The 57,671-nt window shown below is 47.1% G+C and carries 51 protein-coding genes and 1 other RNA gene (1 of these 52 running past the window's edge); 31 read left to right on the top strand and 21 right to left on the bottom strand.

Translation table 11 applies throughout. The features are described 5' to 3' along the window. Positions 1-1,105: the 5' portion of a GAF domain-containing protein gene (locus G3M70_00260; protein ID QPJ60404.1), read on the bottom strand. The gene continues 905 nt to the left of window position 1, outside the view; 1,105 of the gene's 2,010 nt are visible here — the first part of the coding sequence; the start codon lies at positions 1,103-1,105; its stop codon lies beyond the left edge, outside the window. Positions 1,106-1,435: 330 nt separating this feature from the next. On the opposite strand from G3M70_00260, the gene G3M70_00255 reads away from it, so the two are divergent. From G3M70_00255 to G3M70_00240, 4 genes are all read left to right on the top strand, one after another. Continuing rightward, entirely contained in the window at positions 1,436-1,948 is a 513-nt protein-coding gene (locus G3M70_00255) for a hypothetical protein (protein ID QPJ60403.1), read from the top strand. A gap of 27 nt (positions 1,949-1,975) precedes the next feature. Continuing rightward, complete coding sequence (locus G3M70_00250; protein ID QPJ60402.1) at positions 1,976-2,473, top strand: hypothetical protein; 498 nt, start codon at positions 1,976-1,978, stop codon at positions 2,471-2,473. 286 nt (positions 2,474-2,759) lie between these two features. After that, complete coding sequence (locus G3M70_00245) at positions 2,760-3,428, top strand: hypothetical protein (protein QPJ63654.1); 669 nt, start codon at positions 2,760-2,762, stop codon at positions 3,426-3,428. Between the two features lie 3 nt (positions 3,429-3,431). Further along, entirely contained in the window at positions 3,432-5,129 is a 1,698-nt protein-coding gene (locus tag G3M70_00240; GenBank protein ID QPJ63653.1) for an ABC-ATPase domain-containing protein, read from the top strand. Positions 5,130-5,135: 6 nt separating this feature from the next. Here the strand turns inward: G3M70_00240 and G3M70_00235 are convergent, their stop codons facing one another. The 3 genes from G3M70_00235 to recG form a co-directional block, all read right to left on the bottom strand. After that, positions 5,136-7,319 (bottom strand): M1 family metallopeptidase, encoded by a 2,184-nt coding sequence (locus G3M70_00235; protein QPJ60401.1) that lies wholly within the window; start codon positions 7,317-7,319, stop codon positions 5,136-5,138. 126 nt (positions 7,320-7,445) lie between these two features. Beyond that, positions 7,446-8,357: a hypothetical protein gene (locus G3M70_00230; GenBank protein ID QPJ60400.1), complete on the bottom strand. Its 912-nt coding sequence runs from the start codon at positions 8,355-8,357 to the stop codon at positions 7,446-7,448. Between the two features lie 130 nt (positions 8,358-8,487). Further along, positions 8,488-10,611 (bottom strand): ATP-dependent DNA helicase RecG, encoded by a 2,124-nt coding sequence (gene recG / locus G3M70_00225; GenBank protein QPJ60399.1) that lies wholly within the window; start codon positions 10,609-10,611, stop codon positions 8,488-8,490. Between the two features lie 239 nt (positions 10,612-10,850). Here recG and G3M70_00220 point away from each other — a divergent pair, with 239 nt between their 5' ends. Further along, the gene (locus G3M70_00220; GenBank protein ID QPJ60398.1) at positions 10,851-13,088 is read left to right on the top strand and encodes a bifunctional (p)ppGpp synthetase/guanosine-3',5'-bis(diphosphate) 3'-pyrophosphohydrolase; all 2,238 of its coding nucleotides are present in this window, start codon (positions 10,851-10,853) and stop codon (positions 13,086-13,088) included. Here the strand turns inward: G3M70_00220 and rpmB are convergent. Both rpmB and flgM read right to left on the bottom strand, forming a co-directional pair. Then, the gene (gene rpmB / locus G3M70_00215) at positions 13,081-13,290 is read right to left on the bottom strand and encodes a 50S ribosomal protein L28 (GenBank protein QPJ60397.1); all 210 of its coding nucleotides are present in this window, start codon (positions 13,288-13,290) and stop codon (positions 13,081-13,083) included. The genes G3M70_00220 and rpmB overlap by 8 nt on opposite strands. A 141-nt stretch (positions 13,291-13,431) precedes the next feature. Further along, positions 13,432-13,752 carry a flagellar biosynthesis anti-sigma factor FlgM gene (gene flgM, locus G3M70_00210; protein QPJ60396.1) on the bottom strand — a complete coding sequence of 107 codons (321 nt, stop codon included), beginning with the start codon at positions 13,750-13,752 and terminating at the stop codon, positions 13,432-13,434. Positions 13,753-14,050: 298 nt separating this feature from the next. Between flgM and G3M70_00205 the strand changes: the two genes are divergently transcribed. Then, entirely contained in the window at positions 14,051-14,482 is a 432-nt protein-coding gene (locus tag G3M70_00205; GenBank protein QPJ60395.1) for an NUDIX hydrolase, read from the top strand. 53 nt (positions 14,483-14,535) lie between these two features. Next, positions 14,536-15,450, top strand: a complete 915-nt coding sequence (locus tag G3M70_00200; protein ID QPJ60394.1) for a M28 family peptidase — start codon at positions 14,536-14,538, stop codon at positions 15,448-15,450. Positions 15,451-15,559: 109 nt separating this feature from the next. Here G3M70_00200 and G3M70_00195 read toward each other — a convergent pair whose 3' ends face one another. After that, on the bottom strand, positions 15,560-16,933 hold the full coding sequence (locus G3M70_00195) for a tetratricopeptide repeat protein (protein ID QPJ60393.1): 1,374 nt from the start codon (positions 16,931-16,933) through the stop codon (positions 15,560-15,562). A gap of 145 nt (positions 16,934-17,078) precedes the next feature. Next, the gene (locus G3M70_00190) at positions 17,079-17,495 is read right to left on the bottom strand and encodes a DUF4399 domain-containing protein (GenBank protein QPJ60392.1); all 417 of its coding nucleotides are present in this window, start codon (positions 17,493-17,495) and stop codon (positions 17,079-17,081) included. A gap of 453 nt (positions 17,496-17,948) precedes the next feature. Here G3M70_00190 and G3M70_00185 point away from each other — a divergent pair, with 453 nt between their 5' ends. The 6 genes from G3M70_00185 to G3M70_00160 all read left to right on the top strand — a co-directional run bounded on the left by G3M70_00185 (position 17,949) and on the right by G3M70_00160 (position 23,362). Then, positions 17,949-18,809: an Mrp/NBP35 family ATP-binding protein gene (locus G3M70_00185; protein ID QPJ63652.1), complete on the top strand. Its 861-nt coding sequence runs from the start codon at positions 17,949-17,951 to the stop codon at positions 18,807-18,809. Positions 18,810-19,134: 325 nt separating this feature from the next. Continuing rightward, positions 19,135-20,220 carry a thioredoxin domain-containing protein gene (locus tag G3M70_00180; GenBank protein QPJ60391.1) on the top strand — a complete coding sequence of 362 codons (1,086 nt, stop codon included), beginning with the start codon at positions 19,135-19,137 and terminating at the stop codon, positions 20,218-20,220. A gap of 29 nt (positions 20,221-20,249) precedes the next feature. Continuing rightward, on the top strand, positions 20,250-20,816 hold the full coding sequence (locus G3M70_00175) for a hypothetical protein (protein QPJ60390.1): 567 nt from the start codon (positions 20,250-20,252) through the stop codon (positions 20,814-20,816). Between the two features lie 46 nt (positions 20,817-20,862). Continuing rightward, positions 20,863-22,140, top strand: coding sequence for a CCA tRNA nucleotidyltransferase (locus G3M70_00170; GenBank protein QPJ60389.1), 1,278 nt, complete (start codon positions 20,863-20,865; stop codon positions 22,138-22,140). 68 nt (positions 22,141-22,208) lie between these two features. Then, positions 22,209-22,775 (top strand): hypothetical protein, encoded by a 567-nt coding sequence (locus tag G3M70_00165; GenBank protein QPJ60388.1) that lies wholly within the window; start codon positions 22,209-22,211, stop codon positions 22,773-22,775. Further along, positions 22,772-23,362, top strand: coding sequence for a hypothetical protein (locus G3M70_00160; GenBank protein ID QPJ60387.1), 591 nt, complete (start codon positions 22,772-22,774; stop codon positions 23,360-23,362). The genes G3M70_00165 and G3M70_00160 overlap by 4 nt, the downstream gene beginning before the upstream one ends. On the opposite strand, the gene G3M70_00155 is transcribed toward G3M70_00160, so the two are convergent. From G3M70_00155 to G3M70_00140, 4 genes are all read right to left on the bottom strand, one after another. Continuing rightward, a complete protein-coding gene (locus tag G3M70_00155; GenBank protein QPJ60386.1) occupies positions 23,357-23,599 on the bottom strand; it encodes a hypothetical protein in 243 nt (80 codons plus the stop codon). The two genes, G3M70_00160 and G3M70_00155, sit on opposite strands and share 6 nt — an antisense overlap. A gap of 123 nt (positions 23,600-23,722) precedes the next feature. Next, complete coding sequence (locus G3M70_00150; protein QPJ60385.1) at positions 23,723-25,324, bottom strand: S41 family peptidase; 1,602 nt, start codon at positions 25,322-25,324, stop codon at positions 23,723-23,725. Next, positions 25,321-25,944 carry a thioredoxin domain-containing protein gene (locus G3M70_00145; protein ID QPJ60384.1) on the bottom strand — a complete coding sequence of 208 codons (624 nt, stop codon included), beginning with the start codon at positions 25,942-25,944 and terminating at the stop codon, positions 25,321-25,323. The genes G3M70_00150 and G3M70_00145 overlap by 4 nt, the downstream gene beginning before the upstream one ends. Positions 25,945-26,163: 219 nt before the next feature. After that, positions 26,164-27,447, bottom strand: a complete 1,284-nt coding sequence (locus G3M70_00140) for a hypothetical protein (GenBank protein ID QPJ63651.1) — start codon at positions 27,445-27,447, stop codon at positions 26,164-26,166. A gap of 242 nt (positions 27,448-27,689) precedes the next feature. On the opposite strand from G3M70_00140, the gene G3M70_00135 reads away from it, so the two are divergent. Both G3M70_00135 and G3M70_00130 read left to right on the top strand, forming a co-directional pair. Beyond that, positions 27,690-28,571: a PHP domain-containing protein gene (locus tag G3M70_00135; GenBank protein ID QPJ60383.1), complete on the top strand. Its 882-nt coding sequence runs from the start codon at positions 27,690-27,692 to the stop codon at positions 28,569-28,571. Positions 28,572-28,596: 25 nt separating this feature from the next. After that, positions 28,597-29,061: a sel1 repeat family protein gene (locus G3M70_00130; protein QPJ60382.1), complete on the top strand. Its 465-nt coding sequence runs from the start codon at positions 28,597-28,599 to the stop codon at positions 29,059-29,061. Positions 29,062-29,252: 191 nt separating this feature from the next. Here G3M70_00130 and ruvB read toward each other — a convergent pair whose 3' ends face one another. From ruvB to G3M70_00110, 4 genes are all read right to left on the bottom strand, one after another. Next, entirely contained in the window at positions 29,253-30,278 is a 1,026-nt protein-coding gene (gene ruvB / locus G3M70_00125) for a Holliday junction branch migration DNA helicase RuvB (GenBank protein ID QPJ60381.1), read from the bottom strand. Next, positions 30,275-30,880, bottom strand: a complete 606-nt coding sequence (gene ruvA, locus G3M70_00120) for a Holliday junction branch migration protein RuvA (protein ID QPJ60380.1) — start codon at positions 30,878-30,880, stop codon at positions 30,275-30,277. Before ruvA ends, ruvB begins: the two co-directional genes overlap by 4 nt. Positions 30,881-31,045: 165 nt before the next feature. Then, entirely contained in the window at positions 31,046-31,564 is a 519-nt protein-coding gene (ruvC, locus tag G3M70_00115; protein ID QPJ60379.1) for a crossover junction endodeoxyribonuclease RuvC, read from the bottom strand. Between the two features lie 82 nt (positions 31,565-31,646). Continuing rightward, entirely contained in the window at positions 31,647-32,402 is a 756-nt protein-coding gene (locus tag G3M70_00110; protein QPJ60378.1) for a YebC/PmpR family DNA-binding transcriptional regulator, read from the bottom strand. Positions 32,403-32,542: 140 nt separating this feature from the next. Here G3M70_00110 and G3M70_00105 point away from each other — a divergent pair, with 140 nt between their 5' ends. From G3M70_00105 to G3M70_00090, 4 genes are read left to right on the top strand one after another with little or no spacing between them, the layout of a single operon-like run. Further along, positions 32,543-33,235: a 4Fe-4S dicluster domain-containing protein gene (locus G3M70_00105; protein ID QPJ60377.1), complete on the top strand. Its 693-nt coding sequence runs from the start codon at positions 32,543-32,545 to the stop codon at positions 33,233-33,235. Beyond that, on the top strand, positions 33,235-34,917 hold the full coding sequence (locus G3M70_00100; GenBank protein QPJ63650.1) for an FAD-binding protein: 1,683 nt from the start codon (positions 33,235-33,237) through the stop codon (positions 34,915-34,917). Before G3M70_00105 ends, G3M70_00100 begins: the two co-directional genes overlap by 1 nt. 26 nt (positions 34,918-34,943) lie before the next feature. Then, positions 34,944-35,237, top strand: a complete 294-nt coding sequence (locus tag G3M70_00095; protein QPJ60376.1) for a hypothetical protein — start codon at positions 34,944-34,946, stop codon at positions 35,235-35,237. Between the two features lie 2 nt (positions 35,238-35,239). Then, positions 35,240-35,773, top strand: coding sequence for an NERD domain-containing protein (locus G3M70_00090; protein ID QPJ60375.1), 534 nt, complete (start codon positions 35,240-35,242; stop codon positions 35,771-35,773). A gap of 59 nt (positions 35,774-35,832) precedes the next feature. Here G3M70_00090 and G3M70_00085 read toward each other — a convergent pair whose 3' ends face one another. After that, complete coding sequence (locus G3M70_00085) at positions 35,833-36,018, bottom strand: hypothetical protein (protein ID QPJ60374.1); 186 nt, start codon at positions 36,016-36,018, stop codon at positions 35,833-35,835. A 188-nt stretch (positions 36,019-36,206) separates the two neighbouring features. On the opposite strand from G3M70_00085, the gene G3M70_00080 reads away from it, so the two are divergent. The 8 genes from G3M70_00080 to G3M70_00045 all read left to right on the top strand — a co-directional run bounded on the left by G3M70_00080 (position 36,207) and on the right by G3M70_00045 (position 42,934). Then, positions 36,207-36,746, top strand: coding sequence for a hypothetical protein (locus tag G3M70_00080; protein QPJ60373.1), 540 nt, complete (start codon positions 36,207-36,209; stop codon positions 36,744-36,746). 211 nt (positions 36,747-36,957) lie between these two features. Further along, complete coding sequence (gene yajC / locus G3M70_00075) at positions 36,958-37,269, top strand: preprotein translocase subunit YajC (GenBank protein ID QPJ60372.1); 312 nt, start codon at positions 36,958-36,960, stop codon at positions 37,267-37,269. Between the two features lie 10 nt (positions 37,270-37,279). Continuing rightward, positions 37,280-38,842: a protein translocase subunit SecD gene (gene secD / locus G3M70_00070; GenBank protein ID QPJ60371.1), complete on the top strand. Its 1,563-nt coding sequence runs from the start codon at positions 37,280-37,282 to the stop codon at positions 38,840-38,842. Positions 38,843-38,877: 35 nt separating this feature from the next. Further along, on the top strand, positions 38,878-39,786 hold the full coding sequence (gene secF / locus G3M70_00065; protein QPJ60370.1) for a protein translocase subunit SecF: 909 nt from the start codon (positions 38,878-38,880) through the stop codon (positions 39,784-39,786). A 134-nt stretch (positions 39,787-39,920) separates the two neighbouring features. Continuing rightward, positions 39,921-40,676: a hypothetical protein gene (locus G3M70_00060; protein ID QPJ60369.1), complete on the top strand. Its 756-nt coding sequence runs from the start codon at positions 39,921-39,923 to the stop codon at positions 40,674-40,676. Continuing rightward, positions 40,670-41,050: RNase P RNA component class A (gene rnpB / locus G3M70_00055), an RNA gene on the top strand. Before G3M70_00060 ends, rnpB begins: the two co-directional genes overlap by 7 nt. A 203-nt stretch (positions 41,051-41,253) precedes the next feature. Next, a complete protein-coding gene (locus G3M70_00050) occupies positions 41,254-41,574 on the top strand; it encodes an antibiotic biosynthesis monooxygenase (GenBank protein QPJ60368.1) in 321 nt (106 codons plus the stop codon). A 109-nt stretch (positions 41,575-41,683) separates the two neighbouring features. Continuing rightward, positions 41,684-42,934: a zinc ribbon domain-containing protein gene (locus G3M70_00045; protein ID QPJ60367.1), complete on the top strand. Its 1,251-nt coding sequence runs from the start codon at positions 41,684-41,686 to the stop codon at positions 42,932-42,934. 30 nt (positions 42,935-42,964) lie between these two features. Here G3M70_00045 and aspS read toward each other — a convergent pair whose 3' ends face one another. The 3 genes from aspS to G3M70_00030 all read right to left on the bottom strand — a co-directional run bounded on the left by aspS (position 42,965) and on the right by G3M70_00030 (position 46,771). Then, the gene (gene aspS, locus G3M70_00040; GenBank protein ID QPJ60366.1) at positions 42,965-44,731 is read right to left on the bottom strand and encodes an aspartate--tRNA ligase; all 1,767 of its coding nucleotides are present in this window, start codon (positions 44,729-44,731) and stop codon (positions 42,965-42,967) included. A gap of 97 nt (positions 44,732-44,828) precedes the next feature. Next, on the bottom strand, positions 44,829-46,256 hold the full coding sequence (locus tag G3M70_00035) for a hypothetical protein (protein QPJ60365.1): 1,428 nt from the start codon (positions 46,254-46,256) through the stop codon (positions 44,829-44,831). A gap of 11 nt (positions 46,257-46,267) precedes the next feature. Then, on the bottom strand, positions 46,268-46,771 hold the full coding sequence (locus tag G3M70_00030) for a hypothetical protein (GenBank protein ID QPJ60364.1): 504 nt from the start codon (positions 46,769-46,771) through the stop codon (positions 46,268-46,270). 248 nt (positions 46,772-47,019) lie between these two features. Here G3M70_00030 and G3M70_00025 point away from each other — a divergent pair, with 248 nt between their 5' ends. Together G3M70_00025 and G3M70_00020 are read left to right on the top strand one after the other, a co-directional pair. After that, positions 47,020-48,828: a radical SAM protein gene (locus G3M70_00025; protein ID QPJ63649.1), complete on the top strand. Its 1,809-nt coding sequence runs from the start codon at positions 47,020-47,022 to the stop codon at positions 48,826-48,828. Positions 48,829-49,167: 339 nt separating this feature from the next. Further along, positions 49,168-51,213 (top strand): GAF domain-containing protein, encoded by a 2,046-nt coding sequence (locus tag G3M70_00020; GenBank protein QPJ60363.1) that lies wholly within the window; start codon positions 49,168-49,170, stop codon positions 51,211-51,213. Positions 51,214-51,287: 74 nt separating this feature from the next. Here the strand turns inward: G3M70_00020 and G3M70_00015 are convergent, their stop codons facing one another. Then, positions 51,288-53,150: a hypothetical protein gene (locus tag G3M70_00015; GenBank protein ID QPJ60362.1), complete on the bottom strand. Its 1,863-nt coding sequence runs from the start codon at positions 53,148-53,150 to the stop codon at positions 51,288-51,290. 246 nt (positions 53,151-53,396) lie between these two features. On the opposite strand from G3M70_00015, the gene G3M70_00010 reads away from it, so the two are divergent. Then, positions 53,397-56,024, top strand: coding sequence for a tetratricopeptide repeat protein (locus G3M70_00010; protein QPJ60361.1), 2,628 nt, complete (start codon positions 53,397-53,399; stop codon positions 56,022-56,024). A 362-nt stretch (positions 56,025-56,386) separates the two neighbouring features. Continuing rightward, positions 56,387-57,544: a hypothetical protein gene (locus G3M70_00005; protein ID QPJ60360.1), complete on the top strand. Its 1,158-nt coding sequence runs from the start codon at positions 56,387-56,389 to the stop codon at positions 57,542-57,544. The last annotated feature ends 127 nt before the right edge of the window (positions 57,545-57,671 follow it).

The raw sequence follows: 57,671 nt of genomic DNA, 5'->3' as shown, positions 1-57,671 counted from the left end.
CCCGTGTGGCCTCCGGATATTGCCAACCGGGCTTGATGTTGGCTTCCAGTTTGTTGAAAATCATTTCGAGGGATTTTGAAGTTCCGATTAAATGGGAGACCTGGTACAAGCAGGTAAGCTCTTTGATTCGTTCTTTCAGGATTGAGAGTAGTTTTTCCTGATGAATTTCCGCCCGCTGACGCTCAATAGCACGACCCAAATGAATTCCTGCCTGCGACATGACTTCGAGCATTTCTGTTTGGGGTTCCACTGCTCGAGTGGAGAAAAACTCCATAACTCCCACCACTTCTTTTCCGATCAAAACTGGAAACGCAAACCCGGCACGGATGCCAATGTTATTGTCCAAATGCGCCCGCGGAAAATTTTCATCAAGCGTGGCATCAGTGATCCAGGCAGGTTTGCCGCTTTCGAGTACGCGCCCCGGAAGCCCCACACCGGGTTCAAAACTGGTTGATTCAGTGATCCTTTTGAAATTTAGAAACGCTTCTTCTTCAGAAAAGTGCCAAATGTTAGATGATATCAGATGGTCTTTTTTGCCTTCCTCCACAATATAGAGGTGTCCCACAGGCCAATCGGTATGTCGGCAAAGTTGATCAAGTGCGAATTGGATCGTACCTTCAACGGACCCGCTAATATTGGCAACTGCAGTCAGGTTTTTGTTGAGTTCAAGGAAAGATTTTTCACGTATGAGTTTTTCATGCGCTTGATGAAGCTCCTGTGTTCTAATCCTGACGTTTTCTTCAAGAGCCTTATGGGCATTTTGCAGTTTTTGTTGGGTGCGTTGCTGTAATAAACACAACATGGCAGTGAGCCAGATCGCAATGATGGCCAAAAAACGGTTTAAGAGCACTTTCCATAATTCACCACCTGATGGCGAAATAAAAATTCCGAAGATACAGAGAACTGTTCCTGCGGTCGCTTCTATCAAGATGTACTTCCTTTTGCCAGTAAGTAATCCAAGTAAAACCAGAGCAACGTATAAAACACCGTCTGAAATCCCAAGAGGACTGACCCAGTCTATAAAAAGGACAAACCCGGCGGTTCCCAGGGAAAGGAGCGGCAGCAAATTAGAATTCTTTTGAAATTTTTCGGAAATGAGATTCATGGGTCTTTACGAAAAAGATAGTCCTTCAACATAACATAAAGAATTGCTATCGCGAGATAGGCCATCCTTTATACGGCTTTTTTCAAAGGTTTTGGTTCCCCATAATCAAATCAGGTAATAGCTGAACTTCGGGTTTTTTGGGAAGGTTTTGGCAGTGTATACTGATATTAAATCATGGGGTTAGGAAATTTCCGCCGTGGGGCGAATATTTTGTAATGAGTCTATGAAATCTATCGACTAATAACTTAAAGAGGCGGAACTTTCGTGACTCCCGCAGATTAAAAAGAAAAAGCTCCAGGAGTTGTGGCTCCCTTTTAGAAGGAGAATATCGTGACGAAATTATCTCGAGTAGTTCCCTCAATAATTCTGGCTCTTTTGTTTGCTTTTCCTGTTCAGGCGATTGAAATGCGTGGGGAGTTGGTCTTGAATAAAGGACCGCTTCTCGAAATAGATACCTTGCAACGTACCCCGGTCTGCGAAAGCCTTCTCGATTTTCATGCAGGGAAGGATCAACCTAATTTTTTCAATTATCGTGACAATAATTGTCAGGGGCGTTATACGTTCACCTTGCGTGGTAAGCCTGGATCGACGGTCACTTTGTTCGGAAATGTGGATTACAGGAAGGAACGTGGATACCTGATTATTAGAAAAACGGATGACAAACAAATCTGGCTAACGGAAATCGAGTCGATTCCGGCAAACCAGTGGGTGAAACGTGCGCCTGAAAATGGATACGGAGGATACGAGGCATACTACGCTTCGGCTCCCCAATTCAGCCAAAATATTGCATCAGTCAAGTGGGGCCACTGGTGGGGACAGGAAGTTCCTGGAAGTGCTCACTAATATTCAGCAGGAGGGAAAGGAGACATCATGACGCAATCAAAGGTTTTGGCAATTGTGTTGAGCATCTTGTTATTCCTGCCGATTTCTTCCGGGGCCAAAGGTCGGAGCGGACTAATCCTCAATGCAGAGGGTTTGAGAGAATTGGGGTATTCCTATGGCGGTAACTTCGCCTTATACGATGTCCCTCATGGTGAGGACCGTGGACGCATTGATGATTTCAATCATTTTCAGGGACAAAAGCGTTATTCCTTGACTCTTGATGGGGAGGCGGGAAGAATTGTTACGCTTTACGCCCGTCCGCACTTTAAAGGAAACGCCGGGTTTCTGGTGATTCGAAAAACAGACGACCGGCAGGTCTGGATACAGGATTTGATGGATTTCCCTAAGGGTGTCTGGCATTCGGTTCCAAGCCAGAATGGGTATGGTGGTTTTGAGGTGTACTCCCAGGCGGCTCCCTTGTTCGACCAGAATATTTCCTCTGTAAAATGGGGGAAATGGTGGTCTGGAGAAAAGCCTCAGTCCTGACATTTGCTCATAGAAGTGGTAAATAGTTTCAGCCTCCCGGAGAATTTCCGGGGGGCTTTTTTTCTTTTTGAAACGGATTTTTAAGTAAAATGGAGGCATGGTCATTGAACAAATCCAGTGCCGATCCATACTCACACGTTCCGGGGGATTCCTGGAGCCTGTTTGTACTCATTCAATCAATCCGTACATTGGTTGTGGCCTGGGCAATACTTTGTGTGGGACCGGCTGTTACGTCCAATCGAACGGCTGGCTTACACGCGGAAGAAGGTGGGGCTCTTTTCTGGAAGTGAAGTCAAACGCCGCCAGGGTTTATAAAGAGACTTGTGAAAGGGAAAGACGGTGGGCCCACCGAAGGGACCGTCCATTTTCAGTTTTTTTTTCGAGTTCAACAGAACCCTGGCAACCTGCCGAGAAAAAATTCAGAATCACCCGGCAGTTGTTAAAAGCCCTGACCGACAATCCGCCAGAAGAATTAATCCTGCAAACACATTCAACATCCATCCTTGATGACAAAGACCTGATCAGGGCACTCTCCGGAAAAACGGACCTGCGAGTCCATATCTCCATAGAAACGGATCGCGAGCATATACAGGGTTTGAATAAGCAGGCCTGTGGTGTGGAGGAAAGGATTGAAGCCGTCCACAACTTATCCGATGCCGGTTTATTTGTTGTGGTGTGCATGGCTCCACTTTTGCCAATGGAACACCCGGAAAGGTTTTTTAGAAAACTCGCACGAGCCGGTGCCCAGGCTGTTGTCGTGGATCATTTTATAGAAGGGGATGGTACTGCCACCGGGTCACGAACCTTGAAAACTGTATTGCCCGAAAAAATGGAAGCATTGATGCCCGCTTCGGTGCAACTCAATTATCGTGATGAAATTGCTTCTATTGCAAGGCGTTTTCTGCCAACAGGAATTTCTGCGGCAGGATTTGCCGGAAATTACTCCTCGGTTTAAATGATGAATATTGAAGCGCCTGAAACCCTGAAGCAGCGGCTCACAAGAGTAGAGGGTCGCGGTTACAAAGCTTATAAGGATTTGCAGGGAACAGATTGGGCTTTTGGTCCTATCCAGCTAAAGTTTGAGCATGTGCAGGGAGATGCTTTTGCGGAACCCTCGCGTATGACAGCAAATTTACCTTTCAAGTTGAGTGGATTACCGGATGCTGTGTGTGATACGGCTTTGTCAAGGATTGCTGTAGAAGACTTTTTGCTTCGTCGATTTCATAAAGCTGTTTTGACAAGGAAAATAAAGCCAAAGGGTGCTGGAAAAAGTGGGATCATCACTGCGCTTTTCCCATCTCAGAAAATAATTAAAAGGTCAGCCGTAACAGTTTCTAAAAATCAAATCGAGTTGGTGTTCTTTGTCGGTTTACCGGCAGAAGGAAGGCGTATACTGGGTCTGGAATGCTGGCGTTTATTTGAAGAGGATGTTGCCGGTATTTTGCGACAGAGTCTTGCTGCTGAAACGCTGGACATGCCTGCCTTGAAGCTACATACGGAGACCTTTGAAGATTTTCATTGTTTGCAAGGGTTGTTGAACGAGAAGGGTTGGGTCGGGTTTGTTACTGATGGTTCCTGCCTGGCCCGTGCAGCGGGCAATTCCGATTTACCCCTGAAAGAGTGCCAATCGTTTATCGCACCGGAAAAACTTTCAGACAGGGTGACATTGCCCAATGCAGGTGAAATTCGAGGCATGCCAATTTTAAAGGGCATCATGCTTCTGGTAGGCGGCGGGTTTCATGGGAAAAGCACATTATTAAAAGCTCTGCAGAATGCAGTGTATCCGCATATTCCGGGTGACGGACGTGAACAGGTTGCCGTTAACCCTACGGCTGTCAAGGTGCGTGCTGAAGATGGACGTTTTGTGAATAAAGTTGATATCTCCCCATTCCTCGATAATTTGCCAGGAATTGAATCTACTGAAACCTTCTCAACACAAAACGCGAGCGGTTCCACCTCGCAAGCCGTAAATATTGTGGAGTCACTTCAATCTGGATGCAAGTTGCTGCTTCTGGATGAAGACACCTGTGCAACCAATTTTATGATCCGGGATGCCCGTATGCAGGCTTTGATTCACAAAGAACAGGAGCCGATCACACCCTTCATTGATCGCGTACGGGAATTGTACGAACGATTCAATATCAGTGCTGTCCTTGTTATGGGTGGTTCGGGAGATTATTTTGATGTGGCTGATACGGTTGTTGCTATGGAAAACTTTCAACCACACCTTGTCAGTGAAGAGGCGAGAAAAATTGCAGTAGCTATGCCAACTGGACGAAACAGGGAAACCCCCATGCCATTTCCCGATTTAATACCTGGCAGGCATTCACCTGAGAATTTAAAATTTCGCAAAGGAAAGAGAGAAGTGTTTATTTCGTCCCGAGGTTGCGATTCCCTGCTCCTTGGGATAAACGAGATTGACACGCACGAGATTGAGCAATTGGTCGAGACGGGGCAACTGGAAGCATGCGGTTGGATTTTACATGCATTAAAGGAATGGCTTGAGAAAAATGAAGGATCCAGTGTCGCTGGTGTGAAATCACTTCTTTCCAAAATGGAAAACAATGTGTCCTGTCTGTTACCCTGGAATAATGGGCTGGTTTCTTTACCGCGATTGCATGAAGTGATGGCGGTTTTGAGCCGAATGAGATTTTAAAACGAACTATTCAAGCGGGTCACCGGGGCGAAAATCGACCAGCGGTTTTTGCTCAGGCAAGGGTAGAGGGCCATTTGAAAAACGATGGAGTCGCCCTTTCGGGTTTGCCGGCCAGGCTCCTTTGGCGACATTGGTGGGTTGATCGCCCTTGAAAACCAGATAACCGTACTTACCGTAGTGGGGCAGTTTTCTGGCAAGCCCCTTCGCGGCCTCGGCTGAATGGAGCAGGATCCAGGAAATGGAATGGCGGGGTGACTTTGGGTGGGGAACGGTTAACGCTACGCTGTGTTCCTTAAGTGAATACGGTTGACCGTCGATCCTGATAATGTCTTGTTTGACAATGATGCCCTTTGTCTCCAGCCATTTTAAAAGGGGTTGGTTCTTTTGAAAGTGATGGCCCAACAGCCAGACGGAATGGTCTCCTTGTTCCAACCAATCGGCTTCAGTATCTTTTTTACCGTTGAGAGTCGACGCTATATATTTATAGGCTCCCTGTAAAGCTTGCTCTCCATTTTCCTCAATGACAATTAGGCTTTGGGAGTCCCCAAAAGATTGAGAGATGCTTGGAGGTACCTCGCCTTCATTCAATTGTCTAAAAACCTCGTTCCAGGGATCTAGCAAAATTGCACGTGGTGCGCTTGAAAGTGAAATTGAAAAATTTTGATTCGATTGCGTGATAGTTGCCATCTTGATTAGGGGAGCGGCATTGTTTTCACTCCAAATAATGTAGGGTAGGTCCAGATCGAATGTAGATCCATTTTGGTTCTGGAGGACTTCAAAGTCCAACTGAAATCCTGTTTTTGTTTTTTGAGAAGAAACCTTTCCAAGGGTGATTTGGGGAGCTCCTTTTGAAGAAATCCATTGTCGGAAAAAAGTCGAAAGATCCTGTCTTGAGTGCGCCTCCATGGCTTCCTGCAGGTTCTGGTATCCTGCGCGCTTGAAAATATGTTCAAAATAAAAGTCGTGCAAGGCATCCAGAAAAACTTTCTCTCCAATTCGTTTGCGTAGCATGTGAAAAACCATCACGAGTTTTCCATAACCGATTGCCTGAGTTGTCATGTCTGTGCGGGAAATAAACTCGTTTAGGGGAAAATCATTTTTTTTGGACACATAGTTTTTGTATTTCATCAATTCCTGAAAACGATAACGGTCACCTTTCCCCTTGAGATCCTGCATGAGATGGTCGGCAAGGTAAGTAGTGAGTCCCTCGGACCAGTTTCCCTCTTCTGTTTTTACGAACGCTCCATTTCCCCACCAGTTATGAAGGATTTCGTGAGGATAAGAGGTGTGCAGGATGAAAGGAAAACGGATTACCTGAGATCCAAGCAATGTGAACGAAGGCATGCCGTAACCCGTTTGCTCAGAATTTTCAACAACTGCGAATTTAACGAAGGGATAAGAACCAATCAGCCTTTGGTAAAACGGGATGTATAGTTTTGCTGTTTCTATAAAACGTTGGGCTAGTTCCGGATCTTTACTGCGCAGGAACACTTGCAGGTCAATGTCTTCCCATCGACCCCTGAATTCATGATAACGGTCCGTGATGAGATGAATTTCCTCCATCGGATCGTCGCATTTCCAAAGAGTTGAGATACGTCCGCCATTGTCAATGTGGGAAATACGTTTCCCTTCGCTGACCACTTCCCAGCCTGGTGGAGTGGTGGTTTGCATTTCAAAGATAATAAGGGGAGATGCATTTCCGGTTTCAATGACCGGGTAGAACAAACTGTTTTGACTCAGGAAAACAGTGTGGGCGTTTTCTACACTATTTTGCTCTCCCGTTTCCTGGAGGTCCCGGTAGGGGCCCCGGTAACGAAATTTAAATTGAATAAAGTCGGGCCAGTTATTGTTGGTGGGCTTAAAAATTTCAATCCGGTTTATGGGTTTGCTTCCATCCCTTGTTTTTGTCGCTGAAATTTTCCAGTCTCCCTGATGAGGAATTTCGACCGGGTCGACTTTAAAGTCCCCATGAAGGAGGAATACAAAGGAGGGTTCGTTCCATTTGCCAGGATAAAGTGTGAGGGCATCTTCTGCGGTTAGCGTTCCGAGGTGTGGCTTCAGTTCAATAGACAGTTTGTGTTCAACTGGCCGCTTTAGACCTCCTGCTAGTGCAGGAGGCGGGCACAGAAGGGCTCCTTGAAAAAAAAGGGACAAGAAAAGGCAGGTAAACCCACGGCGAATTGTTGACAATTTTATGTCCGGGAGATGTTGAATAAAATTCCGTGAACTATTTATGAAGCTTTTTGTTTGATAAAAACAAAAGGGAAAACTTTTTTAACGCTACAACAGCGAAAGTGCGCAACTATGTCAGGGTAATTATCTAACCTTGTGACCGCGCCTGCGCATGCATTCTCGGTATTGCTCTTTGAACTCATTGCTGGCAAGGATACCTCCGAGAACCGCACCTCCGGCAGCTCCACCTGTGGCACCGTAAATAGCTCCGTGTTCCTGGTTGCCATCCTCCTGTACCGCTTCAATCAGGACGCCCGTAGCCGCTCCTAGAATACCTCCATAAACGGCTCCTTTGGCAACGCCTTCTCCTACACTACCCGCTTGCTTGAGGGCTTTGACCTTGCAGTCGGAATCATCCATGTTGTAAATGACCTGATAGCTCGGTGCATTCGTGTCTATTTTTCCAGAGTCACCGGGCCTCCTGCCGTGAGTCTTGCTGTACTCAATCTCGACGTCCCGCCTGAATTCATCTTCGCGTTCATAATATTTGTAGCCTTTGCGGCATTTCTTTTCCCATCCTGGAGGGATCTTGTTTTGTTTGGCAAGTCCCGGAGGGAGACCGCAGTCCCGGGCCCAGGCCGGAAGACGGCGGTTGTGGTAAGGCTTCCATTTTGCGTCGTGGTAGTCGTAGTGACGGTGTTCCTTTTTCCAGTGCTTTTTATGTTTGTGTTTATTTTTTTTATTTTTCTTTCGTTTTTTACCTCGATAACCGTCATCGTCATCGTCGCCATCGTGGTGTTTTTTCCAATGCTTTTTTTTGCCTTTCCCTTTGTGATGGTGTCCCCCGTCATCATCGTCGTCATCACGATCTGCCAGGATGATGAATTTGGATTTGCTTTCGACAGGAATTGGGGAGGGATCATTCATAGAGGACCGAGCGAAATGAATTTCGTTTTGACTCCATCCCGCATGGGCAATTTTCATCTCGGGTTGGTGAGCCAGAGCTTGATTTGCAAACCCGAATAGAATAGCGATGGCGAGACAAAATCTTTTCATGTTTGGTACCTTTTGTGAAATGATCGATTATTATTCCATTGATTTCATTGTAAAAAGGTTATGTGATTAAAATCCACTAAAAGTTTTTTAATCTTGCAAGAGCGCTTAAATCAGAGAAATGGATTGTTGTTTATAAAATTGAAGCCAGGCCTGCACGATCGCCTACGTAGTGAAGCAGTGCCTGCTTAAGAAGTTTGTGTTTTGCTTGTGATAGGTCTGGATCCTGCTCAATCAAAGCAAATGCTTCTTTTCGCGCCGGAGTGATGAGCTCTGCGTCTCGAACAAGGTTTGCGACTCTTAAAAGAGGAAGGCCTGATTGTCGTGTTCCCATAAAATCTCCCGGCCCTCTGATTTCGAGATCTTCTTCCGCAATGAGAAACCCGTTTTGAGATTTGACCATGGCATCCAGTCTTCTTTTGGCTTCGGGAGTGATCGGGTGGTGTGCCACCAGCAGGCATTGCGAAGAATATTTTCCACGCCCGACCCGGCCCCGTAATTGATGCAATTGCGCAAGTCCAAATCTTTCTGCATGCTCTATCAAAATGGTTGTGGCATTGGGAACATCAATGCCAACTTCAATAACTGTGGTCGCGACCAAAACCTGCAGGTTCCCTTTTTTGAACTCCTGCATCATCTGCTGCCGCTCTTCATTTTTGATGCGACCGTGCAGTAACCCTGATTTCCATGCAGGGAACTTTCTTTTTAGATCTTCGAAGACTTCTGTGGCAGTGTGTAAATCCACCTTTTCTGACTCATCTATGAGGGGACAAACGATATAGGCTTGTCTGTCATTTTTAATCTCGGCGTCGATTTTTTGGTAAGCCTCTTCGCGCCGGTTTTCATAAAACTTATAGGTTTTAATGGGCTGTCTGCCTGGAGGCATTTCATCGAGTTGGCAAACATCCATATCTCCATAAAGTGTCATTGCAAGTGAACGCGGGATAGGGGTAGCGGTCATGACCAGCACATGCGGTTGAAAACCTTTTTTACCGAGAGCTTCTCTTTGCAATACACCGAATCGGTGCTGTTCATCGATCACCACCAATCCCAGTTCCCGGAATTGCACATCTTTTTGAATCAGGCTATGGGTGCCTACGATCAGTTGTGTTTTCCCTGAAGCCAGGTCTCCAAGAACATTGTTCCGTTCTTTATTGGTCAAGGCACTTGTCGCAAGATCAATTGACACCCCCAGTTTTTCACAGAAGGGTTTCAGGCCCTGGAAATGTTGCTCAGCCAGTAGTTCCGTCGGGGCCATCAGGGCTCCCTGGTAGCCGTTATCAATTGCGGTGAGCAGGGTTATAAGAGCGACAATGGTTTTTCCACTTCCGACATCTCCATGGAGGAGTCGGTTCATTGGGTGCTCCTGTTCAAGATCGTCCATGATGTTTCCCAACACTTTTCTTTGGGCACCGGTAAGTTCAAAGGGGAGATGTTTGACAAAGCGTTGAATCAGTGGGCCTCTTGTCTTAAAAGCGACTCCCTTTTCTTTTGTTTCATGGTTCAAGTGTTTTAGTGCCAGGCTGAGTTGGAGAAAGAAGAACTCTTCGAATATAAGTCGTAGCTGACCTGGGGTACGAAATTGCTCCAGTTTACGCATGCTCTGATTTGAAGGAGGGCGATGGGTTTCCTGAAAAGCGGAGCGCCGGTCTGGCAGTTTGTTCCGTGTCAGAACTTCTTCCGGAATGAATTCTTGTATGAGTGGAATGTAATGATCGACCACATTCTGCATGATTTGCCTAAGGTTTTTCTGGTTCAGGCCTTCAGTTGAGGGGTAGATAGGAATGATTTGACCCGAGTCGGGTTTTACAATCTCGTCATCCTGCAGGATTTCAATATCCGGGTGGACAATTTCCAGTCCCGTACCCAGATATTTATTTTCTGTCATTTTTCCTGAAAGAACCACCTTTAGTCCGGGTGCAAAGCGTTCCGCCATGTACGCATCGCGAAACTTGAACCATTTAGCCCGTAGCAGACCGCTATCGTCTTCAATAACCACTTCAAACAATCGTTTTCGCCGGCCCAGGCGGAGTATCCCGGAGTCCAAAATTGTTCCCGTGACAGTGGCCGTTTCACCAGCGCGTAATTCAGCAATCATTCGAACCTGTGAGCGGTCTTCATACCGGCTGGGCAAAAGATGGAGACAGTCTTCGGCAGTTTCCAGTCCCATACGTTTTAGAAGTTCAGCGCGCTTGGGTCCAACACCTTTAATGAATTGTACTGAGTCTGTAAGAGAAGTTTTTTGGGAATCTGCCATTGAAAAGCTCGTGATCCGGTTTGAAGAGCCTATCTTAAGGGAATACTGTTTAAATCCAAAACGTAGGTTGGAGGTTGAAATGCATTTAAGCCAGGTTTGGTTAGAGGCTTGATTTTAAAAGAAATTTGACTTTGGGCGGTTTTAAAAAGTATCCTTATAATAAGCAAGAATAGGTAAAAAAATTTGTTAGTCTTGAATAATTTGTTTGCGGATAAAAATTAGTCTGATCGGGCAACCTTATGTCTAAAATTACGCAAATAACCGATGCCGTATTAAGTTATCATCCGACAGCCGATGTTAGCGTAATTTTCAATGCTTATATGTTTTCGGCCAAGGCCCACCGTGGCCAAAGCAGGACATCGGGCGAAGCGTATTTATCGCACCCTGTTGAGGTAGCATACAATCTGACCCGTCTTCGTATGGATGAGAAGACGATAGCGGCCGGCCTCCTTCACGACACTCTGGAAGACACGCTCACTACACCGGAAGAGATCAAGAGTCAATTTGGCGACGAAGTGTATCACCTGGTAGAAGGGGTGACCAAGATCGGGCAGATGCCATTTGCCAGTAAGGAAGAAAAACAGGCAGAGAATTATCGCAAAATGGTTCTCGCCATGGCGCATGATATCCGGGTGGTGCTCATCAAACTTTCAGACCGCGCCCACAACCTGAGAACTCTGGAATCTCTTTCAGATGAAAAGAAAAAACGCATCGCCCGGGAGACTCTTGATATTTACGCTCCAATGGCCAATCGTCTGGGAATCGGATGGCTGAAACAGGAACTCGAAGACGGGTCCTTCAAATATTTGCATCCCGAGGCTTATAAACAGATCGTAAAAAAAGTGAAGCAGGCGGAAGAGGAGCGCCGTGATTATGCTGACGAGTGTTGTCGGTTATTGAGTGAGGACCTCAAAGCTGCAGGAATTGATGCCACCGTCAAAGGGAGATCCAAACATCTTTTCAGCATTTACCAGAAAATGGTATTACAAGACCTGCCATTCGACGAGTTATATGACCTGGTGGGACTCCGGGTCATTATTGAGTCAGAGCAACAGTGCTATGCCGTCCTCGGGGTGGTACACGCATTGTGGCGTCCAATTCCTGGAAAGTTCAAAGATTATATTGCCATGCCTAAACCCAACCGGTACCAATCGCTGCATACAACAGTAAGTGGGCCTGGCGGGCAGCGAGTTGAGGTGCAGATACGGACAGCGGAGATGCACAGAGTAGCGGAACAGGGAATCGCAGCGCACTGGCAATACAAGGAGGATGGAAAATCTTCTGTAAAATATCTGGACGACCATCTCGACTGGGTACGGACGATGATGGAGGAACAAAAAGAAATCAAAAATGCAAAAGATTTTCTCGCTTCTTTCAAAGTGGATTTGTATTTTCAGGAAGTGTTTGTATTTACACCTCAGGGAGAAGTTGTTGCGGTTCCAAGGGGCGCGACACCGATTGATTTCGCTTATCATGTTCACACAGACATCGGCCATCATTGTATGGCAGCAAAAGTAAACGGCAAGCTGGTATCGGTTCGTTACAAATTAAAAAACGGAGATCAGGTGGAGATTGTTACTGATCCTCAAAAGTTTCCCAGCCGGGATTGGTTGTCTATTGTAAAAACCTCCAAAGCCAGAAACAAGATTTCCAACTTTTTGAACCAGCGGGAGCGGGAGCGCAGCCGGATATTGGGGATGGAGTTGCTGGAAAACCTGATTAAAAAATCAGGTCTTGTTCCAGAAGAGATTCTTAAGGGTAAGATGCTGGAAGAAGCCATTCATTCCTGTGGGTTCAATAATTTTGACAACCTGCTGATGTCTGTTGGTTACGGGAAAACTTCCGCTCGCCGCGTGCTGGAGAAACTGGTCCCTAGAGACCAGTTAAAACTGGTCGCAAAGGAAGAGAAAAAAGAACAAACCTCACCGTCTATTGGGGCGAGCCCAATCAAAGTGAAAGATTTCGATGATGAGTTAATGATCCGGGTGGGGAAGTGCTGCAATCCTTTGCCTGGCGATCCGATCCTGGGCTACATCACGCGGGGCCGCGGTATTTCTGTACATCATAAAGAATGTCCCGGAGTGGGGTCCCTGGCTAATGAGACTGAACGATTGCTTGAAGTGGAATGGGATCTTGCCAATAAAACACTATTTCCAACCCGGGTTTCAATCGTCAGTGTTGAAAAACCGGGGCAGTTGGCAAAAATAAGCCAGGTGCTTTCTGAGTGCGAAGTGAATATCACTCGAGCCAATGTGAGAATTGGTGGTTACAAGCGGGCTTATTTTGATCTCACAGTAGAGATCCGTGATTTAAATCATCTTATGGGTATGTTTGACCGGTTAAAGCAGGTCGATGGAGTTTTGCATATTGACCGGGTTCAGGAGTTTGGAAAAAAGAAACCCGGGAATAATGAAAACTGGAAAGACAGGGGAGGGGAGACAGAGTCGACAGAGGAGTCAAGCGCTGCCGTCAATTGACCGGAGCTTTAACCGGTACTTTGGTGACCTTTCCTGCTTTGATACACCGGGTGCAGACCTTGATCGTCTGAACCTTTCCACGATAAACCGCCTGCATTTTTTTGAGATTCGGGTTCCAACGACGTCGGGTATGATTGTTCGCATGGCTGACATTATTGCCAAACATGGGACCCTTATTGCATACTTCACAGCGCTTAGCCACAGCTTTTCCTCATCATTTTCAGGTAAATAAAGATAGGTAATCTACCATAACAGGGGCTGGCGGGACAAGCCTATTAAGCCTATTTGCCAATAAAAAAAACCAGCCCTTTTTAGGGCTGGTTTAAGAAATCTGTCAAATCGACTAGAGATCTGTGAATTGCGACTCGGAAATAATCTCCTGCAAGACCGCTTCAGCCAAAACGTCAGAGGAAACATGGTACTCATTATTTTGAACTTTTTCCTTGATCGCATTGACCTTTTCAGCCCGTATGTCAGCAGAGTTGCTAACCGCCTCGTGGGCTTTTTGAATCAATACAGCCCGGGAGGAGAGAGCTATTTGCTCACTGCCTGCGGGCGCTGAAGGCGGTGCATCAGTTTTGGCCGCTGCCGGTTTTTTACCGGAATCGCGGGTCTCCTGAACCGCTCTGTTTTTTATTCTGAATTCGTTACTTGGGATTTCCATTTTTAAAAGCCTGCCTCGTTTTTAACGAGGTCTTGATTTCTTGCAGGTTGTGGCCTACCGACCGTTTGTCTATTATATAAGGCGATGCCGGTTAGGGCAAGTGCCCGGCCCCCTGGTTGCTTCACTTACTACATATCGGTGGAACTTGGAGCAAACTTAAGGGGTCCCCGGAAAAATTTTCCCCCTATATGACCCAAATTTACCGTTGTTAGGCTAACTTGTTGATATCTTTAGTGTCAAGGCAGCAATCTTTGGGCTGATTTTCAATAAACTAAAAACCATTTAAAACTAATGAGTTATGGAGTTTAGAAACCCGATCCCGACAGTGGATGTCATTATTGAGTGGGAGGACAGGAGAATTTTGTTGATAGAGAGGAAGAACCCTCCCTATGGTTGGGCGCTACCCGGTGGCTTTGTGGACTATGGAGAAACCTTGGAAAAAGCCGCTATAAGAGAATCTTTTGAAGAAACTGGGCTTAAGGTCAAACTACTTCAGCAGTTTCACTCCTATTCTGATCCGGAAAGGGATTCACGCCAGCACAACATCACGACCGTTTTTCTGGCCCGTGTTGTGGAGGGAGAACCAACGGCATCCAGCGATGCCAAAACTTGTCGCATTGTTCGGGTAGACCAACTGCCTGGACCGATAGCGTTTGACCATGAGAGAATAATTGAAGATTACAGACGTTTCAGGTTTGAGGGGGAGGATCCATTTTTCGAGCATTTTTAGTTCTGGTGTCAGTTAGCTGGTAAAAAAGTAATGATCGAACTTTTTGAGGTTTTATGAAGAATTTTCTATGGTTGGTGGTTTTGATCCTGTTGTCTGGCGTAAAGGGGGTAGCGGCCCAGCAGGCCCCGGTGGAAAAAGATTTCAAAGCAATCGCGTGGAAGCATTTAAGCAATATTGTGGAGTTTGGACCAAGACCTCCAGGTAGTCCAGCACATGCAAACCTGCGTCAATACATCAAAACTATCGGGTTACAGCATGCCGATTCTGTCGCTGAATTGCCGTTTAATTACCAGACTGAAGAGGGGCAGATTATTCCCATGTTCAATCTGGAGTTCAAGATTGAGGGAACGGAAGGAGGTCGTCCCATTTTACTCGGAGCTCATTTCGATACACGTCGGTTCGCAGATGAAGACTCAGATCCTGAAAACCAGAAGAAACCGATCGTCGGTGCCAACGATGGAGGTTCGGGTACGGCACTGTTATTGGCGCTCGCCGAATACTTCAAAGAACATAGACCTCGCCGCCCGGTACATCTCGTATTTTTTGACGGGGAAGATTACGGCGTAAAGTTTTCCAACAATTATTTTTTGGGATCAAAACATTATGCGGAGGGTGTCAGCCGAAGAAGTGAAGATGAAAAACCATTTTGTGTGCTTGTGCTGGATATGGTTGCGGATCGGGATCTGAAAATATACAAGGAAGTATATTCGAATGAAGGGGCACCCTGGCTTGTGGATCTGTTGTTTGATACAGCCCATCGGTTGAAGTACCGGCAGTTCACCCCGCGTCCACGCTATACCATCCGTGATGATCACTTACCGTTTTTGAAGGTTGGCATCCCCGCAGCGGTTCTCATCGATTTTGATTACCCTCACTGGCATACACAGGAGGATACGCTGGATAAATGTTCAGATGAGAGTCTTTATATCGTTTTTAATGTGGTAACAGAAGCAGTCGCAATGATGTGATTTCCTTGTCACCTGTCCGGGTTACCGCATGGGATTGTTGGCTAACCAGGAGTTGACAGAAAGAAATTGAAAACGACTCAAAAAACTTCTGTAAGTTTATCAAAAGATTTTAATGGATTTGAGGCTTTAGAGATTTCAGTTTTTCTGCAGCTTCCTGATTCATGGGGTCCATCTCGAGAATCATTTCGAGCTCGCGAATCGCTTCTTTTTGCCGGTCTGATTTATTATATATTTCGTATAATTTCCAGTGGAGTGATAGAAAGTCCACTCCCTGGGTTCTCGCTGTGTTGAAGGCATGCTCTGCTTTTTCGAATTGTCCCAACCCGAAATAGCTGTTCCCCAGATTGAATTGTGTGATAGCAAACTCGGGGTCTAGATCGGTGGCTCTTTTCAGGTGGGGAAGGGCTTCTTCAAAACGTTGGACTTTATTAAGAGCGGCGCCAAGGTTGGATAACCCCTGCACGAAATTAGGATATACCTGCAAGGCTTGTGTGAAATACTTGATCGCTTTTTCTGTTTCTCCTTTTCTGAAATACTGACCTCCGAGATTGGACAGAGCTTCAGGAAACTTTGGGTTGGCTTTAATTATTTTCTCGTATTCCGCAATAGCCCGATCAGTTTGCCCCAAACCACGATAAGCCACCGCAAGGTCGTACCGTGCAGGAATAAAGGAGGAGTCCTTTGATAGCGATTGCTCAAAATACTCAATGGCTTTTTCGGAATCACCCAGGGCATACAGTGCAAAATTTCCTTTGTAATAGAGCGCTTCGGGAGAATTTTGATCTTCCTTGCGCAAGGCGGTCAATGTTTTTGGTGAAGATGGTTTTAGGTATGGCTTAACGTATTCAATGGGGAGAGCGAGGTTTATTGAGCGACCTTCCAGGGTTGCCAGTCCCACCACTTTATTATCCTGATCGAGCAGAGGGCCACCGCTATAGCCGGGGTCGAAGGGGGTGCTGGTGTAAATAAAGGAAAAGTCGGGTAAGGCCTGGGGGTGTATTCCGAGAACAAATCCATGGGTTTGTACCAGGGGGCCGATCAGGCCGTTTTGTTCCCTATGGACACGTTGGGAAGGAAACCCGAGAGCTGTTGTGTAGTCGTAGTTTTTTAGAGCGGCACTGTCACCGATTTCAAGTGTGGAGTAGAAGCCTTTTTCCAGTTGCAAGATAGCCCAATCCTGCCGACGGTTGAGGTTGTTGACTCCCTGAATACCGACCCGCCTTCCATTTTGGAAAACAGCTTCAATTGTATTTGCGTCCAGAATGACATGATAATTGGTGACCAGTAATCCAGTGGGTTCGGCAACAAATCCCGTTCCGGTACCAATAACCTCGCCCTTAACATCTTTAGCGATAAGTAAAGCCAAAGCCCCCTTATTTACTTCAAAGCCATTGGCCGATGTGAATAGCTGGCTCCATATCAGGGAGATCAAGAAAAATTGCCCGATTGCCCGGCGTAACTTTAAGCAGAAATTCCGTTTCATCAAGCCTCCTCAATCATTAAGAAATTAATCCGATCATTAGATTGTATAAGAGGGGCCGTCACGAATACAACCGAATTCAAATGATTTGTGAAAGCTCAAAAAAAAAGCCCTCCCAATAAATGGGAGGGCTTTTAAAAATAAAAACTTATTTTACTGTAACGTTTACCGTCGTGGTGATGGCAGGGTTGTAAGGTACATGGTTCCCTTTTGCGAACAAGGCACTGATTTTGTGCTTGCCAGCATCCAGTTTGATTTCCTTACAGGTCGAACCATCGCCCATATGGATGTGCTGAGCGTCTTTCCCGATTGGCTTGCTCAGGTCTGCAGGCAGGTCGACATTAACCAGCAAATGGTGATGGCCTTTGCCGTCGTTAACGCCCTTTTTCGCAGGCTCAACAGATACTCCATGAGTTTCCATGCAAACTTTTACAGGGCTGGAAACGGTAGCGCCGTCTGCAGGCTCAGTAATGGTAACGGAGTTTCCATCTGCTTGTGCAGAGGAGAGTCCCAGTACCAGCAGGGAAACGGCAGCAACGCTTGCTTTAAAAAAGAATTTCGTCATGACAAATACTTCCTCCTAGGATTGATGAAAATGGTTTTGATTGGATTTTCAGACCGGTGACATCCTGTTGCCGGGCCTCTTCGGGAAAGTGGAATAGGAACCAGGTAGGGTGTCCCTTCCGCTGACGTCTGCATCAGCTTCCCCAATAATTTTTCAGAAGTTCCACTGACCCTTTTAGATCACCATAATCAGGGTCGGGATTCAAAGTTTTTTTTCTTTTTTGGGAGGAGAGGGTGAATGGGGCAAACTGCTACTAAATATAGGGGGGTAAGCTTTGCTAAGGCCCGAAAAGGGTATATAATCCAGACACTGCTTTTTTATGGATAACACCGGTCGTTGCCAGGTCCCGTTGCGGGATTGGCAACGTTTGTTTTTTGATTGAATAGGGAACCACAGGAGGGTTTGATGGATTTACCGGTTACAGGAGAATGTCGACTTTTGCACACATGTGAAATGTGTGAGTACAACAACGATACAGATTGCAAGGCGGATCATAATGAACATAACCGGTGGATCGTAAACCATCGGATGAACGATGTTAAATTTAAGCTGATAGTTGGCAGTAATAAGGGCGGTGTTGGCAAAAGTACGGTCACAACAAATCTGGCTGTGGCATTGGCGGACAGGGGATTTAAAGTAGGCCTTGCCGATGCAGATTTGCATGGCCCGAATATTCCAAAATTACTGAACGCCGAGTCCGTCCGTTTAAAATCGGAAGAAGATGGAATTGTCCCATTCGAAACCAGAAACGGGTTACGCGTGGCTTCACTGGGATTCCTGATCGAAGATCCCAATATGCATATCGCCTGGCGTGATGCGGTTAAGTACGATTTTATTATTGAATTATTAGGTAATATTAATTGGGGTAAGTTGGACTACCTTTTGATTGATCTGCCTCCAGGAACCGGAAACGAACAGATCACCATCATAGATTTCATTGGTGAGGTTGACGGCTGTATAGTTGTCACGACACCCCAGGACCTGGCTCTGCTGGATGCGCGAAAAATGATTTCTTTTTCTCGCGACAGTAATGTTCCGATTGTAGGAGTTATCGAGAATATGGGGACGATGGCCTGCCCACACTGTAATGAGCAGATCGATGTTTTCAAACGCGGTGGTGGTGAAAAGCTCGCGGAAGAGTTGGTTCTTCCTTACCTTGGCAGTATTCCGCTGGACCCGGAAGTGGCATTGCGTTCCGATGATGGAGAGCCGGTAGTGCTTTCTCGACCGGATTCAGCAGCAGCGAAAGCCTTTTTACAACTCGCGGATAATTGCCACAAGTTCTTGAATCCTGAAGAATCCTTGCAATCCTAAAGACGAGTTACTGTGGTTTTAAAATGAAAAAACGGGGGAATCTATGGTGTGCCCTTCCTGAAAAGGTATTAGTTTGAAAATTTTTTAAACCTCTTGTAAAGCCATCTTCAAGCTGTTTCCCGTCATTTGAGCTCAAATACAGCCCAAACCCGACAATCCATTTGCGATCACTGGTGGATTTATTGGATAATAAAAGAGCGGGGGATTGGAGTTCCCAGTTTCAGGGGGTAGATGATTTTAACCCTCTGGCGGTTTTTCCAAATAACTAAAGGACTCTTTTTAGGTAATGCCGGAAGCGCTCCGGTCTTTTCGAGGTTTTTAAAATATGGTGCCAATTGGTTTTTCGAAAGTTTTCCGGCAGGGCCCTGCTTTTTTTATTTTTACATTGCTCTCCGTTTTTTTTGCAGGAGTTTCAGGCCACGCAACCGAATTTGAAGAAAGTTTAAATAGTCCTGTTTATTCCAACAACCCGATTGTTGCGGTGGTGGAAGGAAAAACAATTCATCTGAATGATCTTCGCGATGCGCAGGTTCATGAACTTATGGTTCAGGTTTTTCAATTGCAGAAGCGCAAGTTGGTTGAGAAAACCATGAAGGTCCTTGGTGAAAAATATCCTGATTTAAAATTGTCAGGAACCCCTAAGGTCACCAAAGAAGAAATCGTAAAATTTTACCAGTCCACTCCCGAGGTCAGATCCATGGGGCCGCTGGAGCAATGGAAAGAAAATATCCGGGACTATCTCAAGAGACTCAAACGGGAAAAATATCTCAAACAGGTAGCCGAAAAGTTTAATAGAGCAGCGAGCCTGGGATATGTTAAAAACTACCTTGTTCCTCCATCCGATTTTAAGTTGGTTGTTGGATTGGGAACTGCAATGCGTTGGTTTCCCAGTGAAACGGATTCCCGTCGAAAGGTATTTCTTTTGGAATACTCTGATTTTGAATGCCCTTTCTGTAAACGGGTTCAACCAACCCTGGCCAAGTTGAGAAAAAAATATTCCAACGACGTTCAGTTTGGGTATCGACACTTCCCCTTGCCTTTGCACAAAGAGGCCACCAGTCTGGCGGAGGCAGTAGAATGTGCCCGGGATCAGGGGCGATTCTGGGAGTTTCATAATCTTGTCTATCAAAACTCTGCTATTGCCAATGGACCCGATGGTGTTTTTAATCTTGCCCGTAAAGCTGGCGTAAAAAATATAAAGGGTTTTGAAGATTGCTGGTCTGCTGGTAAGTATCGAAAACGGGTACAGGAAGATGTTCAGGCTGGGGTTAAGATTGGGATTCGAGGCACTCCGACATTTATCATTGGTCAATACAATCCTGGTCAAGGGACCGTCTCTGGAGAAATGTTTTCTGGCGCGGTGCCTGAGGAAAAATTTGTCAAAGTCATTGAAAAGTATCTGACCCAATGACCTGGTAGTCAGGAAATTTTTCAGGAAAAATGCACACAGAAAATTACAAAAAGATTATTCCCCCAAGGCCCTGTGGAATCGTCCTTACTGTTCTGATGTCCATGGCCTTGTCGACCCCTGCGGTTGGATTCGATTGGAATTCGTCTCATAGCGACAGTGAAAACGAGAAATCGGTTGCGGGGATCAGGGTTGAAGCCTTCAGCGACCAGGAAGTCCTGAGACCGGATGACCAGTTTGAATTAAACCTGGTGGTTTCGCTTGATGAGGGTTGGCACATTTATTCCCTGGAGTCCCAGGATGATCCCACCCTGCCAACCCGTATAATCCTGAAAACCAATTTGACCGATGTGGGGGAAGACTGGAAGGAATCGACTCCCACCATTATGAAAGACCAGATATTAAACCGCATGGTTAAAGTGCATTTAGATCGTGCAGAGTTCAAGCGTACTTATGTTGTTCCCGGTAATCTGGGGCCAGGTCATCATCCGGTTCGTGGGTTTCTCACTTTCCGGGCCTGTGACAACCGGGTTTGCACAATGCCTCGCAAAGTAAGGTTCAACACCCTGATTCAGATAGTGGCAAAAGACCAGGTTTGATTTGGTCTTAACCCGCCTGCCATTTTCAAAGCATCCAGGAATCGCCATGCGTCAACTCATGCAGGAACAATTGCCTGCTGCGACCCGTAACCTTTTGGACAGGGTTGCTGTGCTTGCGACCAAAAATGATTTCCACGTATATGTAGTGGGAGGATTTGTCCGGGATCTCCTTCTTCAAATCAAGAACCTGGATATCGATCTGGTGGTGGAAGGTGATGGACTTAGGTTCGCGGAATTACTGGGCTCAGAACTCAATGCCAAAATAACCCCCCACACCAGATTTGGGACTTCCGTTCTGGACCTTGAGGATGGCTCTCATCTGGATGTCGCCACGGCACGCCTGGAAATTTATAAAGAACCTGCTGCCTTGCCTACCGTTCAACCTGGAAGTATCCGTGAAGATATGGGCCGACGGGATTTCTCGATCAACAGTCTTGCGATCAAACTGGAGCCTGAAGGATGCCATCTGTTCCTGGACTTCAATCAGGGGAAACTGGATCTCGAACAAAAGGTTATTCGAGCTCTCCATCCCAAAAGTTTTGTTGATGACCCAACCCGAATTTTTCGCGCCATTCGGTTTGAGCAAAGACTTGGCTTCGCGTTGAATCAGGAGACCAAAACATGGTTGGTGGCAGGCATCCCGGTAATTGAAAAACTCAGTGGGCACCGGCTCTTTAATGAGCTTGTTGCGATTTTCATGGAAAAGGATGTTACCGCCTGCCTTTGGCGACTACAGGAACTTGGAGTGATAAAAGGAATTGACCCGGAAATCTACTGGGAAAAAGTTGACTGGCAAAAACTCGAACGGTTGGGAATCGAAGCGAATAAGCCCGAAAACCGTGTTTCGATCGGGGAGGTCGACCAGGTTTTTATCTGGTTGCTTGGGATGTTATGGTCCCTGGACGAAAAGGTGTTTTTACGGGTATTGGACCGGTTTGGCCTTAAAGGTGGCGCAGGTGAAAAACTGATAAAAGACAGAGAATATTGCATAAGCGTTTTAGATAAATTTGAAGAATCAAGACCGGTTTCCTCTGTCGAGGTTTACGAGACTTTTTCTTCTATCTCTATTGAGGCAGCTTACTGGCTTTTGGCCGTTTCAGAAAATAAAGCGATCGGGTTGGGGGTCGACAGGTACTTCTCATATATTAAAGAAGCCAGTCACGTTTCATTGACAGGCGATGATCTGATTTCCCTGGGACTCAAGCCGGGTCCTTTATTCCAGAAGGTGTTTCAAGAACTATGTCGGGGGCGACTCGAAGGTAAAATTCATTCTCGTGAGGATGAAAAGACATGGGTCAGAGAAAAGTATCTCACCGAAGGATGAACACGGCAGTATGGTATACTTTCCCTCTAAAATAAAAACCGCATTTTCAAACGAGAAAGTTTCCTGATATGGCAAGTGTTGAATACCTCATCAAACAATTCCTGAGCCCCGATCGGCGGACACTGGATTTAAGTAATTACAATATAGGGGACAAGGGTGTTTCTTCTCTGATTCAGTCGAAGCAACTAAAGCGATTAAGAAAACTGCGTCTGCCAAATAATAATATCGGAGATGTCGGTGCAAAAGAAATCGCCGAATCTGAAATTTTTAAGAATCTGAATGAGCTTGAGCTGTACAGCAACGTGATCAGCGATGAAGGTGCGGTTGCCATTGCCACTTCTCCACACATGGCCAAGTTAAAAAAACTGGGTTTGTATGGAAACCTGATCGAGGATGAAGGTGCGATAGCAATTGCGGATTCTGAAGTGCTGAAAAAGGTAACCCACCTCTATCTCTCAGGCAACAGGATTCGAAAGGATGGCCTGGATGCACTCAAAAATGCACGGTGTCGTACACGTCTCTGTCATTTGCATATTGATGACCTGGAAGACCTTGGTTATGTTGATGAAGATGACGAGGATGATGAAGATATGGTGTACCGCCCTTCCTGGCGCGATGAAGAGGATGAAGAATGATCACACCGTCAACAAACCATACAATTTTGCATTTGTTTAAGAAGTTTCTATTGGTGGCCATTTTTCTCGGTTTTACGGCACCTGTTTTGGGGCAACTTGATGAAAAGAAAATTGATTATGACGCTGTTTTTGCCGCTGGTTTTTTACGAGGTGGTACAGTGCTCAATCTCTCGGGGAAAAAAATTGGGGATGAGGGTCTTGAAAAACTTTTAAAGCTGGGAGACAGGTTAAAGAAAGTCAAAAGCCTGGACCTGCGTTACTGCAAGTTGTCAGAAAAAGCCGGGGATATGCTGGCAAAATCCGGCGCTTTCCCCAACCTGAAGAAACTTGAGATTCGACATAATTATTTAATGGATGCTGGTACGGTAGCCTTGGCAGGTGCAGTCGGGATGACCAAGCTCGAAAAACTGGGGCTGGGCTGGAATGAGGTGCGCGATGCGGGAGCTTTGGCTTTGGCTCAGTCGGATAAGTTTCCCAGGCTTAAGAAGCTGGACTTGCGAGGAAATTTCATTGCAGATAAAACAAAGAACGAGTTAAAAGAAAAACTGGCCCACCTGAAAAAGCTCAAACTGGAAGCCAGTTTATAATTTGATAATTCCCGAGTCTTCATCAAAAACGAACTTCTCGCCACCCGGTGCTTCGTAACGGATTTCTTTCACCTCCCAGATGTGCATCATTTTGACATCCGCTTCAGCAGCACGGTATCGGCCGTTCTCTTTCCGTTGGCAAAGCAGGAATTTATTGGCATTGTTTGAAACAATGTCCCATTCCTGAAAATCACTTTTTACTTTATTGTTGTCCCAGTCGATATCCAGAATATTCATAGCAAAGAAATTCCCTGATGATTTGTTTGAAGTGCACCTCTTTAAACTCATTAACACATTCAGGTTATAAGGCCTGTGAGCCGCGGATCTTTAGATCAGCCTTTAAGAGGTTTGGGGTCGTTGTTAAAAGTGCATATCCTGAACCAGTTTCCTCGCTTTGGCAAGCGTATGGCTTCGCGTCGGTTTGGAATTTTTTAAAACGATGCGGGCCAGGTGAACCTGCGAGTCGATTTCCTGGTCAGGTGAAATGCCTTTTGATTTAAGATATTGGCGGATTTCCGATTCCTTTACAGTTAAGGGGTCCAGCCCTCTGAGTTTACGTTTGGTCTTCGTTTTTTCTGTGGAACGCTTTTCCTCAGGGTCGGGGGGGAGATCTTTTTCAATACGAATTTCAGGTGTAATCCCTTGTTCTGTAATGTCGATTCCCGAGGGAGTGAAGTACTTGGAGGTGGTCAGACGCAATCCTGAGCCGTCGCTCATTCTGAAGATGGTCTGTACCGATCCTTTCCCATAAGAGTTTTCTCCAATCAGGATCGCTTTCCCGGAATCACGAAGAGAGCCCGCCACAATTTCCGAGGCGCTGGCGCTATGCCCGTTGATCAATACAGCCACCGGTAGTTTGCTCAGGCTCTCGGAAAACATCGCATCGTATTCCTGAGAGTCGCGCACATGTCGTCCTCGGGTGTAAACAATGAGCCGCCCTTCTTCAAGAAAATGACTGGCCACGAGAACAGATTGATTCAACAACCCGCCTGGATTGCTACGAAGGTCGAGGACCAGCGCCCGCATGCCTTTTTCAGTTGCCTTTTCGAGGGCCGCTTCCAGTTGTTCATTGGTCCGTTTGGAAAAACTGGAGATCTTGATGTATGCCGTATCGTCTTTTAACCATTTGAATTCGACGGACTCAATGTGAATGACCCTCCGGGTCATGGTGAAGCGGCTTTTCTCTCCTGTTTTTGGTCTCAGGGTACGGATTTTTACCTGTGTGTCCGGCAACCCTCTCAACCGGGCGGCCAGTTCGTGAATCTGCATACCCTTGATTTCTTCACCATCGACATGCGTGATGATGTCTCCCTTCAGTAACCCGGCCTCTTCTGCCGGTGAACCTTTCATCGTTTTGACAACGGTGAGTTTCAGGTCTTCCAGGGTGATAACCATTCCGAGGCCACCATATTGCCCCTCTGTGTCTCGCATGCTGTTTTCAAATTCCTCAGGGTTCAGATAAAGCGAGTAGTTATCAAGGGAACTCATTATTCCATGAATGGCGATGGTCTCAAGCTGATCCTCTTTTATTGAATCAGTATGATGTTTAAGGAGGAAGCGAAACACTTTACGGGCGCTTCTCAGATTGTCATCGTAACTGTAGTTGAGGTGGAACATAAGTTTACTACTGCCGGACACAATGGTTTTCCCATCCCCATGCTCTGTAATTTCAAGTGCCCCTTCCGGTGGCATACTCAGCATGGCATCGATGACAGAACCAAATAGCTTGCGGTAATCCGGCGGGTAAACATATTTATCCGCCACCAGGTCCAATACCTCTTCAAATATTTCCAGTTCTTTGTTAAAGAAACTGGCTTGAGCTTGAACAGAGGTAAATCCGGCTCGCTCCAGCTTTAACGGGGTGAAAACGGTGGCGACAACCAGGGCAAAAGCTAGCCCTAATTGCAGGATTGGAAACCGTCGCCGGGGCGGATTACTCTTTTGGGGCGGGGATAAGGTCACTGCTTCAGAATGTCTTCAAGAATCACCGCAAGGTTCTCCGTCATCAGGTCAACAGACCCTCCAGAAATACTGGGTGTGACCTTGAGAACTCCATTGATGATAACGGTGGGTGTTTCATTAATTTCATATTGCTTGGCCTTGGCCATGCCTTGTTCCACTTGTTGCTTGATTGCAGGCGACTGCATGCCGCTGGTGAATTCTTTTTCAATTCCGTGGTCCCGCGATAATAATTTGATAACGCGCGGTTGGAATATATTGATTTCCATCAGGAAGTTCGTGTCGAACAACTCCCGAGTGAATTTCTTTTCAATACCGTGTTGGTCAGCTATGTAGTAAGCCATAGCGGGGTAGGGGGTCTGGTTTCCCCAGTAAACTGGAACCTTCTTGTGGAATACTTTTCCCTTGAACTGCTTGTGAAGTTTTTCCGAGGTGTCCAGAAATTTGTAACAATGCCCACAGGAATAATTGAAATACTCTTCCATTTCCACCTGTTTCAAGCCCTTGAGCTTGGCAAGGTCCCCGATCACTTTGTACTTTCCCTTGAGGGAACCGTCTGCCGCTATTCCGGCCTGGGGAATGAATAAAGTCAACATGATGAGCAGGGTGAAGAGGGTTCTCATGAAAATCTCCTGGGAAATTATAGGGCTAAATGTTATGCCCATCTAAATAAGTGCGGGCCACCCGAGGCCGCTGAAAAGTATCCGTTTCAGACGTACTGAAACATTATAATTCATTTTACCCCGGCTTAAACCGATTTGGGGTATTTTCTCGACCTTGAAAAACTTTGAAAAATCTTGGTTTAAGCGAAAGGTGGCTGGAGGAGGGGCCCTTTTTCTGGATCAGTGCTTTATTTTCGGCCAGTATTTTTCGAAGCTGAAATTGGGGCTGTGGTTTCGAACGTGGCATTTGCCGCAGGCATTTCGGGCTTCTTTGGCGAACCCTCCCTTGGGCGACTGGGTGTGTTTCTTTTGGGGACCATGACACATTTCGCACTGAACATTTTTAAGCTTGGGTGTGTCGACAGCACTTAAAAATCCGCCCGTTTGATTAAAACCGGTGGTGTGGCAAATCAGACATTCGGGGTCGAAGGCCTTGTTCACCTTCAGGAGAGTCTTATAGGCGTGTCCGTGTCGCGACTGTTCCCACTTTGTATGAGTTTCCGCATGACATGTTTTGCAGGTCTTGTCTGTAGCATAAATTGAAGTTTTGTTTTTACGCTTGGCCTTGAGTGTTTCCATGAATATAGATTCGACACCGTCATTGTATTCACTGTACAAGGCAGTCATCTCGGGATCCGAAGGAATATTTGAATCGAGTTTTATAATTTTTGTGTTAAAGGTTTTGGTGCCGTCGGCGTTCAGTGTGACCTTGAGCTCTCCCAGTTTTTGTCCTCGCGGGCCAGGTTGGACAAACAATTTGCCTTCGCGCTCCACCGGATTGAAATCAACCAGATGCTGATCGTCATGAATGTGTCCGTTGATGATGAGGTCGACACCCTTCACCTTTAACAACTTGAGCGCCGCCTCTTTTTTCATGTGAGTGAGTAAAACGATTAAATCCGGATTTTTCTTTTGCAACTCAGGCAGCCTTCGGGCAAGGGCTTTTTCAGGCGACTCGACAGTGACATTAGAGTGTCCGCCTCCATAAAACAACTCTGGCTCCGCAACCGAAATCAACCCGACTTTTAAACCGTTAGACAGTGTTTTGACCTTGTAAGAAGGCACAGGCAATTCTTTTATTTTTACATTTGCCGAAAGCCAGGGCAGGGCGGGCAACTTTTTTAGGAAGGAGTTTCCATAAACCAGATCCTTTTCGCCCAGGACAACCGCATCGTATTGCATTTGCTGCATTGCCTTCGCCATGGTCCCAGCTTTCAATCGCCCTTGCCGCGACGGTTCCTTAAAATTATCGCCGACATCCACACGAACGAACGGAATGTCCTTAGGCTGTTTGTTTAAAAAATAACCCATGCGACGTTCGATGCCACCCTGATCTTCTTCCTTGGCACAGCCGCAGGGTTTCAGTTCTCCAAGCGCCTGCCCCGAAAACACGATTAAAATTTTCCCGGTTTTACCTGGGGTGGTTTCCGCCTGTTGCGCGGTCAAGCATCCGGCAAGGGTCATGACAAGGATGGCGAGCACCAGTCGTTTTCTGCAATTGAATTGAAAAAGGCGGCTTAACATGAATTTTTTTTCTCTCGTTAGTGTTCCGGTCAAGAGTATCCAATATTTCCGGTTAGTGCAAACAGTGAGCATACCGGATGTTTTCATTTGGAAGCCATTTAAAAGTGTTACACTAAAAATCAGTTTAACCATAAGGGGCAGTGCATCCTGACATGACCCTGAACCCGGAGCTCCTCTCATTTATGCCTCGTAGACCCTTTGAAATTCACATGCATTCTACGTTTTCGGATGGAGAATTTCATCCACGCGACCTGGTTGATATTGCCAAAAAGCAGGGAGTCGGAATTTTATCTCTTACTGATCACGACACGTTTTCCGGTCTGCCATCTTTTCTTGAGGCTGCCAGGGAAAAACAGGTTGAAGCGTTTCCCGGGATAGAAATCACCGTAGCCTATCGGGACTTTAACCTTCACCTGTTGAGTTACTTCAAGGATCTGGAATCGATTCAACCGGAACTCTGGACCCGTGTAGAAGAAATGCGTCAGCAAAGGATCGATCGTATGCATGAATTGATCGCTCGGATTAATGAAGTGATCCCGGACCGTTTTCGTGGCACCATCAAATTTGAAAACGTAGAGCGGGCATCAGAGGGGGTGCTGGCCCGACCTCACCTTGCGGCGGAGATGGAAAGGTTGGGGATTGTGAAAGACAGAAGGGAAGCGTTTGATCTTTATCTCGTCAAATACAACGTCGAAAAAGACAACCTTTCTGCTCAGGAAGCATTGGAGATGGTACGTCGGAGTAATGGTATCCCGGTGATTGCCCATCCAGGGGAACGAACCTATTCTCTGGTGAACCCGCAGAAAGGGCGTATGCCGGAACACGCACCTGCCATGGTGGAAGAGTTGAAAGGGTATGGCCTGATGGGGCTCGAATGTGTCTACCCCTATCACGAAAAAACCGGCCAGGTTGATTTTTTCAAGAACCTTGCAAAATCATTCGGTATGATAATAACCGGAAGCCGCGACTTTCACGGTTCCCCGACCAATCAAAAAAGGAATTTGATGGGGACCACCCAGATGGAACCCGACTGGCTCGACCAGTTTCGCCTGGCCTGGGGATAAAATATTTTTTGGAGTGTTTAAAAACATGAAAGAAACGCCAACGTTTGAAAAAGCTATTGAGGAAGCCCAGTCCGAATCTCCGGATATCGTGAAAATGTTGATCCTGTTGAATCAGTCCGTGGCGGAAGGCGATCCCCGTGCGGCCTACACACTCGGTTCCTGGTACCTGCAGGGACAGAACGTGGACAAGGATGTGGAGAAAGCTATTCCTTTGTTAAATCAAGCGGCAGAGGATGGCGTGCTGGAAGCGCTGTTTGACCTTGCGGTTTGCTACGAGCAGGGTGTCGGCATGGATCAAAACCCGCGTCTGGCGTTCGAACATTATTTAAGAGCCGCTCTGGGGGGAGATCCCGAAGCTGTGCATGAAGTAGGACGTTGTTATTTTTACGGAGTGGGTGTCCCCGAAGACAAAGCCCTCGCCGAAATCTGGCTCGAACATACAGAGGGTGATGATATGGAAGAGGGCCCAGGTGATGGTAAAGAGGGATGATGCAGGATGATTTCCCTAAATGAGATATGGGAAACTTTTATTCATTCCTCAGAATGACATACTATGGTTTATAGCGTTTGATAGAATCTAATTTCAATGCTCCAACTCGTTAAAAAAACAAAAGGCACCATCCTGCCATTCTGAACCGCAGGTGAAGAATCTCGCCTTTGCGTTTGGTTTATTTCCTCACTTTAAAACATCTTGTCCTGCTGGCCTTGTTGGGGCGGGATTTTGCCGAAATGTTCGAAGGCCAGGGCTGTGGCCACGCGCCCACGTGGGGTGCGGTTAATAAAGCCGCATTGCAACAGGTAGGGTTCCAGCACGTCCTCAATGGTATCCCGCTCTTCGTGAATAGATGCCGCCAGTGATTCCACCCCGACCGGTCCGCCACGAAACTTATCAATCAATGTGGTCAGCAGTTTGTGATCCATTTTGTCGAGTCCTTTTGGATCAACTTCCATCAGCGACAGCGCCTTCTCCGCAATTTCTTTGGTGATAACGCCATCGCCCTTGACCTGCGCGTAATCCCGTACCCGCCTCAGCAGTCGGTTCGCAATGCGTGGTGTGCCTCGGGATCGTCTTGCGATTTCCTGGCACCCGTCAGGGTTCATAGCAATTTTCAGAATACCCGCCGACCGACTTAATATCTGTTGCAGGTCATCCGCATTGTAAAAGTCCAGTCGATGCACAATTCCGAACCGGTCGCGCAAGGGGGAGGTGAGGAGTCCCGCCCGCGTTGTCGCCCCAATCAACGTGAACGGCGGCAGGTCGAGTTTCACCGAACGTGCGCCGGGTCCCTGGCCGATCATGATGTCGAGTTGAAAGTCCTCCATCGCCGGATAAAGAATTTCCTCCACCTGTTTGGGCAGGCGATGAATTTCGTCGATGAATAACAGGTCGCCTTTTTCAAGGTTGGTGAGCAGGGCCGCAAGGTCTCCCGCCCGTTCAATCACCGGGCCCGATGTGGTTTTAATCTGCCCCTGCATTTCTTTCGCGATGATATGCGCCAGTGTTGTTTTGCCTAGACCAGGTGGTCCGTAAAAGAGGGAATGGTCGAGCGCTTCGGAACGCATACGCGCCGCTTCTATGGAGATGGCGAGATTGTTTTTTACTCCATCCTGGCCGATGTACTCATCGAAACCCGCTGGACGCAGACTGGTCTCCACCTGTATTTCATCGGGCTCTGAATTCGGATCGAGTTCGCGGTCGGTGGTCATTTGCGTTTGTCGGAGGAAAGCAGGTTGAGGCTGTCGCGGATGAGGGTTTCGATGGAATCCGTCGTTCCTTTTTCATTCAGTCGGTCGAGCGCTTTTTCCGCATCCGGTTTCTTGTAACCAAGATTGATCAGAGCAGACAGGGCATCGTCCCTCATTGGATTGCTGGATACAGGCGCGGCTTCCCCTTGTTGGCCCACAGGTGCAGCCAGTTTGTCGCGTAGTTCCAGGGCGAGCCGTTCGGCAGTTTTCTTTCCGACACCCGGGATGGCGCTGAGTCGTGCCACATCGTTAGATGACACCGCCGCCCACAACTCCTGAAATGGCAGGCCTGATAAAATCGCGAGAGCCAGTTTAGGACCCACTTTGTTTATTCCGATCAACACTTCGAAGATCTGTTTTTCCTGCAGGCTGAAGAATCCAAACAGACGCAAGGAGTCTTCACGCAGTCTTGTGTGGATGTGCAGGGTGGCAGGGGCACCGGGGGCCGGTAAATCGTAAAAGGTGGATAGCGGGATGAACACTTCATAGCCCACGCCACCGGCGTCGACAATGACGACCTCCGGCGTTTTTTCGATCAGTGTCCCTTTGAGTAAAGCGATCATATTGAGTCAGTTTTCTGTCTGCCAGGAACTATGTGTCAAATATCGTGAATAAAGAGGTCGCATTTCAATAAGCTCAGGGTGACACAAAATATTCCATGCCTGTCATTCTGAACGAAGTGAAGAATCTCGCCTTGGCTTTTAATTTTTGCAAAACTTCTCAACCTGTCAGGCTCCAGCCTGCTGCAGTTTCTTTTTGGTGGAAAAATTATTGAGGTGGCAGATGGCCACCGCCAGTGCGTCGGAAGCATCGAGTGAACCGGGTTTCGATTTCAGTCCCAGAAGCTGCATGACCATCGCCTGTACCTGTTTTTTATCGGCCCGACCGTAACCGACAATCGATTGTTTTACTTCAAGCGGAGTGTATTCGTGGATTGCGACATTTGATTGGGCTCCTGCCAGCAGGATTACACCACGCGTTTGCCCCAGTTTGATAGTCGATTTGGCGTTGGTTGCGAAGAAAATATCTTCCAGAGAGAGAGCCGTCGGGTCAAATTGCTCAATCACCGCTTGCACGCCTTCATGGATAGTCTTCAACCGATCAGCAAAAGGTTGTTTACTGTTGGTTTTGATTGTGTCGGTATGAATGAGCTTTAGTTTGCTCCCTTTTGCCTCGACAATGCCAATGCCTGTTGCCAGACTTCCGGGGTCGACACCGAGTATTCGATCTGGGGAGGAATCTGACATGGGCCGATTTCGCAGGAGGAACTCCGACAGGCGGAGAGGATGAGGAAGATGGAGGGACAGTAAAAGGGGATCAGTGGAAAAATCAGGAATCTTTTTCGAGTACTGCCATCACATCATCCGGGATTTCCAGATTGGAATAAACCTTTTGAACATCGTCGTGATCGTCGATCAGATCCAGTAGTTTGAGGTTGGACCGTGCTGCTGCCTCGTCTACGGGAGTTGTGTTTTTGGGAAGCGCAGTTAGTTCTGCAGTTGTCATTTTGAGGCCCTGTTGTTCAAGCGCCTTATGCACAAGGTCAAAGCTTTCCAAGGGACAGGTGATTTCAAACACATCGTCGACCACCTGTAAATCTTCCGCTCCGGCATCCAGCACTACTTCCATCATTTCGTCTTCAGTTTTGCCTTCGGCAGGCACCACAAAGAACCCCTTTTTTTCGAAGATCCAGGCAACACAGCCGTTTTCTCCCATGCTGCCACCGTTTTTTCCCAGAATGGCGCGGATTTCACCGACTGTCCGGTTTTTGTTATCCGTCACCGTCTCGATAAGGATGGCCACACCGCCGGGTCCGTACCCTTCATATGTGATTTCCTCGTAATTGACCCCTTCAAGTTCACCAGTGCCTTTTTTGATGGCACGGTTGGTGTTTTCTCCCGGCATATTGGCAGCTTTTGCTGTTGCCAGAGCCTGCCGCAACCGTGGATTTCCCTCAGGATCTCCGCCACCCAGCCGAGCGGCGACTGTAATTTCCTTGATGAGTTTGGTGAAAATTTTACCGCGCTTGGCGTCTGTTGCGGCTTTCTTGTGCTTGATTGTGGACCACTTGGAATGACCAGACATAGCAATTCTCTCTTATTAATAAACGCTTGTAATCTAGCATAAAAGGGCAGGGGGGACAACGCGCACCCTGTTTCATTGTGAAATTCCCGGTGTTGTTTTAACATGCCCTTGATAAACTGAATTTCCCTCAATTTCTTACCATGAAAAATAACCCCGAAACCAAAACTGTCCAAATCACCGTCGCCGGAAAACCCATGGAGGCCAGGGAGGGGCAGACCATTGTCCATGCCCTATGGCAGGCCGGTATGGCGAGCGAAGTAATGACCGGTTGTCTTGGCGGGGTGTGTGGGGCCTGTACTGTTTCCGTCCGCTACCCTGATGGCCGCAAGGGAGGAACAGAACTGGCTTGCCTTCATCAGGTGGAAGAAGGTATGCAGGTGTTCCCATTCCCGGTTGATCCGATACCAACCAAACCTCCGGTAAAAGAGCCGGATGCGGCCAAACTCCGGGAGGCCTATCCCACTCTTGACCGTTGCACCAAATGCGAAAGTTGCACCTATGCCTGTCCGATGGATATTCCTGTTATGGACTCGGTGCTTCGAATGCAAAAAGGGGAGGTTGAACAGGTGGCGCAGGATTTCACAACCTGTATCCACTGCGGGCTTTGCCGGGCAGTGTGTGAAGATAAAGTCGAGCCACATCAGATGGGCATGTGGGTCCGGCGTTCTCTCGGGCAAAGTCTGCCCAACATGACACCTCAGGAAGAACCAGAGGGTGAGGCTGAACGCGAATGGGGTTATTTGATGGAAGGGACACTGGAGCAACGTCTGGAGCGTGCCCGCCAATTTCGGACCCAGGAATCGCTGAATTCATTGGAGGATTCGAAGGAATGATGGATTGGGCGGGAGATCAATTGAGGCAGATTGAAGCCACTCGCAGGCAGCGTTTGGATGAGTCTGCTCCAAAAATGGACGACTCCAAGGCGAGCACATTGCTTGAGAATTTTCATCCTGATTTCAAGGGATTAGAAAGATTAGTTCAAGTTGGACCTCAGGCTGGAAAATTGAAATGTCTGTCCGAAATTGCTGAATTACTGGAGGCGGACAGTCCACTACCCGCCGTGTTTGAACCATCACCAACTCTCGAAACAGACGTACTGGTTGTCGGAGGTGGGGGGGCTGGATTGGCCGCTGCGTTGACCTTGCAGAACTCAGGATTGCAAGTGACCGTTGCCACCAAACTTCGAATAGGAGATGCCAATACCCTCATGGCGGAAGGCGGGATACAGGCTGCGGTGGGATCAAATGATTCTCCTCGTCGGCATTATGCAGATACCGTTGTGGGTGGACATGGGAAAAATGTCCCCGAGTTGGTTCGACTTCTGGTTGAAGAGGCCCGACCTGCTATTGATTGGTTGACGCAGCTTGGGGTTCATTTTGGGAGGACCGAGAAAGGCTATGAGCTTAAACCCGGTGGGGGAACATCTACTCCGAGGGTGCTTTCCTGTCAGGATGTCACCGGCCTCGAAATCATGCGGGTTTTGCGCGACGCCGTGTTCCATGGTCCTGCGCAACTGCTGGAGGGCCATTCTGCAGTGGAGCTGTGCGATGACGGTGAAGGTCGCGTAACGGGTGCTGTATTGTGGAATTCAGAAGCCAAAGAACTGGTTACGGTTTCGGCGCGGGCGGTGTTGCTGGCTACCGGTGGTAGCGGTCAGCTCCGTTTGCAGGGGTTTGCAACAAGTAATCACCTTGGAGCAACGGGAGATGGTCTGGTTCTTGCCTGGAGGCAGGGGTGTTCGCTGGTGCATCTGGACAGCTTTCAGTATCATCCCACCGGTTCTGTTTTTCCGGAAGCCATTGCTGGGCAATTGGTGACTGAGTCAGCCCGGTCCATGGGAGCGCAATTGCTGAATGCTGAGGGGAAACGTTTCATAGATGAGTTGTCTTATCGTGACCGGGTGGCGGCGGCAATAATCAGGGAAGTGAGTGAAGGACGGGGAGTGACGACACCTGCCGGGCGACAAGGGGTCTGGCTGGATACCCCTCTTATTGACAAGAGGCAGGGGGAAGGTACGCTGGCCCGTCAATTCCCCGGCATGATCCATCGTTTCAAAAAATATGGAATTGACCCCTCGACCCAACCGTTATTGGTATACCCCACCCTGCATTACCAGAATGGTGGTGTGGCCATTGACCAGGAAGCCCGGACCGAACGCGAGGGCCTCTGGGCTGCGGGGGAAGTGACCGGGGGACTGCACGGAACCAACCGGTTGATGGGCAATTCACTTCTTGATATCATCGTATTTGGTCGCCGGGCCGGTGAGTCGATAATCAGCAATATAAAAGATAGAGGCCCCGTTACCTTGTCTGCACTTTCCCGATTTCGCAAGGAACGCGAAACTGTTTCGGGATTGTCCCAACAAAAGGCGCCCCAGCTATACCCAACGGTTTCAGGCATGAAGTTTGAGCTGAAACAGGCACCTTTGGAAAAGCCCGGTGACGATTCTTTTTCCCAACAGGGTTCTGCCGGAGGCTCTTCTTTTGAACCTCCCGATCCCTTCTCCGCACGTTAACCCCATCCCAAAAAGTTCCCATTCTCATGATCCTTCAAACATCTGATAAAAAATCAATAATTGTTCAAAAAGTTCTGGTGCGCCGTGGAGAGACTTCACTCGGCGAATGGTTGACCCGCTCCCTAGTCGATGGAATTCGCGATGGAAAGCTGGAACGCACAGACGAATTTTCCGGTGATGGTCGTCATTGGGCGGTACTGAGTGAGCACCACCAGCTGAAACAGTATTTTCCTGAGCTTCCAACTTCACAGGAACCCCCCGGTTTTTGCCAGCAACTCAGTGAGATGGCGGATCTTCTCGAAGACCTGCAGAAAAACTGAATATGGATCCTGTTTCACTGCTCGTTTTATTAGCTGTGGGAGTGGGTGTCTGGTTTTTCTTTTTTAAGGGAAGCAGGATGCGCCCGCCGGAAGCTGTGCGGGGTTTATTGAATGGACTTGGAGGTGATTACAAGGTTATCAGCGGGATTATCCGAATGCGGGGTGAAGGGATGGATCGTATTGATCACGCGGTCGTGTCCAGGTTCGGGGTTTTTATTATTCTTGAAGTGACAGAACCAGGAGCTCTTATTTGCAGGATAAATTCAAGGGAGTGGCCGCGTAAAGGATTGGGAAAAGAAATGGCCTTGCACAATCCGGTGTGGCGGAACAGGAAAAGGATTAATTCTCTGGAGGAGATACTGCCCGGAGTTCCCCTATTCAATCTTGTGGTGATTGTGAATGCGCGGTTGCAAGGGGAGCGGGGGCCTGAGGTGGTGCTATTCGATGGCCTGTTGAGCGCAATCAGAAAGAATCAGAACCCGGTGTTAAGTGCAGAACAGGTTGAGGAAACCTGCTCTAAGTTAAATAATCTTTGATAAAAATTAAAAAAGCCGGCAGGGGGTTTTTTATCCCCGCCGGCTTGTTTTATATTTCTTCAGGCGGTTACGTCAACCTGCTGCCCGGGTGCACTCTGCGGAGTGCTCACGGCTGTTTCGAGCAGTTTAGCGACATTTTCACCTTCCTGCTTTTGAACGTCGTTTGCTGTCTTGGCACCCGCAATGGAAAGCTGGTTTCCTGCAGACGCGTTGGCTGCGGTTGAACTGACTACGGGGTCAGTCATAACAATGTCCTCCCTTCAAAGTTATCCCCTCCCGTGGATAAACAAGTACCTGATCGTCTTATCGGATAAATATTGAAAAAGTTTAGCCTGGGGTGAAATAATTTTTGGAATAAACGTTATCTTGACACTCCCCGGTCTTATTGCGATAAAATGCAATTAAAACAAGATTTTGCAAAGGAATTAGTTGAATGAAAAAAGCGAACAACTCATTGTTTTTATTGGTTTTGATTGTTTTTGGGCTGATTGGGTCTTTAGTTTTGGTGGGCCCTGCTTTTGCCAGTAAGTCATGCGATACCTCCAAGTCCACCATTTGCACTATCGAAATGTGGCTGGCACATAAGCAGAAAAAACATAATAAAGAAATACGACAGTTTCTAAAGGACAGGCCGGTCAAGGTTTTGAGGAGAACAATTCAATACTGGCGGCCCAAGGGTGGCCATCCACCTCAAAATATTGCTATCGGTAATGGAATCAGTGCTGAAGATGCCCGCTGGTTAATCGATCTGGCTATAGAGAGAAATGATGGGATCACCATGCTTGTTGTCCAGCGATTGAATCCGCCCAATTACGCTGCGGTAGGCACTTCCGCCTGGGATGAAAAGTCTTTAATTCCGATCACTCCGGAAGAACTTGAGAGTTTGCGGGATCCCAGTTTAAATACGGCGCAGTTTCACCAGCTTTACATTAAATTGACGGGCGAGGAGAATATACCAAGTGCATTTTATTGATTGGGAAGGGAATGGGCCGCTACTACCAGGTTCGAAGGCTTTACCCCCGGAATCTTTTCAATTGGACAAATGATAAGGGATTTGATATAAGCAGAGCTTTCACACCAGCCCATGGCTATGTTTTAACTCATTGATTTCACTCCAAAACCATTAACTTTTTACAGATCGAGTAACCGTGCAGTCATTTGTGTGGATTCAGGAAATAGTGGGTATGGCTCCACCGCCACCCGCGGACGGTCAGGCCCAGAGTCAGGGCAGTTTGCTGGCGTTGTTACCGCCAGTGATTTTCATGTTCCTGATTTTCTGGTTCATGTTGATTCGACCCCAGCAGAAAAAGCAACAGCAAACCCGCAAGATGCTGGATGATTTAAAAGAGGGCGATAATGTGGTCACCCTGAGCGGGATACACGGCACAATTAAGAAACTAAAAGAAGATGTTGTCACCCTTCAAATTGCGGAGAACGTCCGTATCAAAATCAACCGCTCCTCCATCGGCACCACACGTAATGGAAATGAAAGCTAGGCACTGGTAGATGCACCGTAATCTCCGTTGGAAAATTCCCCTTATTCTTCTTGTTGTGCTGGGGTCCGTCTATTTGGCCTGGCCTCTTAAGGACAAAATTAATCTGGGCCTGGATCTTAGAGGCGGGATGCATCTGGTTTTGGAGGTGCAGACTGAAAAGGCTGTGGAAGCGGGCCTGGAGCGTCGTGCCAACGATATTAAAAAAGCTCTTGAGGATGACGCGATTGAAGTGGACCGCCTGAAGGTGGATCAAGAGACCGCACGTCTTAAAATTCTTTTGGTCGATGCCTCAGATATGGCAGGAACAGAAGACCGTATGCGGACCTATCCAGGCTTAACCAAGGTTGAAATATCAAGTGACGGGCTCGAGGCAATTTACGAACTGAAAAATGATGAACGTGAATTCATCAAGCAAAATGCGGTGTCCCAGGCACTGGAGATTATTAGAAACAGGGTCGACGAATTTGGCGTAGCCGAGCCTTCCATCCAGATTCAGGGGGAACGTCGGATTCTGGTCCAGTTACCGGGAATCAAGGACCCCAAAGTTGCAATAGAACTCATCGGAAAAACGGCGCGTCTGGAATTCAGATTAGTCAATGAACTGGTCAGTCCCGATGCTGCAACCTCAGGTGGCCTTCCTCCTGACAGTGAAGTGCTGTACGAGCGGAATATAGATCCAAAAACGGGAGAAGTAATTAAAGGTGATGGCGACCCGATTGTCGTTAAAAAGCGAGCTGAACTGACCGGGGAAATGCTCACCAACGCGGATGTGCGTTTTGACAGTTCAAACAATATGCCGTACGTGTCACTGACGTTTGACAGTATCGGTTCCCAGTTGTTCTACGACATCACTTCTAAAAATGTGAAAAGACGGTTGGCCATTGTTCTCGATGAGAATGTTTACAGCGCGCCGGTTATTCAGGAAGCGATTGCCGGAGGCCAGGCCCAGGTCACGGGATCTTTCTCCACTGCTGAGGCACGTAATCTTGCGATTGCGCTACGTGCCGGTGCCTTGCCGGCTCCTGTTAAAATCCTGGAAAACCGGACGGTTGGGGCCTCGCTGGGTAGTGACTCCGTAAAGGCCGGTGTGAAATCTGTTCTTGCGGGATTCGTCGCCGTCCTGATCTTCATCGTAATTTATTACCGTCTATCTGGAATGGTTGCGGTGATGGCCTTGTTCCTGAATATCGTATTGCTGTTGGGAGCACTGGCCTACTTCAGGGCTTCGCTGACCTTACCGGGTATTGCGGGAATCCTGCTCACAGTGGGTATGGCCATCGATGCGAACGTATTAGTGTTCGAACGCATTCGAGAGGAAATTAAAATTGGTAAAACGGTGAGGGCCGCGATCGAAGCTGGGTTTGAAAAAGCGTTTCGAACAATTGTCGATGCCAACGTCACGACGTTCATTGCTGCTATCGTTTTATTTCAGTTTGGAACCGGGCCGATCAAGGGTTTTGCGATCACGCTTTGTATTGGCATCCTGGCCAGCATGTTCACCGCTGTTTTTGTCAGCCATGTGGTTTTCGATTCGGTGCAAGCCCGCAGGAAACTGGAAAAGCTCAGTATCTGAGTCACGGTAAAACTTAACGGAAGCTAAAAGCATTCATGGAAATATTTAAAGAGACCAGCAAAATTGATTTTATGGGCAAGCGCAAACTTGCCTTGGGCATTTCCGGCCTGTTGATCGTTATCAGCCTGGTTTCGATTGCTTTCCAAGGAGGCCTCAGTTACGGTATCGATTTCGCTGGTGGGACGCTTGTTCAACTGAGATTTAAATCAGCGCCCTCCGTTGATTCAATCCGTACCGGATTGAAAGAGATTGGTCTTGGTGACTCCACTATCCAGGAATTTGGTTCGAAAAATGAAATTCTGATCCGAACCGCCACATCTTCCAGCGAGCTTAAGGAAGTGGGAAGCCGAATCAAAGACGCGCTCCTTAAAGGCGGGTCCGAAGATGACATTATTGTGGATCGCGTGGAACTCGTTGGCCCTAAAGTAGGAGCTGATTTGAGGGAGAAAGCGCTGCTATCAATTGTCTACGCCATTGCCGGTATCCTGATTTATATTTCCTGGCGTTTTGAGTTTCAGTTTGCGATTGCCGCTGTATTGGCGTTGATGCACGATGTCATGATCACCATGGGTGTATTCTCGATCCTGAACATTGAGTTTACCCTGGTGGTGGTTGCAGGGTTCCTGACACTCATCGGTTATTCCCTGAACGATACCATTGTGGTGTTCGACCGTATCCGTGAGAACACGCGGCGACAGGGCAAGGAAACTCTGGAGAATATGATCAATCTCAGTGTAAACCAGACGCTCAGCCGGACCCTGCTCACTTCCGGCACCACCTTGCTGGTGGTTATCGCTCTGTTTGTTCTTGGAGGGGAAATCATCCATGATTTTTCCCTAACCCTGTTGGTTGGGGTCGCAGTCGGAACCTATTCCTCCATTTTTATCGCGAGTGTTTTTCTGGTGTATTGGGAAAGCAAGCGCCGAACCAAGAAGCGGGCGTGACCCTCACCCGGCCCAATTTCAAGGCTTCTTCTCCGCTCGTTTACTCTTCATTGCAAAATCCTCCCGCTGCGTGCTACATTCAGTGTTCCTGTTTTATTTGGGATCAACCATCTATTTCCTTAAGGAGGGCGTGAATGATCCAAGGAGGCAATCCTCAGTTGGAGAAACTGGTTTCATTGCAGTTGCTGGACAATGAAATCAAGGAACTGAAGAAATGCAAGGGGTTGATTCCCGGTCAGATTGAAAAAGGCCAGAAGGAACTCGAAAGCAAGAAGAGCCGGTTAAATAAATTGAAGGCTGAAATTGATGATCTTCAAAAAAAGCGCAACCAGTGCGAGCAGGATGTGAAAAGCGAGCAGGATCATATGCTGAAGGCCCAGCAAAAACTCCCCGCAGTCAAAACCAATAAAGAGTACAGCGCGCTTCTGGCGGAGATTGAAGCGATTAAAGTAAAGATCTCCGATGTTGAGGAAAAGGAAATCGAGATCATGGAAGTGCTGGAGCAAAAGGAAGCCGAGATTCCTGATGCAAAGAGTGAATTTGAGGGGTACGAAAAAGAGTTTGGCGAGTACAAATCGAGCAAGGAAAATGAATCTGCGCGATTGGAAAAGGAAATAGAGGAAACTAATCAAAGGCGACAGAAAGTTTTCGACACCATCGACCCGAAATATTCGAAAGAATACATGAATATTTTTACCCGGCGGGAAGAACTGGCAGTCGTTCAGTTGAAGGGTGAAATTTGCCAGGGGTGTTATAACCAGATTCGGCCGCAGGTGGCGATTGAAGTGAAGTCGAGTGAAGACCTGATTCATGTTTGCCAGTCCTGTCACCGGATATTGTATTGCGAGGCAGAGCCGACTGAAGGAAGCGAATCGGCGGTGCCGAAGTAAACCGGGTGGCCGCCGCCCAGGCAACTTTGTCTGGGGGGAGGAAAGTCCGGGCTCCAAAGGGCAGGATACTCCGTAACGCGGAGCGGGGGCGACCTTAGGGAAAGTGCCACAGAAAAGACACAGCCTACCCGGCGCGCAAGCGCAGGCGGCAATGGTGAAAAGGTGGGGTAAGAGCCCACCAGTACCGCGGGTGACCGGGGTAGCTTGGTAAACCCTATCCGGTGCAAGGTCGAATAGGAAAGCGATTGAGGGCGGCCCGTCCGATGCTTTCGGGTTGACCGCTTGAGCCGTCCGGCAACGGCCGGCCTAGATTGATGGTCACCACTTCGGGGCAACCCGGAGGACAGAACCCGGCTTACAGGTTCACTTCGCGCCGTCTGTAATCTTGAAGCCCTCAGCCCTAAAGGCTGAGGGCTTCTCTCATTTGTAGCAGAATTATTTGTGGCAGTATCATACCAAAGCCTTTTTTTGCTTTAAATTTTAGTACCACAAAAAATTTTTAAAATGTCATTCTGAGCGATAGCGAAGAATCTCGCATTTGCTTTTAATAGCTTAAATTTTCTGGAAAGGAATTCCAATGACTCAGCAGTTATTGAAATTTGAAATGCCGTATTACATTGCTGTGTTCACCGCTGTCCGAACGGACAACAACGAAGGCTACGATGAAACCGCACAGCACCTGATGGGACTCGCACAGAAGATCGATGGGTTTTTAGGAGTGGAGTTTGCCGGGAGCCCGGAATTCAGTATTTCTCTGGTTTACTGGAAAACTCTGGAAGCGTTGGAGCAGTGGAAGAATGATCCTGTTCACATGGAAGCAAAAGAAAAAGGAAAATCGACTTACTACTCAACCCACCAGGTCCACATCTGCAAAGTGGAAGATAGCTATGGGAAGTGATTTCAGTTCAAGTCCAATTTTTATTTATTGAATATGCGAAAGACTTAATATAGATTGCCCAAAAAAACCGCATTGTCTAAATTTCCTGTTTATTCGGATAGGAGGTTTTATGGTTTCGGAGCCAATACCATTTTTGGCGAATATAGCATTGGTCGCTTTTGTTGATGGTTCAATTTCTTCATCTGAATTAGGGCAAATTGAAGCGATTCGTAAAGAATTGAAAATCAAGAAGAGTGATTTTAATTCCGCTTTAAAATTAGTTGAACAAAATAACCATCATCTGATGTTGGTCGGTACGTTTGCGGATCAGGTAAAGAATCTAGAGCTTATGTTGCGAGTCGCTTATGCTGATGATGATTTAGAGCCCAAAGAAGCCAGTTTAATAGTTTCCTTTTGTAAGCTAATTAATATTACCCAAGTGCAGCTAAACAAAATAAAAAAAGAGGTTCTTTCAAACTTAAAAGAATGTGGAAGGCTATGCCCCAAATGCAAGATATCTTTGGATGCGTCAGCCAAGTTTTGTAAAGAATGTGGCTTGGAATTTGCTGAGCCTGTCATTGAAAAAAATATAGAATTTGATATTCCTAAGTCAGGATTAGCAATAGAATTTGCCGATTCGTCAGCAGCATCTTTTCAGAACGCATTAAAAATCGCTAAGAGTCTAAATGGTTTTAAAAGTTGTTTGAAAAATAAAAAAAATTGGTATTTGGCGAGTTATAAATCAGGGGATTTAAATGAATCACTAGAATTAGTAGAAGCATTAAGTGGGATTCGAAACAAGAATGTTTACGTTGATGGAAAGAAAGAAGTATGGAATGAGGTGTTTGGGTTTTCTTGGTGTGCAACCCAGCGTGCAACTGCTTACAGACCGGATGAATATTGTTTCGGCAAAGAAGATAATCGGTTAAACCCTTGGGGTTGCAAGCAAGCAAGAATGGAATGGACTGATTGGGCAAACTGGTTTGAATTCGGTAGTTGGGAAAAGAAAGGTATTAGCAAAAAGAAAAACTATTGGAAATTTGATAAAGAAAAAATCGGTCATGAACTAAGATCAAACTTGTTCCGATTTCGATTTTGTCCACATATTTCATATGAAATTTTGGAGGAGTCCATAAGACAATTACCTGAAATAATTGAGCCCGAGGCTGAAAATGATTGGGATTATAATCGTGACTATGAGCAAACCCCGGGTGCAATAAAGATTGTATTAAAAGAAAAGGAAGATGGCTATGTATACACGGATGAGTACTGGGCTAGAGGGGTCCGCCCTAAGGGCTTAAAAGGGCTGGAGATGTTGTTGAAAAAAGTATTTCTTAAGCTAGGACTAGATAAAAATAAGGTGGAAAAATTATTAAAATGAAAAAATAGTTTAGTTCTCATGAGAGAAACACTAAGATAAATCAAATTTCAACTTAAGTTCTTTCATCTGCCTTTGGTCGATATCGGATGGGGCCTGGGTCATCTGGCAGGTGGCTTTCTGCGTTTTGGGGAACGCGATCACGTCGCGGATCGAATCAGCGCCGGATAAAATCATGGCGATCCTGTCGAGACCGAAAGCAATCCCGCCATGAGGCGGTGCTCCGTATTGCAGGGCTTCCAGCAGGAACCCGAACTTGCCCTTGGCCTCTTCTTCTCCAATACCGAGTAGTTCAAACATCTTGGCCTGCATATTCTGGTCGTGAATACGAATACTGCCGCCGCCAATCTCGTTACCATTTAACACAAGATCGTAAGCACGGGCGCGGATGCCCCCGGGATCGGTTTCAAATTTGTCGACATCTTCCGGCAAAGGAGAAGTGAACGGGTGGTGCATCGCGATGTAACGTTTTTCTTCCTCATCGTATTCCAGAAGAGGAAATTCCGTGACCCATGCCAGTTTGATAGCTTTCTCGTCGATTAGGCCGAGCTGTTTACCGAGTGCGAGTCGCAAATGTGCGAGGGCATCGGCAACGACTTTGGGTTGATCGGCGGAAAATAAAATGGTGTCTCCCACCTCGGCACCCATTTTTTTGATCATGGCATCGAGCATGGGTTGCTCAAAAAATTTGATGATGGGTGATTGCAGCCCGTCTTCGTTTACCTTGATCCACGCCATGCCTTTTGCGCCGTAAGTTTTGGCGATCTCCGTGAGGTCGTCGAGTGCCTTGCGCGACAGGGTGTCCGTACTTTTCTTTGCGCAAAGGGCGCGCACCTGTCCACCGGAGGACAAGGCATCGGCGAAGACTTTGAATCCGCAACCTTCCAGTACATCGCCGAGGTCTACAATTTCGAGGTCAAAACGCAGGTCTGGTTTATCTATGCCATAGCGGTCTATGGCGTCCTGATATTTCAGGATAGGAAACGGTGTTTCCACGGTAATGTCCAGCGCTTCCTTGTAGATGGAGGCAATCATATCTTCCACCAGGGGAAACAGGGTTTCTTCATCGACGAATGATAGCTCCATGTCGATCTGGGTGAATTCCGGTTGCCGGTCCTGCCTCAAATCTTCATCTCGAAAACATTTCACGATCTGGAAATAGCGGTCGAACCCGGAGATCATCAGGATTTGTTTGAACAATTGGGGCGACTGGGGCAGGGCGTAAAATTTCTGTGGATTCACGCGGCTTGGCACCAGGTAATCGCGCGCACCTTCTGGAGTACTGCGTGTCAGCATGGGGGTTTCAATTTCCGTAAATCCCTTGTCGTGGAGGACATTCCGCACGGTGCGGGTAATCTGGTATCGCAGGTTGAGGTTGCGCTGCATCTTTTCATCGCGCAAATCAAGATAGCGATAGGTGAGGCGCGTCCCTTCCTGGACCTCGTTTTCGTCCCAGACAGAAAACGGTGGTGTTTTGGATTCGTTCAGGATTTCCAGAGCTTCAACGTAAACCTCAATTTTTCCTGTGACCAGTTTGTCGTTAATCATCCCTTCCGGGCGCAGGCGGACGTTCCCTGTCACTCCGATGACAAAACCGTTGCGGATCGTGTGGGCTGCCTGATGAGCCAGGTCGTCAATTTGTGGATTGAGAACAACCTGGGTGATGCCGTTTTTATCCCACAGGTCGATGAATATCAGGCCGCCGTGGTCCCGCCGGGTCTGGACCCAGCCTGTCAGGCTGACCGTCTGGCCGTCGTTTTTATCTGATAATTCGCCGCAATGATGAGTACGCTTGATCATATTTTTTTCAGGTTTACGTTAAATAAAATGAGGGCAGAAAGGCCTAAACATACGGAAAACACAGGGAGTTTGCAAGTTTAATCGGAGGAAGGAGGACTCAGGATTCGTCTTCGTCGACCCAGCCTTTTTCCCGGGCGAGAGCGGCTTCCTCTTCTTTGAGGGCGGCCTGTTCCAGGGCAAGTCGCTTGCGTTCTTCTTCCAGTTGAATCGCAATTTCAGCTTCTTCTTTTTCACGTTGTTTTCTGAGTTGCTGGGCCTCAATGACCATCTGGGGTTTTACCTTGAGGGCGACCGGGATATTCACCGTTGCACAGGCACGGACGCAGGCACCGCATCCTGTGCAGGATTTCCGATGGAATTTCGGAAGGTTATTCTCCTGTGTGATCGCCCCGGGAATAGGGCAATCGATCACACACTGCTGGCAGAATCCGTCTCCGTAAGCCATACAGTGTTTCTTGTCGAGAATGACATATCCCATTTCGACATCCGCCGGAGCGGCAACCGGCAACAGGGCTTCATCCTGGCAAGCGGATATGCAGGGCAGGTCGTCGCACATGACACAAGGCACTTTCATCGGGTCGATGTAGGGCGTGTCCATGATGATCCAGCCCATTTTTTTGGGAACCTTTTTGATTGCGTCTTTAGGGCACGCTTGAATACATTTGTCGCAGCGCGTACAGGCTTGCAGAAACGCTTTTTCTGATATGGCACCGGGAGGTCTCAGGAGGGGAGGGCGCTTCGTGATCTTGTCCATCGCCTCATTGACCTTGTCGATTTTATGCTGAACTTTTTCTACCGCCGGTTTCGCAAGGAAGTGAACGCTTTCTTTCATGAGGTGCCGACGGTCCAATTGCCTTTCTTCCTCTGTCATTTCCTCTTCCGGGACATCGGTGGTGATTTTGCGCGCTTCCTCCACCACATCAGTGGGAGAGATCATTTCTATGGGGCTGGAAGGTTTTAATTCTGTATTGTCAGGGGAATGTAGTGGAGGAGGAGATGGGTCTTTCCCTGCAATCTCGGATTCCAGTGAAGGAAAAAAATGATTTTTGACCCGGCTGAAAATCCCTCCGCGTTTAGGGGGCGCCACCGGTGCCGGGGGGAGTTCCACTGTTTGAGCTTGTTCTGAAATCTTCGGTTCTTCAACCGCGCTTGTTTCAGGTGTGTTTTCTTCAGTTGTTTCTAATGCAGCTTCTGAACTGTCTTCAACTGGTTTCCGTTTCTTCTTTTTTCTCCGGACTTTTTTAACTTCCTTTTCAACGGAAGCCTGTTCCTTTTTGTCCTGCTCGTGGGCGTAATCTTTTAGCTTGTTTAGGCCCGAAAAAATTCCACGTTGAGTGAACTGTTCGGACTCGTGCTTAAGCCTTTGCTTGAGCGTGTGCTTCATTCCGCTGTCGCTTAAAGCATCGTCTGAAGACGCATCGTCCCCACGCTGATCGGGGGAGACGTGGTCTTCATTGGTGCGGTTTTTGGGCGGCAGCTTTTTGCCCTTGAAGCGTTCTTTGTCGAGGCGGTAGCGAAGTGACATGGGGACGTTGGTTAGCTCGGTAGCCAGCCCATCTCCTCTGCGACATTTTTATAGTCGTACCAGTTTTGTGCATTGGCGTTTTCAAGCATGTATTCATCCATCGCCAGGACCAGAGGATGACCCTTGTTGGTGAAGGATTGTACAGTTGGAAACCTTAAGAGGAATATTGTGATGCTGATGCGAGCCAGTTCTTTTATTTGTGGATTGTCCAAAGCTTCTTTTAAAACGCTGTCTGCGTTGTCTTCAGTGACTTTCTGAAACAGTTCGGATGTTTTGTCTTCAAGGTCCGGGTGGCCATCGCAGATTTTGGCCGCTTCCAACTGGAGGTCGAGAATTTTCTGGAAATCCTCCTGATCGAATTCACCCTCCATTTTACCTTCTTCCCAGCAAGACCCATCTGGGTTCCGGTTTCCTGGTTCATCGCTACGTTCGGTCGTTTCACAAAATGCTAAGTTTGCTTCATCGAGAATCAGCTTTGCTTTGATTTCTGTAGACGTATCCTGAAATTGGTTCATTGGGGGTCGACTTCTCCTGTTATTGAAATCAAGGGAGACACTTCCTGGCAAGGAAGAGGTCCTCATTTTATAGTTAAGATGCACGGACACGACCTGTCGTTTTAACCCCCTCAATTTGTTCATTTTGGGGTGGTTATGGCCCGGCTGGATAGGTTCTATGATAACATAAGTCAAAAAAATACAGGGAGACGTTGTGTTTTTAACCGTCTCTTTTGTTTTCCAAAAGGTGAATAGTGCAAAAAAAAGTAATGTTGATATTTCCGCCGGAATGGGTTCCGACAGCACCCTATCTGGCTTTACCCAGTCTGACGGCTGTCCTGCGCCAGAATGGGATCGAGGTGGTGCAAAAGGATATCAATGTAGAAGCTTACGACCACTACTTCACCCGGGATTTTATTGAATTCACAGCAGGCAAAATCCGCAGTCGATACGACCAGCTATGTGCTCTGGAGCAGACCCGTCCCCTCTCCGATGAAGAAAGCCAGCTTAAATCCCACTACTATGAATTCCAGTTTGCTGACCTGGATGACCTTATAAAAAACTCGGCGCAGGCTAAGGAAATACTGCGTGGTCCCATGTTTTATGATGTGGTCCAGGCTGAGTGGGCGTTGAATGCGTTTCGGGATGTCACGGATTTTATCTCCATTGCCTATTACCCCGCTTCCATCGTTTTTTATCCAGGAGAAAGTAACCTGAACCTGTATCATCCCTGGATTTCAAAGGAACTGCTGGCAGCGCCCGATGACAATGATGTCAATATTTATGCAGATGTTTGCCGGCAACTGGTATTCCCAGACATTGAAAAGGAAAATCCGCCAGTGATCGGGATATCCATCGGTACACCAGTTCAACTCATGTCTGGCGTTACATTCTGTAAACTGATCAAACAAAAATACCCGGATATAAAAATAGTGGTGGGTGGCAATATCATCACTCGTTTAAAAGAGGAATTTCCGAAACACAAACGCTTTTTTGAAGAGGTATTCGACTACCTGGTTTATTACGAAGGCGAGCAGGCATTGACCGATTTGGTTACGGCTTTATCCGAAGGGAAGTCGGTTGCAGAGGTTCCCAACCTGATCTGGTTCGATAAGGATAAAAGTGAGGTGATTCGGAACGAGCAACAGCACACAGAGCGGGTCATGGAGCTCCCTGTTCCCGACTTTGACGGCTTGCCGCTTGAGAAATACTTCGCACCAGAGTTGATTCTGCCCTACCTTGGGACCCGGGGTTGCTATTGGGGTAAATGCACCTTCTGCGACCATCATGCCGGATACATAGATCAATTCCGCGCTAAACACGCTGACAAGATTGTTGAGGAACTACAGGAACTAAAATCAAAATATGATTGTCGTCATTTTCTTTTTACGGACGAATCTTTTCCACCGGCCTTGTTTGTCAAACTACCGCCATTGATGGTTGAGGCAAAACTGGATATTTATTGGACGACTCTTATTCGATTTGAACAGTCTCTGATAGAGCCTGAGTTATGGGACAAGGCTGCAGAATCCGGTTGTCGCTCCCTGTATTTTGGACTTGAGTCAGCAAACCAGCGGATCATCAATCTGGTCAAGAAAGATACGAAGATTGATGTTGCGATCCAGAACCTTAAAGAGGCCAAGAGGGTTGGAATCTGGAGTCATGTGATGGGCTTTTTCGGGTTCCCAAGTGAAACCCAGGAAGAGGCGGATGATACACAACGATTCCTGATCGAAAATCGGAAACTGATCCCATCGGTTGAAATGTATTTCTTCGTGTTATACAAACACGCGCCTGTATGGGACATGCTTGAAGAGACCAAAATCAAGGTACACGAAAATCCGGATCACGATCTTGCGCTGGACTATTACTACACACCTGAAGATGGGTTGACGATCCCGGATGCCATGCAGCGTTACGAAAGTTTTTATCGGGATGATTTCGATCCCTGGGCACTTCGGGTAAACTCCCGTGAACATGTGTTTCTGTATATTACCCACTTTGGAACGAACGACCTGCCTCAAATCTACGTTAAGAATGACCCAAACCGTCAGGAAGCACCTGCCTCTTTTGCCTGACAAAGTCCTCACCGTTGATATTGATTCGACCCAGCCTTCAAGCTTTTAAATTTCCCCCAAAAAAAAAAGAAGATTTTGTAGGGTAACCAGCTTTTAAGCGATTATTTCTATAGAAGGCTTTTAAAAAACCAGGATTGCCATTAATTTAATTTACAGTAGGTGTTGTTGTGTTTATTATTTAGGTTTGTTTTTCTCTTATCTGTTCGGCAGTAGATGGGCATTTGTGTAATCAAATAAAACACTGATCAAATCAGGCCTATGTCTATTTTCTCAACATTCCGGGCAATCCTTGTAGTTAATATTGTTGTTTTCGTCTTTCTGGGTATATCCGTTTACAAAATGAACGTGGCGGAAGAAGCCCATTTCACTTCTATGGAAAACCAAATTGAACTTAGAGGGCTGGGGCAAACACTCGCAGAGGGCTCGGACTTTCTGACAGGCGAAATCAGAAGATATGTTCAGTTTGGTGACCCGGTTCATCTGAAAAATTTCTGGAATGAAGTCAGGGTAACCCGTTCAAGAGATAAAGCAGTGGAGCGGTTGAAGAAGCTGAACGTTCTTCCCGAAGAACTGGCTATTATCAAAAAGGCAAAAAGTTTTTCGGACAATCTCATAAACACAGAAGAAGCCGCAATGGATGCGGTTAAAAAAAATGATTTTGAACAAGCGAGGAAATTGGTTTTTGGAAAATATTATGAGGACCAAAAGCGCCTTATCATGGGAAATATAAAAAAATTCCAACGCAAGACCAACGCACGTGCTGAGGAAATTTCAAACCATTTTCGGGAGGATGTTTCATTTTATATGGTGCTGACCAACTGTCTTCTGTTGGTGTCTGTAACCCTCGTACTTTTCCTGGTCTATAACATCGGAATCAAGCGTATTATCAATCCACTGCGAAAGCTCAGCCATTCCATGCGTGAGTTGGCTGGAGGAAATCTTAAAATTGAAACACCAGTGTCCAGCCGAGGGGATGAAATTTCAGATATAGAGTCGGCATTGCGAGTGTTTCGCGACACGGCTGAAAAAAGAAAGCAGGTGGAGGATGAACTTCGGGAGGAAAGGGCTTTTTCAGAATTGATTCGGGTAGTCGCCATGGCGGCAAATAAACTGAACGGGTTTGAGGAAGTTGCCAGAATCAGTCTGGATATGGTTTGTAAAACTGCGGGATGGCCTGTGGGGCATGTGTATGTCGTGGAGGGAAGCAGTAGCAAATTGGTGTCCTCGAAAATCTGGCATGTCACTGATAACGAAAGGTTCGCAGAGTTCAGGAGGGTGACCGAAGAAACTGTCTTTGTTCCTGGTGTGGGTTTACCGGGAAGAGTCTTTGAAGAAAAGCGTGCGATGTGGGTTGCTGATGTTTCGAAGGACTTTAATTTCCCCAGGGCTAAACTGGCTGGCGAGATTGGGGTCCGGGCCGGGTTTGCTTTTCCAGTGATGATTGGCGACAAGGTAGTGGCTGTTGCGGAATTTTTTACCTCGCACGTGGAAACATTGCATGCGGAATTATTGCAGGCTATGAGTTCTGTGGGTATTGAAATGGGTCGGGTTTTTGAACGTCAGCAGGCGGCGGAAACCTTGCAGGATCATCTCAACAATCTGGAAGTTCTTATCAAGGAACGCACAAAAGAATTGGTCCAGAAAAATCAGGAATTAACAGACTTTGCCTCAATCGCTTCGCACGATCTTAGCGAACCCCTCCGCAAGGTCATTACGTTTGGAGACTGTTTAGGAGGAAGACTTAAAGGTGATGATGAGAAAGGCTGGGATTATCTCAATCGGATGCAAGCCGCTGCGATGAGAATGCAGGAGCTGATTAATAACCTGCTGGATTATTCAATGGTCAACACACAAAAAAACCTTCTCAAGGAAATAGATTTCAATGTGATCGTCAGACAATCTCTGTTGAACCTTGAAAGTCGCCTGTCTGAAACACGAGGGACCGTGCAGGCAGAGAATCTGCCTCGAATTGAAGCGGACCCACTTCATATGCTTCAACTTTTTCAAAACCTGATAGCAAATGCTCTTAAATACCACAAAAAAGGGATCGCTCCCGTTGTGAAAATCAGCAGCCAACTGGATGGCGATGATAGAGTTAATATCCTGGTCAGCGATAATGGAATCGGTTTTGATGAGAAATATAGCCAACGAATATTTCGTCCATTCCAGAGGCTGCATAGTCGCACGGAGTTTAAAGGAACCGGAATGGGCCTTGCGATATGTAAAAAAATTGTGGATCGGCACAATGGGGTGATCGAGATCAAAAGCGTACCAAATGAAGGATCAACCTTCGTCGTCAATCTACCCCTGAGCCAGAATAAAAATAGGAGTGATGGAGCTCATTTGGATCCGGATGAAACTTTTCAGGATTATCGTGAAAAATGACGGAAAAAAGAGGGAAAACTCGAAATCATTTGTTGGGTTAAGCCCTATGCCCATAAGATATTCTTTATTTGGAATTAGTCCCCCATTCTCTCAGCAAAAAATACCGTCATGTAGGGGTTGATCGTATTCTCCGGGCACATTTTCAAGTGCTGGCGGAAGTAGGGCATGTGTTCAACCGGATCGCTGCGCAGCACTTTCAAACGGTAGTGTTCGAACAAACCTCCGAGTTGAACAGGTCCGATCAGGAACAGTATTCCGCCTGGATTCACAACATCTCTAAGCGATTGTAAGATCATCTCGCTGGTCTCGCGGTCGGTGTGATACATAAATGGAATCCACTTGAATGCCATGTCGTATCGTTGCTGGTAAGCCGATTCGACGTGTTTCGCCTCCGATAAAAACTTCACGTCCGCCAGGTTGTCCAGTAATTCCATAGACGCTGCATGACCCCACAACAACTGCGCATTTTTGACCGCAAACTCAGGATCCCCAAACAGCACGGTGTAATTTCTTTTCTGAGTGCAATCGACACAACCCGAGATCACGGTATCGAGGGTATGAATCAATACGGATTTAACACGCCCCAGCCGGTCCTGCATGTCCTCGGTTTCTTCCATGTATTGCAACATCTGATCGACTGCCAAAGGTTGAGTTGCCGATTCTTCAATATCGCCTTCACCTTCCGGGTAAAATGGAACGGTATATAACAGTTTTACGGGGTCCACCTCGGGGACACCTTCCTCGAACAGTTGCCGCCAACCAAATGCCGGAGCCTTCGGTTTGGTCGTAGGGGCTTCAGCATCCGCATTCCATTTTGTTTTAAGAGAGCATTCCCTGATGTCAGCCCCATCCTTTAATAACAACTTGTCCCCTTCAGGGTGCAGAGTCCTTCCACAAGGACCAAAACCGCCCCGCGAGATATTGATAAAAGGCAACCCTGTGGGATCATTCCATGCACTCGCCTTGTAGAGAAACCGGTCCTGTACGGTGACCGTCAACTTTTGTTCTTCATCAAAATAACGCCATGGAGGATTCTCCCGAGGGGTCCATTCAATTTCGTTCGAAGTATTCGGGTTCAGGAATGTATCCAACATTTTATCTTCGGGGATGCCTCCGGGTATAAAGAAAGCGTTGAAGATATTAAAGGCTTCTTTAGACGGATAGGTTGGTAGACCACGGTAACGGAGAGGTTCCAGAGGATTTTCCCTCGACTGGTCTTCAAACAATCCCCAGATAAATTCAAATACGGCACCACCTGCTCCGGGCAGGGTGGATTGGAACAACTCGACGACCGGGATCAAATCGAGCCTTTCCCAATTCACCGAAAACATATGACTGATGAACATTTTCTTTTCAAATGTTTGGTCAGTCAGGACATACAGGCTGTCCTTATCCAGAAACACATCGTATTCACCTTCACCCGTTGAAACGAAATTATGGTCACCGTAAAAAAACTTCACTTCCGAGAATGGGACCTGCCAGGCCTGAGCCGCACCTTTGCGCAAGTCGTCCAGTTTCATGTGTTTCCAGCCCGGTTGGCTTTTGATATCGATATGAGTGGTGAATCGTTTAGCCTTTGGCTTTATTCCCACCCATTCTCGAGAATCGAGCTGCATCCGCACTTGAGACAGCTTTGCAGGTTCTCCGCCCAGTGATACCCATTCGGCTTCATGAAGGGGAACTCCATCCGGGTCTGTCATCAGGAACCTCTGTCCCGCATCCGTATAAAAAACCAGGTGCCCGTTAGGGTACTGCTTGATCCTTATGGTTTCGGATGTGGGGAAATCGCCGTTAAACCAGAAACCTGCTCCATCCTTTTCCAGTGTTTTCAGGTTTGGGATCAGGGAGGCCAGTTCTTGAGCTTCTACCAGGTTGGGAGTGAAGATCAGGCTGTCTTTCCGGTTCAGGGCGGCAATAAGTTGGGTAGAATCGACCACAGGAAGTTCCTTTGTTGAATGCGTTATTGAACGGCGATTATAGGGACCCGGGTATCGGGGTGTCAATCCGGGTGAGGAGAGAGAGACGTTCAGGGTCCTAAAAGGCCTGAAAAATGGTCCTTTTGTTGACACCATCAACCCCTGTACATATAATCAAGGTTTCATCTCGAAAGCTGATTTTTATAATGAGAAGCGTCTTAAATATTAAGGCGTTCCATCAGGATAACCTTTTTTTAAGTGAACCCAATGACCCAAACCGCCAACCCTGCGGGTAGCAACGAAGGCCGTAAATTTGAAAAGCTGGCTTATGCCAGTTTGCAGGCGCAGAAACCGGAAGAAGCGGAAGAACATTTTCAGACCGCCCTCAAACATATGCAAGGCGATGGCGATGAAACCGGTCAGGCATATGTACTGGGAAATCTGGGGAACCTGTTTTTCGAACAGAAACGTTTCGATCTCGCTGAGGAATATTACGAGAAATCACTGCTATTTATGAAGAAGATTCAGGATAAGCGGGGAATAGAAAGTTCTCACGGAAACCTGGGAAACGTTTATTTGTATCGTAACAATCTGGAGAAAGCTCGAGAAAACTATCAAAAAGCGCTTCGCCTGGTGGAAGAATCAAAAAACCTGCAGGGGCAGGCGATGTATCAGGAGAACCTTGGAACCGTTACTTTGCAATTAAAAGATTTCCACGCTGCCAAGCAGCATTTCGAGAAAGCCCGTTTGCTTTCCCTGGGGGAAAGGGAAGATGTGGAGCGGGTCAATGCGCTCGAAGATAAAATAAAGACTATCGAGACGCATCCCGAATATCTGGAGTTGCTGGCTCAGGATAAGCAAAAAGAAATTGATGCGCTGGGTGGAGAGGACAAACAGGGACGACTGGCTAAACTTCAGGAACTCGAGGAAATTTATTTTAAAGCATCCAATATTGATAAGGTAATTGAGGTTTCCGGGAAAATCGCCGAGGTGCTGGAAAGTATGGAGGATAAGGCGTCGCTTGCTATCTGCCATGCAAACCTGGCTAGTACGTTGATGCAACATGGGTTGGGAGGCAAACCAGAGTTTCTTCCCCGGGCAGAAGAAGAATTTAAAAATGCGTTGTCGGTATTCGAAAGCCAAAATGACAAGAAGAGAAAATCTTATATTCTTGGAACACTGGGTCTCCTCTACCAAAACCAGAACAAGTTGGATGAAGCTCTCACCTCGTTTACGCAATCCATGGAATTGATGAAGGAGCTGGGAGACCGTCTGGGAGAAGCCCGCAGCTATGCCAATCTCGGCAAGGTTGTTGCTGAGAAAGGTGATCGGGCTAAAGCTGAAGAGCATGTGAAAAAATCTGTGGAGTTGATGGAAGGTCTGGAAAACAGGCCGGGAATGGCCCAACAGTATGAGGCGATGGGCGACCTTTATCTTGCTTCTGAAGATCTGGAAAAAGCCGAAGAGTGGCTGAGCCGTGCGATGAGTCTTTTTGAGGAATTGAAGGACCCGAAAAGCGTCAACACGATTCAAGACAAGTTGGTCTACATCATCAGTCACCCTGCCAGCCTTAAAAAACAGGAAGCTGCAATTGAAGCCGAACTCGCCAAGCCGGAAGTCGAGAAGGATCCCAAAAAGAAAATCGCAATATTAAAAGACCTGGCAAATGTTCATTTTATGGCCAGTGATCTGGACAAGTCTCGCGACGTACTTCTCCAGTTGATCGAGTTATATGAAAAAACCGGGGATCAACATGCACTTGGGGTGGCGCACGGCAACCTGGCGGGAATTTTTGAACAGGGCGACAAGTTTGAAGAAGCCAATGAACAGTACGAAAAGGCAACCGAGGTTCGCGAGAGTCTGGGGGATGACAATGCTGTGGTGGAGCTCTATGCCAGGCGCGGGGCTTTACTTCTCAGGATGGTTAAGCTTGATCAGGCTGAAAAGGTCATGCGAAAATCTCTGGCACTCAATACCAAAAACCAGAACCAGCAGGGTCTGGTTATGGACTACCGGAACCTGGGAAATCTGTTTTTGCAAAAAACAGAATGGGTAGAAGCTGAACAACAATATAAAAGAGCTCTCGATATCAACACCCAGTTTGGAAACCATAAAGAAGCCGCGGAAGACCTGCGGAATATCTGCAATCTTTATTTCCAGAAAGAAGACTGGAACGATGCTGAGCGGTTTTGTAAAGAAGCATTGGAAACCGCAGATGGTTTGGGGGATTTCCAAAATGCAGCTCGGGACTGCCGGACTCTGGGGGCTATTCTCAAAAATAAAAAAGATCGCACACAAATTGAAGATTGCTACAAGAAAGCTCTGGAGTTTTCCAGGAAGCTAAAGGATGCAAAAGAAATCTGCATTGACCACCGGCTCCTTGGCGAGGTGTATATGGAGCGGGGTTACACGGAAAAAGCACTGGAGCATTTTACCGAAGCGTTTAACATTTCAAGTAAAGGCAATGACCCTGTAGAAAAAGCTGAAGACCTGCGCAACCTTGGGAATTTCCATTTTCAAAAGAATAACCCCAAGGAAGCTGAAAAACTTTATAAAGAAGCACTCAAGTTCACCCTTGTCTCCGGTGATCCAATCAGTGAAGCGAAGGATCGTACTTTTCTCGGTAACCTTTACTTCAAGAGCGAACGGTTTGACCAGGCACAGGCTGAGTTTGACCTTGCTGCTGAAAAATTTCGGGAACAAAAAAGTATCCTCAATCTTGTTCAGCTTCACATGACGGTGGCCAGTCTCTATGTTGCAGAATCCAAAAAAGATGAATGTGAACGGGAACTGGACAAGGCGCAGGAATTAGCCAAGGAACTCGGCAATCCCGAGAAACTTGTCCAGTCGATCGAAAACATACGAAAAATGGCGGAGCGTATTGACCGGATTTGACAAGAGTAGGCAAATGTTATCCGGGCATGGTTTTTTTTCCTGAGTCGAGTGCGCCGCGGTCCGCGAAGGTTGTTCCAGTCAGTCGGTACATAAAATTCCGACTAGCAAAATTTATCGCTTGGGTTTATTTTTTTAACCCACTGAAAAGTAAAGAGTTATTTTTGAGTCTGAGATTTATCATTTAAATCTGATGTTTTTGTTTTGAGAGTCATTTTTAAAACGGAAGCAACTGATTTATTTTTATTTACCGGTTCAATAACCGACCTTGACAACGGGTCGGGCATTCTATAAATTTTGAATAGAAACCGTCTTTAATTGGGGTTTTGCCATAGTGTGCTCCGGTAAAACCTGATGGAATATAAATGAAAATTACCTATAGCCCGCAATTGATGGAGGAGTCGGTATTCCGGCACCTCAACCATCTGGAACGCTCGGGGCGTCGCTCCGAATATGATGAGTTCCATTCTCTCGCCGACCCGATTTATGAACTTCCAGAAGATGATCGTGAAGAAGAATTTGCGAAGGTCAACAAGTTGTTCTTTATCGAAAAACTTGGACTTGGCGATTTTGTTTTACGAGCACTTGAAGCCTGTGGTCTCATTCCAAAAAGAAAGCTGACCACCACCCAGGCTCCGGTTGCAGCCGGTGCGCTTGAGATGGCAGAGCAGGAAGAGGGTGACGACCAGGAAGGTGAAACCGCTCTTGCCGAGACTGATGAGACTGTGGCTGGCGAGGATGTGGAAGAGGAAGAAAAAGATAGCGATGAGGATGAAATCCAATACGATTTGGATCGTACCTTCGAGGAAAAGATCCGCGAAATCATGATCAAGCGGGCCATCAATAAAGTTGATGAGGGATCTAATGTTTTAAACAGAGCCTCGGGACTCCCCATTATCGAATTACGCGTTTTAGCCAGTCGTTTCGCCAACCCAGAAGAGACGCAGGAACTGGAAGCATTTTTGATCCATGAGTTTATGCACGCGCGGGACATGATGGACCCGGAGTTCGATTACGAGGATGCGTTTATTCCGGGCAATCCGTCCATGCGCAATCTCATCACCGCGCGTTTCCGTCTGCTTTGGAATGTTTATGTCGATTCCCGGCTGGCGCGCAAGGGAATCAAGTCGGTGATTCCGAAAGAATCGCGTTTTCGTGAATTCGATAACTATTACCGGAAGATCCCTGACAGACAAAGACGGGCTATTTTTGAAGGCCTGTGGCAGTCTGAAAAACTGACACATGAAGAACTGTTGTCGATGGCGACTGACCTTGACACCCTCATCAATCAGTTTGTTGATTATACCGATGAGTTCACCGAAGAGGATCGCGAATTCATCCACCTGCAAGGATCACCCTGTCCGCTCTGCAAATTCCCGACTTACAACTGGGTGGATGATCCCGAAAGTGTGTGTGACGAAATGGTGGTCGAAGCCATCAAGATTGATTTCCCGGACTGGGAGAGTAAGGATGGCGCTTGTGACCGTTGTATAGAGGTTTATGAATTACGCGCAGGAATGTAAAGGCTACTTCTGCGTTTGTTGGGTAGGTAGTTGGTAGATTGAGATCTAGGTTGTTAACAAGTGGTAGGTGCCTGCTGTAGTTCCGACAGGTGCTATACGGTACGATAAGTCCGAAGGATTCGCTTCG

The sequence above is a fragment of the Candidatus Nitronauta litoralis genome (assembly GCA_015698285.1).
Classification (GTDB): Bacteria; Nitrospinota; Nitrospinia; order Nitrospinales; family Nitrospinaceae; genus Nitronauta; species Nitronauta litoralis.
Note: the sequence above shows the minus strand (reverse complement) of the source record. Positions and strands in the feature narration are given on the sequence as shown.

Coding starts and splice junctions, on each gene's coding strand:
- G3M70_00250 (QPJ60402.1), top strand. CDS start 1,976: ATGACGCAATCAAAGGTTTTGGCAATTGTGTTGAGCATCTTGTTATTC.
- G3M70_00240 (QPJ63653.1), top strand. CDS start 3,432: ATGAATATTGAAGCGCCTGAAACCCTGAAGCAGCGGCTCACAAGAGTA.
- G3M70_00230 (QPJ60400.1), bottom strand. CDS start 8,357: ATGAAAAGATTTTGTCTCGCCATCGCTATTCTATTCGGGTTTGCAAAT.
- recG (QPJ60399.1), bottom strand. CDS start 10,611: ATGGCAGATTCCCAAAAAACTTCTCTTACAGACTCAGTACAATTCATT.
- G3M70_00220 (QPJ60398.1), top strand. CDS start 10,851: ATGTCTAAAATTACGCAAATAACCGATGCCGTATTAAGTTATCATCCG.
- flgM (QPJ60396.1), bottom strand. CDS start 13,752: ATGGAAATCCCAAGTAACGAATTCAGAATAAAAAACAGAGCGGTTCAG.
- G3M70_00205 (QPJ60395.1), top strand. CDS start 14,051: ATGGAGTTTAGAAACCCGATCCCGACAGTGGATGTCATTATTGAGTGG.
- G3M70_00200 (QPJ60394.1), top strand. CDS start 14,536: ATGAAGAATTTTCTATGGTTGGTGGTTTTGATCCTGTTGTCTGGCGTA.
- G3M70_00195 (QPJ60393.1), bottom strand. CDS start 16,933: ATGAAACGGAATTTCTGCTTAAAGTTACGCCGGGCAATCGGGCAATTT.
- G3M70_00190 (QPJ60392.1), bottom strand. CDS start 17,495: ATGACGAAATTCTTTTTTAAAGCAAGCGTTGCTGCCGTTTCCCTGCTG.
- G3M70_00185 (QPJ63652.1), top strand. CDS start 17,949: ATGTGTGAGTACAACAACGATACAGATTGCAAGGCGGATCATAATGAA.
- G3M70_00180 (QPJ60391.1), top strand. CDS start 19,135: ATGGTGCCAATTGGTTTTTCGAAAGTTTTCCGGCAGGGCCCTGCTTTT.
- G3M70_00175 (QPJ60390.1), top strand. CDS start 20,250: ATGCACACAGAAAATTACAAAAAGATTATTCCCCCAAGGCCCTGTGGA.
- G3M70_00170 (QPJ60389.1), top strand. CDS start 20,863: ATGCGTCAACTCATGCAGGAACAATTGCCTGCTGCGACCCGTAACCTT.
- G3M70_00165 (QPJ60388.1), top strand. CDS start 22,209: ATGGCAAGTGTTGAATACCTCATCAAACAATTCCTGAGCCCCGATCGG.
- G3M70_00160 (QPJ60387.1), top strand. CDS start 22,772: ATGATCACACCGTCAACAAACCATACAATTTTGCATTTGTTTAAGAAG.
- G3M70_00155 (QPJ60386.1), bottom strand. CDS start 23,599: ATGAATATTCTGGATATCGACTGGGACAACAATAAAGTAAAAAGTGAT.
- G3M70_00145 (QPJ60384.1), bottom strand. CDS start 25,944: ATGAGAACCCTCTTCACCCTGCTCATCATGTTGACTTTATTCATTCCC.
- G3M70_00140 (QPJ63651.1), bottom strand. CDS start 27,447: ATGACCCTTGCCGGATGCTTGACCGCGCAACAGGCGGAAACCACCCCA.
- G3M70_00135 (QPJ60383.1), top strand. CDS start 27,690: ATGCCTCGTAGACCCTTTGAAATTCACATGCATTCTACGTTTTCGGAT.
- G3M70_00130 (QPJ60382.1), top strand. CDS start 28,597: ATGAAAGAAACGCCAACGTTTGAAAAAGCTATTGAGGAAGCCCAGTCC.
- ruvB (QPJ60381.1), bottom strand. CDS start 30,278: ATGACCACCGACCGCGAACTCGATCCGAATTCAGAGCCCGATGAAATA.
- ruvA (QPJ60380.1), bottom strand. CDS start 30,880: ATGATCGCTTTACTCAAAGGGACACTGATCGAAAAAACGCCGGAGGTC.
- ruvC (QPJ60379.1), bottom strand. CDS start 31,564: ATGTCAGATTCCTCCCCAGATCGAATACTCGGTGTCGACCCCGGAAGT.
- G3M70_00110 (QPJ60378.1), bottom strand. CDS start 32,402: ATGTCTGGTCATTCCAAGTGGTCCACAATCAAGCACAAGAAAGCCGCA.
- G3M70_00105 (QPJ60377.1), top strand. CDS start 32,543: ATGAAAAATAACCCCGAAACCAAAACTGTCCAAATCACCGTCGCCGGA.
- G3M70_00100 (QPJ63650.1), top strand. CDS start 33,235: ATGGATTGGGCGGGAGATCAATTGAGGCAGATTGAAGCCACTCGCAGG.
- G3M70_00095 (QPJ60376.1), top strand. CDS start 34,944: ATGATCCTTCAAACATCTGATAAAAAATCAATAATTGTTCAAAAAGTT.
- G3M70_00090 (QPJ60375.1), top strand. CDS start 35,240: ATGGATCCTGTTTCACTGCTCGTTTTATTAGCTGTGGGAGTGGGTGTC.
- G3M70_00085 (QPJ60374.1), bottom strand. CDS start 36,018: ATGACTGACCCCGTAGTCAGTTCAACCGCAGCCAACGCGTCTGCAGGA.
- G3M70_00080 (QPJ60373.1), top strand. CDS start 36,207: ATGAAAAAAGCGAACAACTCATTGTTTTTATTGGTTTTGATTGTTTTT.
- yajC (QPJ60372.1), top strand. CDS start 36,958: ATGGCTCCACCGCCACCCGCGGACGGTCAGGCCCAGAGTCAGGGCAGT.
- secD (QPJ60371.1), top strand. CDS start 37,280: ATGCACCGTAATCTCCGTTGGAAAATTCCCCTTATTCTTCTTGTTGTG.
- secF (QPJ60370.1), top strand. CDS start 38,878: ATGGAAATATTTAAAGAGACCAGCAAAATTGATTTTATGGGCAAGCGC.
- G3M70_00060 (QPJ60369.1), top strand. CDS start 39,921: ATGATCCAAGGAGGCAATCCTCAGTTGGAGAAACTGGTTTCATTGCAG.
- G3M70_00050 (QPJ60368.1), top strand. CDS start 41,254: ATGACTCAGCAGTTATTGAAATTTGAAATGCCGTATTACATTGCTGTG.
- G3M70_00045 (QPJ60367.1), top strand. CDS start 41,684: ATGGTTTCGGAGCCAATACCATTTTTGGCGAATATAGCATTGGTCGCT.
- aspS (QPJ60366.1), bottom strand. CDS start 44,731: ATGATCAAGCGTACTCATCATTGCGGCGAATTATCAGATAAAAACGAC.
- G3M70_00035 (QPJ60365.1), bottom strand. CDS start 46,256: ATGTCACTTCGCTACCGCCTCGACAAAGAACGCTTCAAGGGCAAAAAG.
- G3M70_00030 (QPJ60364.1), bottom strand. CDS start 46,771: ATGAACCAATTTCAGGATACGTCTACAGAAATCAAAGCAAAGCTGATT.
- G3M70_00025 (QPJ63649.1), top strand. CDS start 47,020: ATGTTGATATTTCCGCCGGAATGGGTTCCGACAGCACCCTATCTGGCT.
- G3M70_00020 (QPJ60363.1), top strand. CDS start 49,168: ATGAACGTGGCGGAAGAAGCCCATTTCACTTCTATGGAAAACCAAATT.
- G3M70_00010 (QPJ60361.1), top strand. CDS start 53,397: ATGACCCAAACCGCCAACCCTGCGGGTAGCAACGAAGGCCGTAAATTT.
- G3M70_00005 (QPJ60360.1), top strand. CDS start 56,387: ATGAAAATTACCTATAGCCCGCAATTGATGGAGGAGTCGGTATTCCGG.